The following is a 57,253-nucleotide window of genomic DNA, read 5'->3' on the forward strand; positions in this document are numbered from 1 at the left end:
CATCCGGCGAAGTGAATCGCGACGATGGAATCTCGGCGATTAACGGTGCCAACGGTGGCTTCTTCATCGCGAAACATGTCCGGTGCGGGAGTCTTGCTCGAGGCCTAACTCTTAGTAGACCGCCTAAAAGCGGTGTAAAACCGAGTATGCCTACTTTGGCGCCGCTTTCAAGCCGGAAAATTCTCACAAAGAAACAACGGCTTGCGCGATTATGCAGCCTGCATCGCCATATCAAGCTCCAAGCTAATTACCGCTCGGAAGCCGTGATATGGAATACACCCCCTGTCTTAGCGGACGTAAAAGTAGCCAAACCCCCGCGATTGCTGGATCAGGTGCGCCAGCAAGTTCGGGTTCGGCATTACAGCTTGCGTACCGAGCAGGCTTACCTTGGTTGGATACGGCGCTACATCCATGCCAATGGAAAACGCCATCCACAGGAGCTTGGCGCTACCGAAGTGGGAAACTTCCTGACCCATCTGGCGACGGTCGGAAACGTGTCAGCTGCTACCCAGAACCAAGCGCTGTCAGCGCTGCTGTTTCTCTATCGCGTGGTGCTGGACATGGAGTTGCCGCGCCTGGATCAGGTGGTACGAGCCAAGCGGCCGCGTCGCCTTCCGGTTGTTCTGTCACCGGACGAGGTTGCGCGGCTGCTGCAAGCCATTCCGGAGGGGCAAACGGCCATGATGGCGCAACTGCTGTACGGCACCGGCATGCGCTTGATGGAGTGTGTTCGGCTTCGCATCAAAGACGTGGATTTCGGACGCAACGAGATATGTGTGCGTAGTGGCAAGGGCAACAAGGACCGACGTGTGCCGCTGCCCATCTCGCTCTGTGAGCGGCTGCTGCGGCAACGCGGGCGGGCGCTGCTGATACACCACGCGGATATCGGCGAAGGAATGGGCCGCGTGCAGCTGCCGCATGCCCTGGCACGCAAGTACCCAAATGCAAACGCTGAGCCAGGCTGGCAATACCTGTTCCCGTCTACCCGACTCTCTACCGATCCTCGAACCAGGGCAATCGGGCGGCATCACGTCAGCGAAGAACCATTGCAGCGTGCGGTGAAATCGGCACGGGCCCTTGCCGGCATCACAAAGCCCGTAACTTGCCATTCCTTGCGCCATTCCTTTGCGACGCACCTATTGGAGGCCGGGCATGACATTCGCACTGTGCAGGAGCTTCTTGGGCACAAGGATGTCACTACCACCCAGATCTACACGCACGTGCTCGGGCGCGGGGCAGGCGGTCTGCTTAGCCCCTTGGACCGGCTACCGGGAGTGCCGCCACTCCCGGTGTGATGACGGCATTCAGCCGTCCAGCAGCGCCTTGTCGCGCACGGCACCCTTGTCGGCGCTGGTGGCGAGCAGCGCATACGCCTTTAGCGCGGTGGTGATCTTGCGTGGGCGCGCTTCGACGGGCCTCCAGCCCTTGGCATCCTGTTCGCTGCGGCGACGTGCTAGTTCTGCGTCGTCGACCAGCAGGTTGATGCCACGCTGGGGGATGTCAATCAGGATGCGGTCGCCGTCGCGAACCAGACCGATGGCGCCACCGCCTGCGGCTTCGGGTGAGCAGTGGCCGATGCTCAATCCGGAGGTGCCACCGGAGAAGCGCCCATCGGTGAGCAAGGCGCAGGCTTTGCCCATGCCCTTGGACTTGAGGTAGCTGGTGGGGTACAGCATTTCCTGCATGCCCGGGCCACCCTTTGGTCCTTCGTAGCGGATTACCACCACGTCGCCAGCCTGCACCTCGTTGCCGAGGATGCCCTTCACTGCGGCATCCTGGCTTTCGTAGACACGGGCATTGCCTTCGAACACATGGATGGATTCGTCCACGCCGGCGGTCTTCACCACGCAGCCATCGGCGGCGAGATTGCCGTACAGCACAGCCAGGCCGCCTTCGCTGGAGAACGCATGGGCAACGTCACGAATGCAGCCTTCGGCACGGTCCACATCCAGCGACGGCCAACGCGTGGATTGACTGAAAGCCACCTGCGTAGGGATGCCTGCAGGACCAGCCTTGTAGAACTGATGGACGGCCTGATCCTGGGTTTGGGTGACATCCCATTGCGTGATCGCATCGCCAAGTGTGCGGCTATGCACGGTGGAGGCATCGGTATGCAGCAGGCCACCGCGTGCCAGCTCGCCAAGGATGGCCATGATGCCGCCGGCACGGTGCACGTCTTCGATGTGGTACTTCTGCGTGTTCGGCGCCACTTTGCACAGCTGCGGTACGCGTCGCGAGAGACGGTCGATATCGCGCTGGTCGAACGCCACTTCGGCCTCCTGCGCAGCGGCCAGCAGGTGCAGGATGGTGTTGGTCGAACCGCCCATGGCGATGTCCAGTGTCATCGCATTTTCGAAGGCTTCAAACGTTGCGATGCCGCGTGGCAGCACGTTGGCTTCCTCGCCGCCGTACCAGCGATGGCACAGCTCGACGATCAGGCGACCGGCGCGCTTGAACAGCGCCTCGCGGTCGCTGTGCGTGGCCACCACGGTGCCATTGCCCGGCAGCGACAGGCCCAGTGCTTCGGTCAGGCAGTTCATCGAATTGGCGGTGAACATGCCCGAGCAGGAACCACAGGTTGGGCAGGCGCTGCGTTCGATCGCGGCCACCTGCTCGTCGCTGACCTTGTCATCGCCGGCAGCAACCATCGCGTCGATCAGGTCGAGTTTGTGGTCGGCCAGCTTGGTCTTGCCGGCTTCCATCGGGCCGCCGGAGACAAACACTGCGGGAATGTTCAGGCGCAGCGCGGCCATCAACATGCCGGGGGTGATCTTGTCGCAGTTGGAGATACACACCAGCGCATCGGCGCAGTGGGCATTGGCCATGTATTCGACCGAGTCGGCGATGATCTCGCGGCTGGGCAGCGAGTACAGCATGCCGTCATGGCCCATCGCGATGCCGTCGTCCACGGCGATGGTGTTGAACTCCTTGGCCACGCCACCGGCGGCTTCGATCTCGCGCGCCACGAGCTGGCCAAGGTCCTTCAGGTGCACGTGGCCGGGCACGAACTGGGTGAAGGAATTGACCACCGCGACGATGGGTTTGTGGAAGTCGCCATCGGTCATGCCGGTGGCACGCCACAGGGCGCGGGCGCCGGCCATGTTGCGGCCGGCGGTGGAGGTTTTAGAGCGGTAATCAGGCATGGCGAGCGAGCGGGGCGGTTGTGCAGAAGTGCAGTGCGATTGATTCTGCATGAAGTTCCCGGTTGCAGCTGCAACCATTGGGCTGCGGTTGTTTGGGGGTGGAGTGGGGCGATTGCTTGGGGCTTGAATGTTGCTCGGTGGGGCAGGTGGCAGAGCCAGAACCAGAATCATGGCCAGGCAAAGCCAACGCGGAAGTGGAAACGGAAGCGAAAAGCCCCCCCTCCCCAACCCTCCCCTGCGCTGCGCGCAAGGGAGGGGGTAAGAGCGGGTCGCTCGCGGCCTGAACGAGCGCAGCAAACAGCCCCCTCCCTTGCGCGCAGCGCAGGGGGTGAAGAAGGCCCGCTTGCGCGCCACTGGCGCGCGGCTTGATGAACGACCGAAGGCTGTGCCTTCGGGCCGGACGGGTTGGGGAGGGGTGCTCTGGATCTTGATCTTCCAATGCACCACCTGTGCCCACGTGCTGAATAGCTACGCGCGCAAAAACTACCGAAACCCCAGCTACCCCAAGGCCTTTCCAGGCATCAGCTGAAAACCGATTCAGTTTCAGGAGTTTTCCGGTTTCCGCCTTGCAGCCTTCATCGGGCATTATTGGGAATCAAATTGACGGGGAACCGACCATGAAGCGATCCAAGGCCACCGCACTGGTGCTGATGAGCGCCGTGCCGCTGCTGCTGACCGCCTGCCAGAAGGAAGAGGCCGTGCAGACGCAGGAAGGGCTGTACACCTCGGTGGAAGCCTGCAGCGAAGCGACCGGCGATCCGTCCAGCTGCCGCGAGGCGTTTGCCACCGCGCAGAAGCAGTCGGCCGATGCCGCGCCCAAGTACGCCAGCAAGGAAGAGTGCGCCAAGGAATACCCGGCCGAGCAGTGCGTGCAGCAGCAGACCAGCGCCGGCACCTCGTTCATCGGCCCGATGATGATGGGCTTCTTCATGTCGCAGATGCTCAACGGCAGCCGTGGCGCCGTGGCCGCACCGCCGGCATCGCAGCCCGCCTTCAGGGACAAGGCCAATGGTTGGGCCAAGCCGGCCGCACCGGGCGGCACCGGTGGTTTGAACACTGGTAGCGGCATTGGTGCAGGCAAGGCTGGCCTGGCCCCGGTCAACGCCACCCCGAACCGCGCCGTCACCGCCAGTCGTGGTGGTTTCGGTGCGCGTAGCGGCGGCCGCAGCAGCGTCGGCGGTTGATGCAGTGAAGCGCGTTGCAATTGCCGAACGTGGTAACTGGAAGGCCCGTGCTGCGGAAGCGGGCTTCCGCTTCCACACCATCGACGGTGCGCCGTATTGGGATGAAAGCGCGTACTACGCGTTTACCCTGCGCCAGATCGAGAACGATATCGAAGATCCCAGCGCCGAGCTGCACGCGATGGCGATGGATCTGGTGGGCGAGGTTGTGGGCAGCGATGCGCTGATGGCGCAGCTGGCCATTCCTGAAGCCTTCCGTGACTGGATCGCCGAAAGCTGGCGTCGGCGCGATCCGCATCTGTATGGCCGTCTGGATTTTGCCTATGACGGCAATGGTCCGGCCAAGCTGTACGAACTGAACTACGACACGCCGACGTCGTTGTACGAAGCATCGTTTTTTCAATGGCAGTGGCTGGAAGACCAGCGCAACCGTGGCGCATTGCCGCAGCAGGCCGACCAGTTCAACTCCATCCACGAGACCTTGGTGGAGCGCTTCGCCGAGTTGACCTCGCGGCTGCCGCCGCCGCTGTATTTCAGCGCGGTGGGGGAGTCCGAGGAAGATCAGGGCACGGTCGCCTATCTGCGTGATTGCGCGGCGCAGGCCGGGCTGCACGCGGCGGCGCTTGCTATCGAGGACATCGGTTTGTCGGCTGATGGACGCTTCACCGATCTGGACGATGTGGTGATCGGTAGCCTGTTCAAGTTGTATCCGTTGGAAGACCTGATGCGCGAAGAGTTCGGCGCGGCCTTGCCGCGTTCGGGCGTGCAGCTGCTGGAGCCGGCGTGGAAGGCGGTGCTGAGCAACAAGGGCATCCTGCCGTTGTTGTGGGAGCGCCATCGCGGTCACCCGAATCTGCTGGAGTCCTACTTCGACGATGGAAGCGCCTTGCCGGCCGGCTGGGTGCGCAAGCCACTGCATTCGCGCGAAGGCGCCAATGTGGCGATGCACATGAGCGACGGTAGCTGGCAGGAGAGCGAAGGGCCGTACAACGGGCCGAGCATCCGCCAGGCATTCCATGCGCTGCCAGTGTTTGAAGGCAACTACCCGTTGGTGGGCAGCTGGATCGTAGGCGACCGTGCCTGCGGCGTTGGCATCCGTGAAGACAACAGCCGCATCACCCGCGACAGCGCCCGTTTCCTGCCGCACGCCATCATTGATGATGCGCCGCAGGGCACAACGCGGATCTATCTGTAAGCAGTTGTTGTCTGAAACATCACTGTAGAGCCGAGCCATGCTCGGCTGAAGCTTTACCGGTGACGCCCCTGCCGAGCATGGTTCGGCGCTACATGGGCGTTGTCGGTAAGGCCCCTGCCGAGCATGGCTCGGCATTACATGGCTTGGCTTTTTTTGTGGGAGCGGCGTGAGCCGCGAAGCCGGGGCAAATGGGCTATAGCAGGCCGTCGCGCTTCACTGCCAGATAGCGTTCCAGCAATGCTGCCGGCAACTCTTCCGCGGTAACGTCCAGCACCATCACCCGGTGGCTGCGCAGCGCTTCATGGGCATCACTGCGCTGCTGCAGGTAGGCGGCAATGGCGCCGGCCTGTATTGCCTCGGGTACGGTTTCCACATCGCGTGCCAAGGCCTGGTCAAGTTCGCGCTCGCGCAGGCTGGCCACGCAGACCAGATGCCGCTTCTGCAGCAGGCGCACGGCGGCCAACAGGTCTTCGATATCTTCATCGCGTACGTTGGTGACCAGCATCACCAGGCTGCGCCGTGATTGCCGCAGCGACAATTCGGTGGCTGCGGCGAGATAGTCGGTTGCCACCGGCTTGGGCTGGAGGTCGTAGCTGGCACGCAGCAGGCTATCGATCACGCCCATGCCGCGCTTGGGCGCTACCCAGCGACTGTCGCCACCGCTGGCGAACAAGCCGACGCCATCGCCCTGGCGCAATGCAAGGTACGACACCACCAATGAGGCGTTGAGCACGTGGTCGAAATGCGACAACCCGCCCTCGTCGGCCATCATCCGCCGGCCGGTGTCGATCAGCATCACCAGCTGCTGGTTCTTTTCGTCCTGGTATTCACGCGAGATCAGTTTGCGTGCACGTGACGTGGCCTTCCAGTCAATCTGGCGCAGGCTGTCGCCGACGCGGTACTCGCGCATCTGGTGGAAATCCGTGCCTTCACCACGGCGGCGCTTCAGGTGCGCGCCTACCAGCCGTGAGGCCATCTCCGCGCTTAGTAGGGCGAAGCGGGTGAGGGGAGCGAAGTTGGGATAGACGCGGACGGTTTGCGGGGTGCCGACCGTGCGTTGCTGCCGCCACAGGCGCAGTGGTGAATGCAGGCGCAGGTGCACACCATCAAACACGAAGGTGCCGCGGTTGGCCGGGGTGAAGCGGTAGCTGAAACGGGTTTCGCTGGCTTTGCCCAGCTTCAACCGGCGCGGCAGGCCGTCGCTGTTCCAGCCATCGGGCAGCAGGTCGAATACGTCGACGCGTTGCTTGCCGTAGGAATCCAGTTGCAGCCAGGTTTCGCGCTCGACACCCAGGGCGAGGGAGTCGGGCAGTTCGCGACGTACCCGCGGGCTGGGTTTGCGCCAGAGCAGCAGGAGATCGAGCAAGGCGAGTGCTACGATTGCCGCTGCGCTGATGGTCCATGCCTGCAGTGGCAGGTAGTGCAGGGCGACTGGCAGGCCGAGCAGGCCCCATAGCACCAGCAGGGTGATCAATAGGGGGGCGGGTCTCACTGCGTGGCCCTGATTGTTTTGTGTGTTGGTGCTGAGGGGGAAAGAGCTACGGCAAGTGCGAAAGCACCCCTCCCCAGCCCTCCCCTCCGCGCTGCGCGCGCAAGGGAGGGGGCAGGAGCGGCACCCCTCCCCAACCCTCCCCTGCACGCTGCGCGCGCAAGGGAGGGGGCTGAGGCAAGGGCCCCGTTTGGCATGCTTGCGCTTCTTGCCGCTTTGCTCACTTGCGCGGCGCCTCCACCTTGGCGAGCAGGGCGGTCAGGGCGTCGTCGGCGGATTGGCCTTCGATCTGCAGTTCCGGGGCCAGCGCGATGCGGTGACGCAGTGCCGGCTTGGCGATCTCGCGTACGTCGTCCGGGGTGACGAAGTCGCGGCCGGACAGCACCGCCTGTGCGCGGGCGGCGCGCACCAGCGCGATGCTGCCGCGCGGGCCTGCGCCGAGCGCAATACCCGGCCACTTGCGGGTTGCTGCGACGATGCGCACGGCGTAATCGATCACCTGTGGGTCTACGGTGATCGCGGCCACTGCTTTCTGCAGCTCCACCACATCGGCGCCGCTGAGTACGCGCGGTACCTGGGTGAGGTTGAAGTCGCTGGCGGTGCGGCCGGTGGTGATGGCCTGCACCATCTGCTTCTCGTCTTCCAGCTGCGGGTAGTCGATCAGCACCTTCAGCAGGAAGCGGTCCAGCTGTGCTTCCGGCAGCGGGTAGGTGCCTTCCTGCTCGACCGGGTTCTGCGTGGCCATGGTGAGGAAGGGTGGAGTCAGTGCGAAGGCCTTGCCTTCGATGGTGACCTGGCCTTCCTGCATCACTTCCAGCAGGGCGGACTGGGTCTTGGCCGGGGCGCGGTTGATTTCGTCGGCCAGCAGCAGGTTGGTGAACACCGGGCCGCGACGGATCTTGAAGCTCTCGGTCTTGGGGTCGTACACGGCGTGGCCGCTGACGTCGCTGGGCATCAGGTCCGGGGTGAACTGCACGCGTGCGTAGTCCAGCTCCAGCGCCTGTGCCAGGGCGCGCACCAGCAACGTCTTGCCGAGTCCGGGAACGCCTTCGATCAGCACATGGCCGCCGGCCAGCAGGGCGATCAGGATCTGGTCGAGCACATCGCTCTGGCCAATGAAGGCATGGCCTACCGCTTCGCGGATGCGCTCGACGCGTTCAATCAGGTCCGTGTTGACCGGCGCGGGAGCAGGCGTCGGTGCGGGTGCATCGCCGGGGAGGGCAGGCGGAGTGAGCTCGTCGGTCATAGCTGGTTTCTCATCTGGATGAGCAAGCGGATACGGTCTCGCAGGGCGATATCGTCCTGCGAGGGGGGAATCTGCAATGCGGTCTGTACGCGGCTGATCGGCCACTGCAGGTGATCGGCGATGGCTTGTGCCTGGGCATCACCGGTCAGCGCGGCAGCTACCGGCGCGCGGCGGCGCAGGCGGGCGAGGAAGGCCTGGCGTACCGCGTCGTACAACAGCGGTGACTTGCGGTAGCGGTGCAGGTGCTCGCCGCTGGCGCGCACGTGTTCCAGCAGCGAGCGGCGGTCTTCGCGCGGCGAGGGCAGCAGCGCGCCGAAGCGCTGGCAGCGCATCCACAGCCACGCCAGCAGCGCGAGCAACAACGGCACCCACACCGGCCAGCCGCGTTGGAACAGCGTCTTCCATAGCGATGGCAGTTCCATCGCGTAGATCAGGTGGGTGGTGCCCTTGCCGTAGTTGGGTGCCAGCACCAGGCGGGCCAGGTCGCGGTGAGGGATGTCGCGCAGGCCGGTATCGCGTTCGCCGCCGCCGTTGAGCAGGAAGTCCATGTCGCCCAGCACATCGACCCGGCCAAGGCCGTAACGCAGACGCGCATAGGCCAGCGTGTCATCGTCACCCGCATCGGCCCAGCGACGCTCGGCGCGGGCCTTCTCGGCGAGGGTGAAGCGGTTGCCGCTGCAGAATTCGTTGTGCGATTCCTGGCCGGGCACCTGCCAGACCTGGCAGCGCGCCGGTACTTCGCTGGTGACTACGCCCAGGCGTTCCAACAAGCCCTGTTCGTCGCCGTCCAGGTCTTCGTCAGCGTCAGGCGCGCGCAGCAGCAGATGGCCGCCGAACTGCACCCAGTCCAGCAGGCTCTCCACCTGTGCCGGGGTGAGCAGGCGCGGGTCGTCGAGCATCAGCACGGTATCGCCGGGCTGCAGCTGCATGGCGGGCAGGTCGAGCTTGCGCCGGGTTTCGGCCTTGCTGCCGTCGCGGATCAGGGTTTCGCGCAGCGCATACAGCGCGTTGTAGGTGGGCTCGCCATAAGCGGGCAGGGTGATCTCTTCGCTGGTTTTCTCGAAGTTGCGCACGAACCAGAACGCGATCAGGCCGGTCAGCAACAGCAGTACGATGATCAGCGAATTGCGCAGGGCGGTGTTCATGCTGGCCACCCGTACTGCAGGTGCAGTTCCTTGGTCAACGCGTCGAACTCTTCATCGCTGGGCAGGCGGCCGGCATAAGCGGCGTACTGCCAGGTGCGCACCATGCGTGCGAACAGGCTGCGATCGGCCTCCTGTGGCATCTTGCGCGAGGCACGCAGGCACTGCGCTTCGGTGGCACCGGGCGGCAGCACGACGTTGCCGCGTTCGACCAGCACTTCCACCGAAGCACGGTATAGCAGCGCCAGCGCGTGCCGTGGCTTGCCTTCGCGCCACAGCCGCCGCGCGCTACCGAGGATGTCCGGCGGCAGCACTTCCGGCAATTGCAGGGCTTCCTGCAGCGCGGGTGCCTGCTCGTCGCGACGGCGACGGCCATCGCCACGGAACCATGGCAGCCACCAGCGTGCGGTCAGCGCGAGCGCCACCAGCAATACGCCAAGCAGAATCCACAGGATGCTCTCGCCGATCAGCGCGGCGAACTTGGCGATGGCGGCGAAGATTGGGCCGGCATCGGGATTGTTGCTGTCGTCGGTATCTGGCTTCTTGTCCGATGCCTTCTTTACCCAGCGGGTGACGCTGCGCTTGGCGCCGAGTTGTGGGTCTTCGTAAGCGCGTGCAGCGGCCTGACGGAAGCCGGCGGTGTCGGCCGGAGCAGCGTCAAACAGCTGCTGGGGCGTGGTCGCAGTAGCGGCAGCTGAGTCTGTTCCTGCTTCTGCAACGTCTTTGTGATTGCTGTGGCTGCTGGCGCCATGGGTATCAGCGTTGTCCTGTGCCCGCGCCTGCAGCGACGGCAACGCGAACACCGCCAACAGCAACACCAGCATCGGTGCCAGCCCAGCCAGTCGCTCCCGAAGGCGACGGAAGGCGATTTCCACATCCCAGGCTTCCAGCTGGGTACGACGGTTGAGGTAGAGGCCAAAGCCGGCACCGCTGTAGAACGGGCTGATCAAGGTCATCGCAAGCCACGCCAACAGGTTGAAGCCTATCCATGCCCAAGCCGGGGTGTCCTCGCCAATCAGTTCCCAGGTGGCGCGTAGCGATTCGGACAGCAGTTCCACCGGCACGAACATGAAGACCAGGGCGACGCCGGCAAGCTGCAGCATGGCCTCGAAGTGCCAGCACACCCAGGTGAGGAGAGTGGCGTGGCCGTAGGCAGCACCGCCAAGTGCATGCCGGCGTCCGCGCCGCTGGCTGGCGTCGCCACCTTCCAGCAGATCGACCGGCATCAGCAGCGAGCGGGCAGGGCTGAGTCGACGCCAGCCGAGGTAGGCACCGAGGCCGCGCCAGCCCCAGTTCCACTGCGCGCGCAGGGTTTGGCGGGTAGTGGGCTCGGCACCAAACGCGCCGCGCGAAATCACGTATAGCGGAATGCGCTCGAACGCGGGCTTGAGCCACCACAGGATCAAGCTGGACAACCAGAAGTTGTCCAGCCACCAGCCCAGCAGGTTGAGCAGCGCGAATACCGGCAGCGTCAGCAGCACCCACGGCTTCCAGATTGCCGCGGCATGACGGCGGACCAGGGCGGTGCCAAGCTCCATCGCTTCCCATTGCGAACGCGCCCGCAGTGCGACATCGAGCTGATCAATCCGCATGATCACCTCCACGCCCGCCGCGCCACAGCCACAGCAGCACTACCGTCCACAGCACGGCAGACACGCTGAGCTTGCCCCACATCGGCACCCACGCGGTCGAGGACCAGAACGCTTCGATGAAGGCCGCCACCAGCAGCATGAAGGCCACGCCCAGGCACAGCCGTGCACCAATCACGCCGCCCTCAATGAGTGCATCGATGCGGCGGATGCGGCCCGGTGCCAGCAGGCGCAAGCCCAGCTGCAGGCCCGCACCGCCGGCAATCACAATGGCGGTCAGCTCGAACGGCGCGTGGCCGACCACAAAGCGCCAGAACGGATCACCTGAGCCTATCTGTTGCAGATGCCCGGCCACCGCGCCAATGGTGATGCCATTGAACAGCAATACCAGGATGGTGCCGATACCGGCCAACAACCCGCTGGCAAAGGTGCGCAGGCCAATGCTGATGTTGTTCATGATGTAGTGGCCAAACATCGCCCAGTCGGTGCCGCTGTCGCGGCCCAGATTGTCGGCGGCGGGGTCGTACATCTTTTCCATCTGCGCGACCTGGCGCGGGTCCAGCAGCATGTGGATCAGCTCAGGCTTGTACTGCAACAGCACGAAGATGCCGACCAGCGGAATCACGAACAGCGCGCAGGCCACCCACATCGCCCCGGCCTGGCTGCGCACGGTGCTTGGGAAATCGGCGAACAGGAATTCAAGCGCACGCTGCCAGCGCGGTGCCGGTGTGCGGTACAGCAGGTTGTGGCCGCGCTGCATCAGCTGCTGCAGTTGTTCCACCAGCTGCGGGCTATAACCACGGCGACGCGCCAAGGCCAGCTGCTGGCAGAGGCGACGGTAGCGCTGCGGGATGGTTTCATCGCCCAGCACGTCAGGGTCGATGCTGCTCCGCTGTTTCCGCGAGCCCTCGCCACGGCGTTGCAGCCAGTCCTCGAACTGCTGCCATTCGTGCTGATAGCGGGTGACGAACTGTTCCTGTCTCATCGCCGCCCCAGCAACCAGTTGGCCATTGCATACAAGCGCACTACGCCGGCCTGGCCGCGCTCCTGGCTCAGCCCACTGGCGATGTCGGCCAGTTCACGCTGACGGCCTGGTGAAAGTGCCGGCGCGCGGTCGGCGAAGGCGATCAAGGCAGCCTGTTCGCTGGGCTGCAAGGGCAGCGGTGGTGCCAGTGCGGTATCGATGCGTGCTGGCGGCGTGGCGGGACGTGGCACGGTATGGATTACCAGCGAGCCGGCAACCAGATCGCCGAGGCGACGGCCATGCGGATCAAACAGGCAGGTGACCAGGCCCAGTGCGTAACCAAACGGCAGCGCGTCGACGGTGCGTAGCAGGTTGCGCACGATCGCCGCCATCCAGCCCAAGGGTGCGCCGTCGCGGGCGACCACGCGCAGGCCCAATGCCCTCTTGCCCAAAGTGCGGCCGAACCACACCTCCAGCACGATCGGGTAAGCCCAGAACATCAGGAACATCAAGCCCAGGTAGATGCCTTGGCCGAGCTCACCCAGTGCGACCAGCAACGGGCTCATCACCATCAGCACGCCAAAGCGTACGCACAGGTCGATCAGCCAGGCCAGAGCACGCGGCACCGGACCGGCAGCGGGCAGTTGCAGGGGCACGCCTTCCGGCGTGATGACCTCGCGATAGGTGTCCAGCATCGGCCGCGCTGTGTTCATTGCAGTAGCTCCAGCATCAAGTGCTGGTCCTGCATGCGGCGGATGGAAGCCCGGAGTCCAGCCCGGACGGATGCCTGTGGCATTCGTGTCTCTGCTACGTCCCTATCAGAATGCTGACTTTAGCTGGCGGCAGCACGAAAACCCAGCCCGCCGTTGGCAGTGGCGGGCCGCGTGGGGCGGGTTTCAGCGCACGGTGCGGTTGTCGTCGCCACGCACGAACAGCTTCTTGATGGCGGCACCGAAGAACAGCACGCCGATCAACAGCAGCTTCCAGAACTTGGCCAACAACAGGCCGAGCTTGGCAAACAGCCCGGCTTTGGCCGCCAACCCACCGCCGATCAAGGTAGCCACGCCATAGGCGGCGACCTTGTCGGTGCTGGGGTTGTGATCCGCATAACGTGCGCCCTGGTCGAACTCGGCCATCGGCAGCAGCTTGTCCATGCCTTCGCGTACCAGCGCCAGCTCCGACATTCCTGAAACGGCATTCAAGCTCAGGTAGCCATGTCGGCCGAGCACGCGGATGTCGTAGTTGAGGGTGTGATCGGGTTGGTCATTGAAGGCCAGCTCGCGTGCCCAGTAGAGCTTCTTGCTGCCTGCCTCATAGCGGGGCGGCACCGCCCAGCCCACCAGGTCGAGCGAGCCGTAGCCTGCCTTCACTCGCTCCGGGTTGCTGTCGCGGGTCTCGGCCTGCATGGTCTTGAGCAGGTCGGCGTAGTCGATCTTGCTGGCATCTTCGTCGGACACGTAGCCATCGTCGGACCAGGTAACCACCACCGCCCAACTCTCCCGCTCGCTAAGCCCGGGGCTGCGCGGCACGATCATGCCCAGCACGCTGTCATCGGGCGGGTTGCCCCACATGTCCTCCAGCACCCGGCGCGCGTCGACCTTGTCCAGATAGCGGAACTCGTCATTCAAATTGAAGTGGGCCCGTGCCTCGGGAACCTCGATCTGCCCGCTGCGGAAATGCAGCGATTGCTCGAACTGCTCTGCGCTCATGCCCTGTTCTTCCTGGGCAGCGTCCTGGGCGGAGGCGGCAAAGCAAACCACACACAGCAGTGTCACAGCCGCCAACAGGCGCTGTGCCACGATTCGCATCGACTTCATGTCAAACCCTCGAAGGCGTCCCCATGCCAAGGCCGGCAGTGTGCACCCGCGAGGCGGGTACCGACAATGCCTGCTGGTCAGCCCTGCATGCCGCGGTACTGGTCCTTGACCTTGACGTAGTGATCGGCCGAATAGCGCAGGCCCACGATATCCTTCTCGCTGAGCTGGCGCATCAGCCGTGCCGGGTTGCCAGCCCACAACTCGCCGCTGCGCACCACCTTGCCCGGCCCAACCACCGCGCCAGCAGCGATGAAGGCATTGGCCTCGATCACCGCACCATCGAGGATGCACGCGCCCATGCCGATCAGGCAGTAATCACCGATGGTGCAGGCGTGGATGATGCAGCCATGGCCAACGGTAACGCCTTCACCGATCAGGGTCGGGTAGCCACCCTTGTTGTAAGGACTGTCGTGGCTGACATGGATGATGGTGCCGTCCTGCACATTGGTGCGTGCACCGATGCGGACGTAATTCACATCGCCGCGGATCACCGTGCCCGGCCAAACCGACGCATCATCGCCAATCTGCACATCACCAATGATGGTGCAGGCTTCGTCGATATAGACGCGCTCGCCGATGGTGGGGGTTTTATCCAGGAAGGGGCGGAGTGCGGGCATGGTGATCGCCTTGGGGAACGAATTTGGCAAGCAACATCATAGTCGCAGTTGCCTATGAGCGATCTCAGCGCGGTGCGTGGGCAATGAGCATTTGTCTGAAAAGTCCGTCAAGCGCGTTGGCGTCACCTTGGCCGGCAGTCAACAGGGGCGGTGCATTGCTACGCCGCGCAAGCTCGGCATCAATGTAGTCGCTGATGAGGGCTATCCGAGGGCCATCGGCTACCTCCGCGCTGCGCCGCTTTGTCGCCAGCAGTTGATCGATGGCGTTGCGTACATTGCCCTCGGGGAGCAGGCGATCGAGCAGGTCCTCAAAAGCCATGGGCGGCGGTGTGGGTTCGTTCTCTATCCATTGGCAGGCGAGCAACGGCCGCAACACGTAAAGGTATTTCTTGGTGCGCACCCGCTCACCTTTCAGATAGCCGCGATGATTGGCGCTGGCCATGTTGAAGTAATGCCACCAGCCGCCCAGGGGTGAGTGAAACTGCTGTACCGCGGCTTGCAGTTCTGAGATGGCCTGAGCGTCACCGCGATAGTGGATTGGCGAGCGCAGCCATTCGGATAGGGTTGGGTTGGACTTGGAGACAAGGCGCAATGCTTTGCGCAGGTCCCAACCGCTGATATCCAGCTCGTCATCGATGGGCAGCTCGATCACATCGCGTTGTGCTTCGCCCGGTCCGGTCCGTTCATTGACGCTCAGGTACCAGGGCTGGCGATGGACGTAGATGAAGCGGGCATCGTAGTCGCTGTCCGGCGACGAAAATCCCCAGCCGCGGCTGCCAGATTCGCAGGCCATCAACACGCGTACGTCGTGCTGGCGTTCGATCTGCTCCAGCGCGGCGAGTACGGCTTGGCGTTTTCCCGGGTCGATCGGATGAATGTCCATATTCTGCGGCTCCTGTAGCGGGAGCCGCAGTCTAGTCAGGGCGCGCGCGAAAGGCACACCTCCCCAGCCCTCCCCTCCGCCTTCGGCGCAAGGGAGGGGGCTGTTTCGCGTGTTCTTTCAGATGGCGGGGCGCCGCTTCTGCCCCCTCCCTTTGGCGCAGCCAAGGGGAGGGTTGGGGAGGGGGAAGCTTTTAGGCTCCATCACCACCAACCCAAATCAGAAACTCAAGCCACCTTGCCGCGTCGCGCCCGCTCCAGATGCACCAGCAGCAGGGAAATCGCTGCCGGCGTCATGCCGGGAATACGTTGCGCCTGGCCAATGGTCTGCGGACGTACACGCTCCAGTTTCTGCAGTGCCTCCGCCGACAAGCCACGCACCGAGCCGAAGTCGAAGCCTTCGACAATCGCGGTGTTTTCATGCCGCTGCTGGCGTTCGATCTCATCGCGCTGACGGTCCAGGTAGCCGGCGTACTTGACGCTGATTTCCACCTGCTCGGCCACACGTGCATCATCGACGCCCGGTCCGAGTGAGGGCACCTGCATCAGCTTGGCGTAGTCCAGTTCCGGGCGCTTGATCAGGTCCAGCACATTGGTTTCGCGGCTGACTGCCACGCCGGTTGCTTCGGCAACTTCGCGGCCCAGCGCATTGCCCGGCGTTGCCCAGATGCCACGCAGGCGCGCGCTCTCGCTGGCAACGGCGGCCTGCTTGGTTTCGAATGCGGACCAGCGGCGGTCGTCGACCAGGCCCAGCTTACGACCGGTCGGAGTCAGGCGGGTGTCGGCATTGTCTTCGCGCAGCTGCAGCCGGTATTCGGCGCGGCTGGTGAACATGCGGTAGGGCTCGCTGGTGCCGTGGGTGATCAGGTCGTCGACCAGTACACCGATATAGGCTTCGTCGCGACGCGGGCACCAGCCGTCCTTGCCCTGCACGAACAAGGCGGCGTTGATGCCTGCCAACAAGCCCTGCGCACCGGCTTCTTCATAGCCGGTGGTGCCGTTGATCTGGCCGGCGAAGAACAGGCCGTTGACCTGGCGGGTTTCCAGCGTGTTCTTCAGGCCGCGCGGATCGAAGAAGTCGTACTCGATCGCGTAGCCGGGGCGAGTGATATGCGCCTGCTCGAAGCCACGGATGCTGCGCACCAGTTCCAGCTGCACGTCGAACGGCAGCGAGGTGGAAATGCCGTTGGGATAGATCTCCACCACGTCCAGGCCTTCCGGCTCGACGAAGATCTGGTGGCTGTTCTTCTCGGCGAAACGCACCACCTTGTCTTCGATCGACGGGCAGTAACGCGGGCCGATGCCTTCGATCTGGCCGCTGTACAGCGGCGAGCGGTGCAGTGCGCCACGGATGATGTCGTGGGTTCGCTCGCTGGTATGGGTGATCCAGCAGCTCACCTGTTGCGGATGCTCGCTGACGTCGCCCAGATAGGACATCACCGGCAGCGGATCGTCGCCGGGCTGCTCGTCCATCACGCTGTAATCCAGCGAGCGGCCGTCGATGCGCGGCGGAGTGCCGGTTTTCAAGCGATCAATGACGAACGGGCGCTCGCGCAAGCGCGCGGCCAGCGTGGTCGCCGGCGGGTCGCCCATGCGACCGGCGGTGTACTGGGTTTCGCCGATATGGATCTTGCCGGCGAGGAAGGTGCCGGCGGTGAGCACGACTGCAGCGGCGTGGAAGGTCAGTCCTGTCTGGGTGATGGCGCCACGCACGGCGTCGCCTTCAATCACCAGATCATCGACGGCTGCCTGGAACACGGTCAGATTCGGCTGCGACTCGACGATGCCGCGGATCGCCATCCGGTACAGGTTGCGATCGGCCTGGCAACGGGTGGCGCGTACGGCCGGGCCCTTGGAGGCATTGAGCGTGCGCCACTGGATGCCGGCGCGATCGGCGGCATGTGCCATCGCCCCGCCGAGCGCGTCGATCTCCTTGACCAGGTGGCCCTTGCCGATGCCGCCGATGGCCGGGTTGCAGCTCATCGCGCCAACGGTTTCGACGTTGTGGGTCAGCAGCAGGGTGCGGGCGCCGCCGCGCGCTGCAGCCAGAGCTGCTTCGGTGCCAGCGTGGCCGCCGCCAATGACGATGACGCCGTAACGGTAGAAGGAGTCGCTCATGGGCGTGAGATCGGTCAAGAAAGTGTGAAGTCCGTCGGCGGGGGATTCCCACGGTACGACGGCGTGTGTGGTGATTTTACTGCCAAGCGCAATCAGGTACGCATCAACCCTAAAGTTGGCACGCAACCTGCAGTTAATACATTGCACCCAACGTGGCATGCGACATAGGCGCAACAAGGTCGGAATTGGAACAGGGGCCGACCGAAGCGTACGTTGGGGTAGCAGGGGGCCGGTAGTCGGGGGACTACCGGCCTTGCAATCCAGCAAGGCCCGCCTTGGCGGGAAAGCGTTAAAAGACAAAGCCCCGGCCTAGGCCGGGGCTTTGTCTTTGTAGGCGCCGATGTCCGACAGGGCCGGAACAGGGGGGATCCAGATTTCCTGACGGACATCGACATTGAACTGTCTGGGCGAGACCGGTTTAGGTCACTATGCGACGCAAGCGGTCACCCGTGGGACCAAGAATGCCTGCATTTGCGGCAATTGCAACCTTTTTATGGTTCCTGGTTCCTGACTCCGCGCGCTTCACGGGTTTGTGACGGCTGTCGTGCCGGCATCGGCCGTGCCTGAATAGCCGGACGAGCCGCCGCCTGTGGTCGCTGCATTGCCTGCTGCATGGGCTGGGGTCGTTGCATCGGCTGGTTGTTGGCACGCGGCGGGCGGCTCAGATTGTCCAGGTCGCGCCACGGCGACTTGTTGCCACCACCATTGACCGGCGGCGGACGGGTAGGGCGACCATCGTTGCCACCATTGCCATTGCCCGGCGGACGCGGACGATTGCCACCATGGTTGTGATCACCGTCACCACCCGGATGCGGCCGATTGCCATTGCCATTGCCCGGTGGACGCTGCCCGTTGCCGTGATACGGCGGGCGCGGGCGGTTGTAATTGGGCCGGTAGACCGGATAGCCATAGTTGCCGTAGCCGTAATAGCCACTGCCATAGCCATAACCGCCGTAGCCGTAGCCACGATCCGGGTAGCCATAGGGATAGCTGTACTGCACCGAGGGGGAGCCGTGGTAATAGCCGCCCGAACCGCCGCCGACGTAGTCGTACGTGGCACAGCCAGACAGGCCCAACAGCAGGCCGGTGGAAATAATCAGGCGCTTGATCATAAAAATCCCCCCCTCGTGGGTATGGCATCCAGCTTCGGGCCACAGCATTGAATCGGCCCTTAATTCGCATCTACATGGCTGAACATACAACGTGTGCGCAGATGAGATGGTCGTAGGGCTGGGGCCTGGGCTAACCTTTCACCATGAATGAACTCCCTTTACCCGGATTTGCCGAGGTTCTGGCAGCAGCGGCGCGGATTGCCGCCCACGCGACGGTCACCCCGGTACTGCGTTCACGCGCGCTGGATGCACTGGCCGGTGCCAGCCTGCACTTCAAGGCTGAACACCTGCAGCGCAGCGGCGCGTTCAAGTTCCGCGGGGCCTGCAACGCGGTGTGGTCGCTGGATGTGGAGCACGCCAGCCACGGGGTGGTGACACATTCCTCGGGCAACCACGGCGCCGCACTGGCGCTGGCGGCACGCTCGCGCGGAGTTCCCTGCCATGTGGTGGTGCCCGAAGGTGCGGTGGCGGCCAAGTTGGCCAATATCGAGCGCAACCAGGCCACCCTCTGGCGCTGTGCACCCACCCAGTCCGCGCGCGAAGCCGAGTGCCTGCGCGTGCAGCGCGAAACCGGGGCGACGCTGGTTCACCCGTATACCGACCCGCGGGTCATCGCCGGGCAGGGCACTGCCGTGCTCGAACTGATTCGCCAGGCCGGAACGCCACTGGATGTACTGGTCGTACCGGTAGGCGGCGGTGGATTGGCCGCAGGCACCCTGCTGGCGATGCAGCAACTGCTGCCCAACTGCGAGCTGGTGCTGGCCGAGCCGGCTGGTGCTGCCGACACCGCGCGCTCACTGGCTGCAGGCGAACGTTTGATCGATTTCGTGCCGGATACGCTATGCGACGGCCTGCGCGGTGCGCTGGGTGCGCCCAATTTCGCGTTGCTGCACGGCGCGGCACAGGTGATCAGCGTGGACGATGCCGATACCGTGGCTGCGATGCGCTTGATCTGGCAGGTGATGAAGCAGACCGTCGAGCCGTCCTCGGCGATCACCCTGGCGGCGGTGCTGGCCCAGCCGCAGCGCTTTGCCGGGCGCACGGTGGGGCTGGTGTTGTCCGGTGGCAATGTGGATCTGGATGCCTTGCCTTGGGTGCAGGCATGAAGGCAGCTGTTCGGCGCACGGGGTTGATGGGATGGATGTGGCGCTTGTGTGTGTTGCTGCTGTTGTGGCTGCTGGGCGTGGCGGCGTGGATCATCTGGGTAGGTGACCGTGACCAGGCCGCGCCTGCCGACGCCATCATCGTGCTCGGCGCTGCGGCGTATGACGCCAAGCCTTCGCCGGTGTTTGAAGAACGCATCCGCCACGGGCTTGATCTGTACCGGCAGGGCTATGCCCCGAAGTTGATCTTCACCGGTGGCTTTGGTGGCACGGGCGCGCGCTTTTCCGAATCACAGGTGGCGCGGCGCTATGCGCTGAAGCAGAAAATCCCGGGCAAGGACATCCTGATCGAAACGCGCTCGCGCACCACCCGACAGAACCTGGTCGAAGCCAAACAGGTGATGGCCAAGCACGACATGCACAAGGTGATCGTGGTCAGCGACCCGCTGCACATGGCGCGCGCGCTGCGTCTATCGAAGGAGTTGGGGATTGATGCGCTGGCATCGTCCACGCCGAGCACGCGCTTCCGCAGCTTCCACACCAGCTGGCGTTTTCTGCTGCAGGAAGTGTATTTCTTCCACCGCGACCTGTTTGTAAAAGGGGCTTGAGCGGTGAAGAAACTGCATTTGTAGGAGCGGCGTAAGCCGCGAAGCTGGCAATGCTGGCAGATCGGCCAGCATGCACTCTGAAACTGCATGGGCTTGGCGGCTTGCGCCGCACCCTCTCCTGCCTTCGGCATCCTCTCCCGCAAGGGGAGAGGAGAAGATCAACTGCAACTGCAACTGCAACTGCTAAAGCCAAAGCCAAAGCCAAAGCAGATTGCTTCGAATCCCGAATCCTTATTCCTGCGTCTTCCGCCGAATAGGAATCGAAGACAGCGGCACGCTCGCCACATCCTGCCCCTGCTCACGGATCGGCGCGCCTGGTGCCGGTGCCCAGGCATGCGCATACACCACTTCCCAGCTGCTCGGCAGCTTGCCGTCAGCGCGACGCATAGGCTCGTAAGCATCGCGTGCTGCCGCAAAACGGCTGCGCCCGGTCAGCGTGTGGCGGCGGCTGTGCATGGCGTTGGTGGCGCCGATGGCCTTGAGCTCGCGCATCAGCGTCGGCAGGTCGTCGTAGGTCAGGGTGAACATGTCGCGGTCCAGTACCGGATCGCGGAAGCCAGCCATCATCAAGGCATCACCGAACTGGGCGATCTGCACGAAGTGGCTTACATGCGAAGTGTCATCGGCCTGGGCGAAGGCCTGGCGCAGTTCCACCAGTGTGTCGTGGGCAAACGTTGAACAGACCAGCAGGCCATTGGGCTTGAGCACGCGGCGGAAGCCGGCAAATACCGCCGGCAGGTCCTCCACCCACTGCAGGCACAGGTTGCTGTAGATCACGTCGACGCTGTTGTCGGCCAGCGGCAGGGCGCGGGCATCGGCGCAGACGCGCGAGAACGGGCGCCACCAGCCGGCCTGTTTCTTGGCCTCCGCCAACATCGGCAGGGCCAGGTCCAGCGCGATCACCTGCGCCTTGGGCCAGCGCTTCTTCATAGCCGCGGTGGCATGTGCCGGGCCGCTGCCCACATCCAACACCACCTGCGGTTGCCGGTCTTCCAGGTAGTCCAGCGATTCCAGCAGGCGCTTGGCCACTTCCTGCTGCAGCACGGCGGCGGCGCGGTAGCTGCTGGCGGCGCGCGAGAAGGCGCGGCGGACGTGTTTGGGGTCGAACAGAGAAGACATGGCGGTGATTCGGTTTCGTAATTCAGGGTGGGGAGCGCTGCGGTGCTCAAGCGGCCGACGACATCATCGGCCAGCCAGCGCGAATGGCCGCGTAACCGCTCACGCGCAGCCAGCAACAAACTGTTGCAGCAGTCCGGCGACGTGATCGGCGTGGCCAAGGAATGGGGCGTGGCCGCCGCCGTCGATGGTGTGGGCGTTGTGCAGGCCTGCGGGCGCCAATGCGGCGGCCTGGTGCATGGCCTTGGACGGCACCAGCCGGTCGCGCTGGCCGCCTATCCACAGGCCGGGTTTGTGCAGGCTGGGCAGACTGCCGCGCAGGTCGCTGCGCTCCAGCAGGGCCAGGCCTTCGTGCAGGGCGCGCGGGGCCGGTTCGCCGCGTTCGACCAGCGCATCGCGCAGGGTGCGCAGTTCGCTGCGGGCGTGCTGCGAGCCCATCACGTCCAGGGCGAGGAAGCGCTCGAGGGTGCCGCGGTAATCCTGTTCCAGATCGCGGCCAAACTGTTCGAACACCGCCGGCTCCACCGCATCTGGCCAATCGGCGTCGCGGACGAAGCGTGGCGTCGCTGCCAGCATTGCCAGCCCGCGCACCTGCGGCAACGTGGCCGCGCCATGCAGGGCGACCAGCCCGCCCAGCGACCAGCCGCACCACGCCGCTGCCGGGGTGGCGCTGGCGATGGCATTGACCAGGTAGGGCAAGCGCAAGGGCGTGGCGTCGTCGCGGCTGTGGCCATGCCCGGGCAGGTCGACCACGTGCAGCTCGAAGTGCGGCGCCAGCCGTTCCACCAGCGGCGCGAAGATGCCGCCATGCAGTGCCCAGCCGTGGATCAGGACCAATGCCGGGCCGCTGCCGGTGACGTGGATATGCATGGCGTTACAACCGGTTCTCAGGCAACAGTGTTCAGGGACTTCTGGTACAGCACCACATCGCGGGCCTTGGCGATGGCGTCTACCAGCGCCTTGACCTGCTCGAGGGTATGCAGCGCGGACAAGGTCACGCGCAGGCGCGCCTTGCCTTCGGGCACGGTCGGCGGACGGATCGCGCTGACCAGGAAGCCGGATTGCTCCAGCGTCGCCGACAAGGCCATCACCGTCGCTTCGTCGCCGCAGAGCAGCGGTTGGATCGGGGTTTCCGAGGCCATCAGCTCCAGCCCGTTGCGGCGCGCGCCCTCGCGGAAGCTGGTGATCAGTTCGGTGAGCTTGTCGCGGCGCCAATGGTCGCGGCGTGCCAGTTTCACCGCCGCCAGCGAGGCGGCCGCCTGCGCCGCCGGCAGGGCGGTGGTGTAGATGTAAGGACGTGCGGTTTCGGCCAGGTGCTGGATCAGCGCGTCTTCGCCCACAACCACCGCGCCGTGGCTGCCCAGCGCCTTGCCCAGGGTGGCCAGCTGCAGCGGAACCTCCTTCACGCCCAGGCCGGCGTCGGCGACGCAGCCGCGGCCGTGTTCGCCGATCACACCAATGCCGTGGGCGTCGTCCACATAGAACAGCGCCTCCTGCATGCGTGCCACCAGCGACAGCGAGCGCAGCGGGGCGATGTCGCCATCCATGCTGAAGACGCCGTCGGTGACCAGCATGGCGGCGCCATCGGCGGTGTTCTTGAGCTGGCGCATGGCGCCTTCGCTGTCCAGGTGCGGATAGCGGCGCAGGCGGCAGCCGGCCAGGCGGCTGGCATCAAGCAGGCTGGCGTGGTTGAGCCGGTCCTGCACACAGATATCGGTTTCTTCGCTCAGCAGCGCCTGCTGCACGGCGAGGTTGGCCATGAAGCCGCTGTCGAACAGCAGGGCGCGCGGATAGCCGAGCCAGTCGGCCATCTCGCGTTCCAGCTGCTCGTGCACGCTGTGGTGGCCACAGACCAGGTGCGAGGCGGTGCTGCCGGCGCCTTCGCGGCCGGCGGCGTCCTGCAGCGCGGCGATCACCTCGAACTGTTGCGACAGGCCGAGGTAGTCGTTGCTGCAGAAGCCGGTCAACCAGCGGCCGTCCAGCTCCAATCGCACCCCGTCACGGCGGCTGATGCTGCGCCGGGTGCGGATGCGGCCCTGGGCAAGCCGCAGCTTGCGCTGGGCGTGGATGCGGTCGTGGATGTCAGGACGGGCCATGGCAAGGTTCATGGTCAAGCGGGCGGCTAGCGTACCCGGTTGCCTGTAAGAATGCCCCAAGCGGCGCCCCGGTGTGGGGCGCCGGCGGGCTCAGGCGCTGCGGGCGCAGAGCGGGGCGATATCCAGGTGCACCGTGCCGGGGTGGTCGTGGTCGTCGGCGTCCACGCTTACCTGCATCGGGCTGATGCCGAGGCGGGCGAACAGGGCCTGGTCGCGCTCGGTGTCCGGGTTGCCGGTGGTCAGCAGTTTTTCGCCGTAGAAGATGGAGTTGGCGCCAGCCAGGAAGCACAGCGCCTGCAGCTCGTCGCTCATGCTCTCGCGGCCGGCCGACAGCCGCACCATCGAGCGCGGCATCACGATGCGGGCCACGGCGATCATGCGCACGAACTCGAACGGGTCCAGCTCGGCGCTGCCGTGCAACGGGGTACCGGCGACCTGCACCAGGCGGTTGATCGGCACCGAATCCGGGTGCGCCGGCAGGTTGGCCAGCGCCTGCAGCAGGCCGGCGCGGTGTTCGCGGGTCTCGCCCATGCCGACGATGCCGCCGCAGCAGGTCTTCATGCCGGCGTTGCGCACGTGCTCCAGCGTGTCCAGGCGGTCCTGGTACTGGCGGGTATGGATGATGGAATCGTAGTAATCCGGCGCGGTGTCCAGATTGTGGTTGTAGTAGTCCAGCCCGGCGTCCTTCAGCGCCTGCGCCTGGTGGCCCTCGAGCATGCCCAGGGTGGCGCAGGTCTCCAGGCCCAGCGACTTCACCTCGCGGATCATCGCCGCGACCTTGGGGATGTCACGGTCCTTGGGCGAGCGCCAGGCCGCACCCATGCAGAAGCGCGAGGCGCCGGCCTGCTTGGCGGCGCGGGCACGGGCCACCACGCTGTCGGTGTCCATCAGCTTCTGCGCGTCCACGCCGGTGTCATAGCGCTGGGCCTGCGGGCAGTAGGCGCAGTCTTCCGGGCAACCGCCGGTCTTGACCGAGAGCAGGGTGGAGACCTGTACCTGCGCCGGGTCGAAGTGCTGGCGATGCACGCTGGCGGCGCGGTGCAGCAGCTCGGGGAAGGGCAGTTCGAGCAGGGACAGCAGCTCTTCGCGCTTCCAGTCGTGGCGGATGACGGTGGACATCGGTGTTACCTGACAGATGGGGCGATGGAAGCGGCGCAGTCTGGTCAGCATACACATTGCTGTCAACCATCAAATGAAGAGTCTGGTTTACAGGGTCGGGGGTCGTCTATCGGCCTTGCTGTTCCCGCCGCGCTGCCTGGTCTGCGGGGAGGACGGTATGCCGGGGCGGGACCTGTGCCTGGCCTGCGGCGCCGGATTGCCTTGGCAACAGGCCGCTTGCTGGCGTTGCGCGCTGCCGTTGCCTGCCACCGACGCTGATGGGCTGTGCGGTGCCTGCCAGCGCTCACGCTCGCCCTTGCAGGCAGTGCAAGCGGCATTTACCTACAACGCGCCGATCGATGGCCTGCTGCTGCGCTTCAAGTTTCACCATGATCTCAGCGCCGGGCGCTTGCTGTCAGCGCTGATGCTGGATGCATTGGGCGCTGCCGAGCGCCCGCAGGCGATCGTGCCGGTGCCGCTGCATCTGTCGCGGCTGCGCCAGCGCGGCTATGACCAGACCTGGGAGCTGGCCAAGCCGCTGGCGCGCGCGCTGCAGCTACCCCTGTGCCGGGGCCTGCATCGGCGCCGTTCCACCCAGCCACAATCGGAGCTGGATGCGGTGGAGCGCAAACGCAATCTGCGTGGTGCCTTCATTGCGATAGGGCAGTTGCCGGCACATGTGGTGCTGCTGGATGACGTGATGACCACCGGTGCCACCTTGCATGCGGCAGCGCTCACACTGCATCGCGCCGGTGTGCAGCGGGTGGATGCCTGGGTCTGTGCGCGGGTGCCGTGAGCGCTGGTGTGCCTGCAAGGCCGCGCCTGCGTTGCAACTGGCTTGAAATAGCGGATGTCATCTCTACATGCCATGACTACGGCTATGGGCCTAGACTGGGATTGAAAGGCCTTTACACCTGTTCAACATGAGGAGACAGACATGGGTGCTTCCCCGGGTTTTCCTGCTGGATCGCTGTTTGGCACATTGACGCACAACTGGTGGGTGCTGCTGCTGTTCGGCCTGTTTGCGGTGATATTCGGCGTGCTGGCGGTGATGGCGCCGGTGCGCACCGCGGCTGTCCTGGCGTGGTGGCTTGGCATCATGGCCATTGTTGAAGGCGTGGTGGTGCTGGTCTCGGCCTTCAGCGGCTCGGCGCCGGTATCGCGTGGCTGGGCGTTGTTCTATGCGCTGGCTTCCATTGCCTTTGGCGTGCTGGCGGTGATCAATCCGCTGGCAACGGCGAGTGTGCTGCTGCTGTTCCTGGCCGCCTGGCTGGTGGTTGGCGGCATCTACCGCATCGTGTTCGCCATCCGCGTGCGCAAGCAGATCAGTGGCGAGTGGATGCTGATTGTCAGCGGCCTGCTGGCGGTGGCATTGGGCGTGATGTTCGCACTCAACCCGATTGCCGGCCTGGCGGTGACCTCGCTGTGGATAGGCGTGCTGGCCTTGATCTACGGCGTGCTGCAGATAATCGCGGCGTTCCGCCTGCGCTCGCTGGGCAAGTCCATCGGCGCGATGTAACGCTAACCCCTCCCCAATCCTCCCCTTCGCTACGCGAAAAGGAGGGCTGAGCGTAGTGCCGAGCCATGCTCTGCAGGGCTTTCCCGGCAATGCTTCAGCCGAGCATGGCGCGGCTCTACCGAAAGCTAAACGGCCCGCACTGCGGGCCGTTTCTTCAATCCAGATACTGGCTGGCGACGATGCCGGCGAACAACACCGCGCCGACCCAGTTGTTGTGCAGGAAGGCCTTGAAGCAAGGCTCTCGCTCGCGGTCGCGGCATAGCCAGAACTCATACACCACCAGCGCCATCGCCACGCCGATGCCGGCCCAATACGCCCAGCCCAAGCCCGCGCGCTGTCCGACCAGCGCCATCGCAGCGAAGAACAGGGCGTAAAGGATGCCCTGGATCACCAGGTCCAGATCGCCGAACAGGATGGCGGTGGAATGCGAGCCCACTTTCAGGTCGTCATCGCGGTCGACCATGGCGTACCAGGTGTCATAGGCGGTGGACCAGAGGATGTTGGCGGCATACAGCACCCAGCCCAGCGGCGGGACCTCGCCCTGGATGGCGGCGAAGGCCATCGGGATGCCCCAGCCGAAGGCCATGCCCAGGTACACCTGCGGCAGATGTGTGTAGCGCTTCAGGTAGGGATAGCTGGCGGCCAGGAATACGCCGATGAAGCTCAGCGCTATGGTCAATGCGTTCAGGGTCAGGACCAGCGCGAACGCCACCAGCATCAAGCCGGCGAACAGCATCAGCGCCGCGCGGCCGGAGATCGCGCCAGTGGCCAGCGGTCGGTCCTTGGTGCGTTTGACGTGCGGGTCCAGCCAGCGGTCGGCATAGTCATTGATCACGCAACCGGCCGAGCGGGTCAGCCAGACGCCGGCGCTGAACACGAACAGTATCCACAGCGGCGGCAGGCCGTCGGCAGCCAGCCACAGCGCCCACCAGGTGGGCCACAGCAGCAGCAAGGTGCCGATCGGGCGGTCGGCGCGCATCAATTTCCAGTAGTGCCCGAACCGCGACGTTTCAGCTGCGGTGGACGGTGTAGTTGGGAGACGGCTCATGCGCAAAGGTTACCAGCTGGGCAGGTTTTTCCCGCCCAACTACAGCAATCCAAAGGTGGGGGCAGACCTGTGGCCGCTTTTGCCGTTAGAATGCGCGTCCGCCCGGCTCAGCCGGCCGGAGCACAATGCGCCCGTAGCTCAGCCGGATAGAGTAGTGGCTTCCGAAGCCATTGGTCGGGGGTTCGAATCCCTCCGGGCGCGCCAGATTGAAGTCCGGGCCAGTCCCAGGACAGCAGAAACCCCGGAGAAATCCGGGGTTTCTGCTTTTCAGCCCTTCTAGAACGAGTAGTGGAACCGTTGTCGCCTGGATTCCTTGAGGCATTGCCGGGGACGTGACGCTGCGGCGGAAGTCTGCAGCCTTGCATGCGCTGGTTCCATCGACGCCGGCGCAGCGCCAAGCCTGGCGACAGGGCGCTGCGCGTTTCCGACGGTGACCATCTGCAGCCGCTTGCAGCGCTGCCGGAGTGGCAGCGCCCTCAGAGGTTGATGCGCACTCCAAGCTGGAATGCACGGCCCGGCAGGGGGGCGATGTACTTCAACGGTGAGTTGTGCGGACGTGCCTCTGCGTCGAGCAGGTTCGAGCCGTTGAGGAACACCTCGATCGCGCTGACGTAGCCACCACGCGGCTGGAAGCGACGGCTGACCTGCATGTCCAGCATGTTGAAGCCATCCAGGGGGACTTCCTCGCTGACATTCTTCCCCAGGTACTTCTGCTTGTCGTAGTAGGTGCTGGAGATGCCGGCCTTCCAGTCGCCTTTCTGCCAACGGATGTTTGCACCGTAGCGGTTGGTCGGCATGTTGGGCAGGTACTCACCGTCGTTGTGTGCACGCAGCGAATCCGGATGGTCCGCACGGTTCTTCACCAGGTCGGAGAACGCGGAGAGGTTCAAGCTGCCCCAGCGGCCGAGTTCCAGCGTCTGCGAGACATCGACCTCGAAGCCCTTCACCGTGGTGTCGGTCTGCTTCCAGTACTTCAGCGGCAGGCGATTGGCGGTCTGCAGGCCGGAATACCCCTGATAGAGGTAATTCTCGTATTTCATGACGTAGGCCGTCGCGGAGATGTCGAAGCCGCGGTTGTTGAACAGCAGGGCGAATTCAACGTTCCTGGCGCGCTCGGGCTTCAGATTCTGGTTGCCCTCTTCCTGGGTCATGACCGAGTAGTGGGCGTTGCTGGCATACAGTTCATTGACCTCCGGCGCCCGTTGCGACGACGCATAGCGGGCCTTGGCGCTGAGGTGGCTTCCGAGTTCGGCACGCGCCCCCAGGTTGTAGCTGTTGAGCGTGAACGACCTGTCCTCCAGCTTCGAGTTGGCCGAGTTGCGTGAGGTCTTGAAGGCACTGCTGCGGATGTCATGATCCACGCGCTCGTGGCGGAACCCGGCATCGAAGGAGACCGCGGTGAAGTCGAGGCTCTGTTTCAGGAATACCGCATTGGTCACGCTCTGCACATCGGGCAGGTAGCGCAGCGCGCCGCTGCCCACGATATCGCGCGTGCGCTGGCTCAACCCGAACAGACCGCTGAGCGGGCCGGCGCGACGCTGTGCCAGCAGTGCTTCGGCCTGGTAGGTATCGAACTGGTACTCGTTGGCTGTGCTTGTCCCCAGCTGTTCGGCCGAGGTATTGCTGATCTGCGACATGCGCAGGTCAGCGCTTTCAAACAGCGGGAACGGATCCTGCACGTTGGCCTGCAAGGCGTACTTGGTCTGTTTGAGTACGACGCCGACCGGGCGGCTCTGGCTGTGGTCGGCGCCGAAGGACAGGTTGTCCATCGAGAAGCCCGGCACCCCGTATTCGCTGTCCTTGGCGTCGATGCTGATGCCGACGTAGCCGCGGTCGAAGAAGTAGGTCGTACCGCCGGCAAGGTGGGTGTTGCGGAAGTAGCTGTTGCCCAACGTGCCGCGGTAATTCGGGGTGACGTCGCGGTTGATTTTGTTCTGCACATACGAAGGCGTGCCCGCCACATAGTCCGGGTTTGCCGGGTTCACGTAGGTCTTGCCCTGCCAGACAGATGACGGCTGGTTGGTATAGAACGAGAAGCTGCCGTCCGCCCAGTCGGGGTTCTCGGTCATGAACTGGTCGATGTAGGGCTGCGAGGCCTTGTTGTAGACCTGCTGGATGCGGGCTTCTTTCTGGCAGCTGTCGGCCAGGCCGCTGTTGACCCCGCCGCCGGCCGGGAACAGCTGGCTGTCACAGACACTGGCCTTGCTGTTGCCGGGGATGTCGTAGTGCGAGATGCGCTGGTGCGACATCTGCAGGTTGGTCGAGAAGTTGCGCTGGTTGTTGAAGTTCATCCGGAAGCCCTGCGCATCGGCGGCGTTGAAGCCCTGCCGGAGCACCAGCTCCATCTCCTGGTCCTTGTCTTCCATCTTGGTGGAGATGAGGCCGGAGTCGACATCGACGCTGCCGCCGATCGCGTTGCCGCCGTGACGGACGCTGTCCGATGACTTGTTGACGCTGACGCTGCGCACGAACAACGGATCGAAGGGAATGGCGATATCACCGCTGAGCGCGTTCATGCCGAGGATGGACTGGCCATCCTCCAGCACCTGCACGCGGTTGCCGGTCAGGCTGCGGATGACCGGCGCGCCGGCGTTCGGGCCGAAGGCGCTGTTCTGCACGCCCGGCACGCGTTCCAGCATGCCACCCAGGGTGCGGTTCTGCGCCTGGGTGTTCTCGACGACAGCGATGCTGTCGATCCTTGAAGCCTTGTCTGCCCGGACCTTGACGGTGGGCAGGGTGGTGTCGTCTGCGGCGTAGGCGCTCTGGACAACGAGCAGCACGGCGGCCGCAAGTACGTGTTGACGCATGGATCATTCCCGTGAGATTGGAATGTTATAATATATCGTTTAAAGAAAAGCGAAAGTCCCTCTGCTGCCGCGGCCAAGTGCGGGGCATTCCGTGGGAGGTGGTGCTCGCCGGGGAGATCGTTCGCGCACCGGTGTTGCGCGCTGGGGCAGGGAGCCGGCGTCGAGATGACGGGAAGCCTGCCCGAGGGTTCCGCCAATATTGCTGCGAAGCTCCCGAAGCTTAGGGGGCAGTAAGGCAGTAACGCAGCGAGGCAACTGGGCAACTGGGCAACCGGGCAACCGGGCAACCGGGCAACCGGGCAACCGGGCAACCGGGCAACCGGGCAACCGGGTCGCTTCACTGGTCGGCGGTCGCTGTTGCAGCTGCCGGCGGCATGCGCGGTTTGCGTGCAATCCCAACTTATCGGATGATAGTGATTCCTATTCGCAATATTTGCCCATGGTCAACGCTTCGCCGGCACCGGCGCCTGATTCCCTGCAGGGCCTGTACGTCGCGCACCATGGGTGGTTGTTGCAGTGGCTGCGCCGACGCATGTCTGCGGACGAGGCGGCAGCGGATCTGGCGCAGGACACCTTCGTGCGCCTGCTGCAGAAGCCACAGTTGCCGACGTTGGAGCAGCCGCGCGCCTACCTGACCCGCATCGCCAACGGATTGGTCATCAATCTGTGGCAGCGCCGCGCGCTGGAGCGTGCGTGGCTGGAGGTACTGGTCAGCCTGCCCGAGGCGCTGGTACCTGATGAGGAACAGCGACAGATAGCCCTGGAAGCGCTACTGCGCATCGACCGCATGCTGGACGCATTGCCATCGCGCGCACGTGAGGCCTTCCTGCTGTCGCAGCTGGACGGGCAGACCTATGCGGTGATTGCCACGCGCCTGGGCGTGACCGAGCGCACCATCAAGCGCGACATCGTGCTGGCGATGGCGGCCTGCCTCGAGGCCATGGATTGATCCGCATGCAGGAGCCATTGGCCAGGATCGATGTGTCCATTCCCGCGCCGGTGCTGCATGAAGCGGCGGAATGGCTGCTGCGTTTCCGCGAAGGCGAACTCGATGCCAGGGAGCGCGCGGCCTGGCAGCGCTGGCTTTCCAGCAACGACCTGCATAGGCGCGCCTGGCAACGCGCGGAGCGCTTGACCGGTCTGCTCGACGATGTGCCGGGTGCGGTAGGCAGTGCGCCCTTGCAGCAGGCTCGCCGTACGCGGCAGGGCCGCCGCGCCGCGTTGGCGGCCATCATGGGAGTGATGGTCGGTGCGCCACTGGCGCGCCTGGCGTGGCAGCGCGAGCCCTGGCAACACCTTGTTGCCGACGGCAGCACCGGCATCGGTGAGAGGCGCGCGCTGCGCTTGGCAGATGGCAGCGAACTGCAGCTCAACACCGATACGCGGATTGCGCTCACCTTCAATGAGCAGCGGCGGCAAGTGCAGCTGCTGCGCGGTGAAGTGCTGCTGCAGGAAGCGACGGATGATCGCGTTCCAGCACGACCCCTGCTGCTGCAGCTGCGCAACGCGCATCTATCTGCTCTGGGCGCGCGCTTCGCCGTGCGCATGTGGGATGACCATGCGCGCGTGGCGGTGGAGCAGGGCGCGGTACGGATCCAGCTCGGTGATGGCGGCAATGTCACCCAGCTGGTGAGCGCGGGCCAACAGGCGGTCTTCAACGCGACCGGCATCAGCGCGGTCACCGCGCTACAGCGCAACAGCCTGGCCTGGGTGCAGGGCGTGCTGCATGCCGAGGCCATGCCGCTGGGGGAACTGTTGTCCGAGCTGGCGCGTTACCGGACCGGCGTCGTGCGCTGTGATCCGGAGATCGCCGGCCTGCTGGTGTCCGGCGTGTTCCAGCTGGACGACACCGATACCGTGCTCGCGCTGCTGCAAGCGGGTTTCCCGCTGCGCGTGCGCTACCGCAGCCGCCTGTGGGTGATGGTCGACCCCGCCTGAGACCGGGATGTCCCTTTTTGCCGGTTGGCCGGGCAAGGAAGTGAACCCTTTCAATTCCCTTCTGTCACGGACCCTGCCATGTCTTCGCGTCCCCCTGTTGTCCGCACCTCGCTGGCCCTGGCCTGCCTGGTCGCGCTTTCGCTGCCAGTGCCGCAGCCGGCCTTCGCCCAGAGCGGCACATCTGCAGCCAGCGAAGGCAATGTGAGCTTCAACCTCCCGGCCGCGCCGTTGGCGCGGGCATTGAACGACACCGCGACGGCCGCCGGTGTTTCGCTGAGCTATGACCCGGCACTGGTTGCAGGCCGCGCTGCGCCCGCATTGCAGGGCCGCTACACGGTGCGCGCAGCGCTTGCGCGGCTGTTGCAGGGCACGGATCTGGTGGCACGCGAAGTCAGCCCGGGTGCGTGGAGCATCCAGCGCGTGGCCAGCACCGACGGCGATGCCGTGGTGATCGGTACGCTGCGGGTTGGTGGTGAGCGCTCGGCCGATCCCACCGGCATCGAGCGCGATGAGCGCGGCTATGACGATGTCTACGATCTGGACCTGTCCACCGTCTACGCCGGGCGCGAGCAGATCGAACGCTACAAGGGCGCTGCACCGGCTGACATCTTCAAGGGCATGGTCAACGTCTACAGTGGCGATGCCCGCAACAGCGGTGCGCTGGATCCCAACATCCGCGGCATCCAGGGCCCGGGCCGCGTGCCGCTGACCATCGATGGCACCGAGCAGGCGCTGACGGTCTGGCGCGGCTACATGGGCGCCAATAATCGCAACTACATCGATCCCAGCCTGATCGGCGGCATGCAGGTCATCAAGGGCCCGGCGATGCTGCGTGGTGCCAACACCTCGGTGGGCGGCGCGGTGCAGATCAAGACGCTGGACGTGGACGACATCCTGCTGGAAGGCGAGAGCTTCGGCGGTGAGTTGAAGATGGAGGCCAGCGACAACGCCATCGATCCGAAATTGCCGACCCTGTTGACCGGCAAGCCGATCGGCAGCGTGCCGGGTTTCCCGGCCAGCCAGGTCAACTTCTACGACCCGACCCTGTACCAGCATCCGCGCACCAGTGGCAGCGGCAGCTTCGGCAATGACCAGGCCTGGCGCCTTGCGCTGGGCCTGCGCAAGGAGAACTTCGACCTGATGGCGGCCTATGCCTTCCGCGAGAAGGGCAACCACTTCGCCGGCAAGCATGGCAGTTCGTTCTATGACAACGAACCGACCACCAGCTGGGACTATGTGCCGTACCTGGCCAAGGTCTATGTGCCGGGCTCGGAGATCCTCAATTCCTCCAGTCGCATGGAATCGTGGCTGGTCAAGGGCACCTGGCGCCTGAGCGACACACAGGTGCTGCAGCTCAACGTGCGCGACACGCAGTCGCGCTATGGCGAGATCATGCCCTCGCGCATCCAGTGGGACAACACCGTCACCGATGGCATTCCGCAGTGGCCGCTGAGCCAGGTGGATGCGCGTGCGGTGAACCTGGAATACAAGTGGCGCCCAGGCCTGGATTGGGTGGACCTGCGCGCCAACCTGTGGCGAACCGATACCGACAGTGCGACCTATAGCAGCGGCGGTCTGCCGAATGACCGCATGAACTGGTACAACGACGTCGACAAGGTCTATGTCACCCCGGATCACTTCCGCAACACCGCGGTAGCCAACAGCAAGAACGCGCGCACCGGCTTCTCGTTCGACAACAAGATGCAGCTGGGCGACAGCCTGGACCTGACGGTCGGCGGCAACCTGCAGAAGGAAACCCTTAGCTCCAAGGACGCCTACAACGATCCGGAGATCACCGGCTATTGGCGTGGCAAGCCGCGCGCAGGTTGGCGCCGTGAGTATGATCTCAGCGCCTTGTTTGAATGGCGGCCAATCGACAAGCTGCTGCTCAGCGCGGGTGTGCGCTACCAGAACTGGCAGTCGTTCGATGAGTTCCTCGCGCGCCAGCAGCGGGGCGGCGTGTTGCCGAGCAGCAGCCAGGAGTCCTCGGGTCGGGTGATGAAGTGGAACACGCTGGAGCACTACACCCAGGCCGAGATCGATACTTCGATTGAGCAGATGACCAGTTTGGTGGAAAGTCAGTGGTCCTTCTACGAGGAGTTCTTCGGCTATACACGCGAGCAGTTCGTGGCGGAGGTGCTGACCCCAGCCCTCGACGAGGTCCGCAGCCGCACCACCTATACCGCCAACAATGAAATGCTGTGGAAGCACGATGGCCAGGGCCGTTACACCCGCGCCGGGAATCCCTGTATCAACGGTGCCATCGACTTCAGCAACGTCGAACTCAGCGGCGGCCGCAAGTGCTGGTCTGATGGCCCTTATCCCGGCCAAAGCGTCAATGGCGAGCTGATACCCTTCGCCACGGTCGACAACACCGCGCGCAGGCAGCGCGGCGCCGGCTGGGTGCCGTCGTTCGCCGCGACCTATGAGTTCAGCGAACACAGTCGCGTCTATCTTCGCCACAGCCAGGTGCGCCGCTTCCCTGCCTTGTTTGAAAGCACCATCGGCTTCTCCAGCGTCCAGGACAGCTACGGCCTGAAGCCGGAACATGCCTACAACACCGAGTTGTCGTGGGTGCAGGACTTCGGTCAGATGCTGGATGGCAATCCGCTGGCGGACCTTAAGATCGCCTACTACCACCACCGCACCCGCGATGTGATCGAGCGTAGCCCGCAGCTGACGTTCTCCAACATCGACGAGCAGACCATTCGTGGCGTCGAGGTACAGGGCCGCTTCGACAACGGCCGCTTCTTCACAGACATCAGCGGTGCCTGGAACCTGGAAAACCGCGTCTGCGATGAGCACACCGCGATGTTGCTGGACAACACCGGCGGCGTCTCCAACTGCGTGGAAACCGGCTTCGTCGGCGGTTACCTGGTGACCATGGCGATCCCTCGCTATACCTTCAACTGGACGGTGGGGGCGCGCCTGTTTGATGGCCGCTTGGAGCTTGGCAGCCGCATCGTCCACCACGCGCCGCAGGAGAGCGTGTTCAAGGACAATTACGGCAACCAGTCGGCGACGATTTCCTACTACCTCAACACGCCGCTGCAATGGGGTCGCATCACCACGTACGACGCCTATGCCACGTGGCGTGTCAATGACCGCGCCACGGTCGAAGTGGTGGGCACCAACCTGGGCAACCTGTACTACATCGACCCCTTGACCCGTTCCTCGATGCTGGCGCCGGGCCGCACGTTGAAGGCAAGCTTCAACTATCGGTTCTGATCCAGCGCGGCGTACTTCGACGCGCCATGTGCAATGACAAAGCCCGCCCGGATCTGGATCCGGGCGGGCTTTTTTTCTGCTGCGAGCAGTTCCCAACAAAGGCGCAGTGATGCACAGCATGCGGTGGAACAAGCCAGCGCGACAGTTCAACGCGGGCCAATCAGCGAATGAAGAACTCCACCGGCGTGGTGATCTGCACGGGATCGCCTTGCACTTCATCCGGTGGCGACGGCAGCGGGCTGGCGCGCTGCACGGCGGCCAACGCCTCGCCATCCAGCAAGGCATTGCCGCTGCTGCGGGCGAGCCGCGCCCACTGCACCCCGCCGGCGCGGTCCACCGCGTACTCGACCAGGCTCACGCCTTCGCTGCGACGGCGCTGCGCCGCACGCGGGTAGCGTTTGTAGCGCTCCAGATGCGCAAGCACCAGCGCCTGCCAATTGGCCTGCGAAAGAACGGCGGCCCCGGCCGAGGATTGCCGGGCGGTATAGCGGGTGCTGCTGGGCGCCTGCACGCTGGGTGGTGCAGTTGATTGCAGTACCTCGATGGTTTCGATCGATGCGGTGCGTTGTTCCTGCCGCTCTGGCGCAGGCGGTGGCAGGGCAGCATCTGCTGGCAGGGTCGGCGAGGGTGGCGTCACTGCCGCTGCGGGTGTTGCAGCTGCCTGCGCGGGCTGCGGCTGCTGTTCCTGTTGCAGCGGTCCCGGCGCCAGATCGGTGGGCGACGCCGGCGGCGCACTCGGTAGTGGCGCCAGTTCCACCATCATCGACTGTGGCGGCGAGGGCGGGGCAGGTACTGGTGACCATGATGAGCAGATCACAGCGCCGCCCACTGCCAGCGCATGCACACCAAGCACGATGCACAGACTGCGGCCCCAGCACGGGCCTTCGGCCGCATGCAGTGTCGCGTTCACGGCGAGACCTGTTCCAGCCCGACCAGGGCCACCTTCAAGTAGCCGGCAGTACGCAGGCTGTTCAAGGTGTCCATCAGGTCGCCATAAGCAACGCCCTTGTCGGCGCGCACGAAAATGCGTTGCTCACGGTTGCTGCTGGTGAGCGTGTCCAGCGCCGCTGCCAAAGCAGGGGCAGCAACCGGGTCCTGGTTCAAGCGCAGTGACAGGTCCTGCTGCACGGTCAGGTATACCGGCTCATCGGCTCGCGGTTGTGGCAGTGCCGTTGATGCCGGCAGATCGACGGCGACGTCCACGGTGGCCAATGGCGCGGCGACCATGAAGATGATCAGCAGCACCAGCATCACGTCGATGAAGGGCGTGACGTTGATCTCGTGGTTCTCATCGGGGACATCATCCTGCTCGTCGGTCCTGATCGCCATGCTCACGGTGCTCCGGATGGGTTGAAGGCGTGGCGGTCGAGGTCGCGCGATACCAGCTGCTGCACGCTGGCTGACAGGTCGCCGCTGTCGCCGCGCAGCGCTGCAAGCTGACGGCTCAGCTGGTTGTAGATGACCACCGCGGGGATCGCCGCGACCAGCCCTAGCGCGGTGGCCAGCAAGGCCTCGGCGATACCCGGGGCGACCACGGCCAGATTGGTGGTGTTGGCCTGGGCGATGCCGACGAAGCTGTTCATGATGCCCCACACGGTACCGAACAGGCCGACGAAGGGCGCGGTGGCACCAATGGTCGCCAACAGCCCGGTGCCGCTGCGCAGCTGGCGTGCGTGCGCGAGTTCGATGCGCTGCAGGCGTGAGCCGACCCGGTCCTTGATGCCGTCGGTACTGCCAACGTTGGGCGAGCGCTGCAGCTCATCCTGTGCTTCGGCCAGCAACGCCGAGGCGATGGCACTTTCCTGCCCGGACGTGGCCAATGCCGTCGGCAGGTTGTCCGCCGCTGCGAGTGTGCGGCGCGCGACTTGCATGCGCTGCGCCTCTCGCCGCAGCTGTCGGTGCTTGGCCAGCAATACCGTCCACGTTGCCAGCGAGGCAATGGCCAGACCGACCATCACCGTCTGCACCACCCAGTCTGCATGCAGGAACATCTGCCATGGGCTGAGATTGCTGGGCAGGTTGGTCGTCATGCGTGCTCCTGGATGGTCGCGCTGTTCGCGGGTGGTGATGGGTCTGTTTGCTTGGGGGATGGCAGCAAGCCAGCTGCACCAAGCGTCGACAAGGTGTTGTAGAAAGCGCTGGTGGAGACATGCATGTCACCCTGCTTCAGGGAAGCGGCATGCAGCAATTGCGGACTGAGGCGTCCGTGTGCGGCCAACACCAACGGCGCCAGGCGCAAGGTGGCAATCCGCGCCGAGGTCACCCGGATACAGGCACCACGCAGTATCGCCGAGTGGATGTTGCGGACTGGCAGCGACAGGCTGGCCGGCGTTGTCAGGGGCATGATCAGTATCCTCAATGGATGAGCACACGCGGTGCGGGACGCGACAGCACGTAGCCGGCGCTGACGGTGAAGAACAGGCCGACACCCAGCGCCAGTTTCCAGCCGGGGTGCGCCGTGCAGAAGAAAACCAGATAACCCACAGCCATTCCTGCGCCGGCAAAGGCTTTGCCTTTGGCGCTGACCGCTCCCTGTTCGCGCCATAGGCGCAGGCTGTGGCCGTAGCGTGGGTGCAGTAGCAGATAGCGCTCCAGCCGTGGCGAGGAGCGCGCAAAGCAGGCCAGTGCCAGGATCAGGAAGATGGTGGTCGGCATCACCGGCAGTAGCGCGCCGATGATGCCAAGCGCCAGCATCCAGCAGCCTGCGCAGAACCATAGCCAACGCATCAGGGCACCGGCACCGGGTCGGTTTGGAGCTCGTCTTCGACATAGCCGCGCACGTTCTGGAACGCTGCGCGTGCGCCCTCCACCACCAAGGCTTCCTGTTCGGCCGCCAGTGGCGCCGCATCCAGTGCGGCGGTGAAGCTGCGCCAATGCCGAGCTGCGCCGTCGGCATGTGCGGCCAGCTGGCGTGCACCGAAGTCGGCATGCAGCTGCAGCCGGTCGCGCGCCAGTTTGAACAGCACGGTGCCACCGAGGTTGGAGCCTTCGGCAACGTACAGCCAACCTAGGGCACTGGGCAGGGAGATGTTGGCGTCGACCAGGGGCGTGCTGTGCACTGGAACATCGCTGCCGAGATCCTGCAGATCGAGTGCGATCCTGGCCAACCGCCGGCGCTCGGCCAGATCGGGGATCAACGCCAGTAGTCCGCGATGCGAGTAGAGCGCATCGATATCGCGGTGGAAGCGATACTGCACGCGCAGGAAGCGCGTGAAGCTGTCGCGGCTGGCAAAGATGTCTGCTGCCATCACCCGCTTGTCCAGGCTGTCATGGGTGCTGTGGGTGGCGGCCTTCAGTTGCTGGCTGCGCGAAACAACGTGGCTGTGTTTGCTCATGTGCAACTCCCGGTAGTGCAGGTAGTGGTTGGGGTCAGAAACTGCGTTCCAGCTTCAGGCTGGCGGTGCTGCGGTCATAGCTGTAGAGCCAGTCGACGTTGCTGGAGACGGCGTTGTAACGAAGGCTCAGCAAGGGCGTGAAGCCGGCGAAGGCCAGGCGATTGGCCTTGATGATCAGTGTGTAGTTGCGTTCGTCGTCATCGCGGCGCACACCGAGCATTGGGCTGTAGAGGTCGTAGCTGCGGCGGCGATAGGAGGCGAACAAGGTGTGGCTGAAGCCTTCCGGCCACTGCAGGGATGCGCCGAGTCGGGCACCTACCGAGCGGTAGCTGTTGCTGCGGTCGTGCGAATCGCTGTCCAGTGCATCGATGCCGCCGAAGGTCATCCAATGGCTGCCAAGACTGCGGAAGTAAGTGGCGGAGGCGGTGCGCTGCACGCCGTCCAGATTGAGCGCGTAGTCGCGCTGGCGATAGCGGAGATCCTTCCAGTCAGCTTCCAGCTTCAACATCGACAGCCGCCCGGGCGTCCAGCTCCATTCTGCATGCACGCCCGGTGCACCAAACAAGGCGCTGTTGCCCAGCGCGTAGTAGTCGAACGACGGTGCAAGCGCTACGTTGTGGCGCGCACTGCGGAAGCTGTAGCCAGCCTGCAGTGCGGCATTGAGTTCGTTGTAAGCGCTGTTGTCGCGGTAGTTCTGGCCAAAGGCGATTGCACGCAGGTAGACGCCATGGTGGCCGCGCAGCGCATGCCGCTTGTTGAGGGTGGCGTCGTAGTCGATGCCGGTGGCGGTGATGGCCTCGGGCAATTTGCGCTCGATAAGACAGTCGCCGGTGATCAGCAGCAATACACAGGTACGACTGGCCGAGGTGCGGTTGGCGTTGTCGGTCCAGCTGGGCCCGGCCGCGTACGAGCCGCTCCAGCGCTCGCGCTGCGCCAAGGCCTGGCGAAAGCTGGCGATGGTGGTGCGCACGCCCTCGGTTTTCGGGTCGTTGGCGTCAATGCTGGTGCCGACATCGGCGAACAACGCATCGGCTTCGCGGTCCTGCTGGTCTTCGAACAAAGTGCGCGCCAACTCCAGCTGTGCCGGCATGAAGTCCGGTTGCAGGGCGAGCAGGGCGCGGTACTCGGTGGCCGCCTGCGCGTGCTTGCCCTGCATGCGCAGCAAACCGCCCTGCGCGTAGTGCACCAGCAGTTTGTCGTGGTCGGGCAGGGTCAGGTATTCGTTGAGGAAATGCGCCGCCAGGTTCCACTGCCGCTGTTGCAGTGCCAGATACAGGGCGCGACCGAGGTCGTCGACGTTGTGGCCAATGACGTGGCGCTGGCCATCGATGGTCAGCGTCGGGCGCTCGCCATCCAGCTCGTCCTTGAGCAGCTCACGCTCGCGGGCCTGCGCCTGTTGGTCGATGTGCTGGTCAAGCAGGCGGCGGGTATCAGCCTGCTCCTGTGCGGCGCCCGCGACGGGCAGCGACAGTCCGGCCAGCAGCAGTGCGGCAGGAAGCGTGAAGAGGGGTCGGCGTCGGCAACCGGTTGAAGAACGAGAATGCATGCAATGGCCATCGAGGGAGGCAAGGATTGGCGGACGCTGGCTGGTCCTTGCCGGTAGCAGTTGAATTACAGCGGTTGACGGACAGGCTTATCCGTCAGTTCTTGGTGCCGCCCCAAGCGATGTTTGTTGCCGGGTTGCCAAAATCGACGATGCCGGCGACGGCGGCCGCACCAGCACCGAAGAAATCGCCCTTCACCGTACCGGTGGCGTATACGACATTGCCCGGGATCACCCACTGGCCGGCATTGGCGGCGTCGAAGTGACCGTTGGTGTCGAACGCGATCTGGCTGCCGCTGGTGCCCAGACGGATCTGCGTTGCGCCGATCGAGAGGTCGCCGTGGAAGGTGCGGCTGCTGAAGTTGGCGGTCAAACTACCGGTCAGGTGGGTGTTGGCGCCGTAGCGGTGCAGGCCGGTCAGCGTGTAGCCAACCGCGGTACCGGTGGCGGCGGTATAGCCAGTCTTGTCACCTACGTAGTAGACCTGACGGTTCTGGTAGGTCGGGCTGCCGGTATTGCCGTTGGTCGACCATTCGCCGAACCAGACATCGCCACTGCCAACCTTGACGAAGCTGAAACTACCCAGGCCAAAGTGTGCCGGGTCGTTCGGGTTGCCGGGGGTGCCGGGAGTGATTGGGTCGTGCAGGCGGTAGACGGTCATGCTCGGAGTCAGCGCGGTGGCGGCGCTGGAAGGCGTCAGACCCTGGAAGTCGACTTTGGTGCCACCGGCATAGCTGGAAATACCGACGCCGGAGATGCCGGCGGTATGCGGGCCGAACGGTACCTGTGACACACCGACCGTGACGTACGACGTTCCGGTACCGGCGGTCTGGGCGCCGACGATGGTGGCAGCTGCGGCAGTGCCTGCCACGGAAACCACGGTCAGGGCGAGGGCGAGCTGGGAGATGCGTTTGTGCATTTTCATGATCATGTCTCTCTTGATGTGATGAAGGAAAAAGCAGAACTGCAGTGATGTTTCGGGTTGCGGTGGACTCCTTGTTGCTACGGGATGATCAGAAGCGCGCGGTCACGCTCAGCTTCAGCATGCGACCCGGGGCAGGCAGCAGTGAGCGGGTGGCCGGGTCGGCGTAGTAGCGGTCGGAGAGGTTGGTGCCGATCAGTTCAAGCTGTACGGTGTCGTTGACGCGGTAGCTGGCATAAGCGTCGAACAGCCAGGTGGTATCCCAGGAGAACGGCACGTTGAACACGGCAAGGTTCTGGTTGGTGACGGCGGCAAACGCCTCCAGGTCGCGGTTGGGTTTGCGGCGCTGGTAATAGACGACGCGCGCGCCCAGCTCGAGCCGCTTGTCAAGGAAGCGTCCACCCAACGACCAGTTGGCCGAAGTTTCCGGCGAAGCCTGGGTCAGCAGCCAGCTGCCGATGAAGCCCTGGTCGACACAGGTTGGCGTGCCGCTGACGTTGGGGTCGATGGTGATGGCGGTGTGTTCATCGCAGACCTCGTTCTTCAACGTGTGCGCCACGGCGAGGTCAGTGAAGAAGCGGCCATTGTCATAGCGGCCCTGGAACTCCACGCCCTGCACGAGCTGTTTGTCGATGTTGCGGAACAGGAAGTTGTTGTCGCGCTCGATCAGGTCATCGGTGCGGCGGTGGTAATAGCTGAGCTTGACGTCGGCAATCGTGTCATCTCCCAACAGATGCCCGAGCTCCTGGATGTAGCCCAGCTCGTAGCTGTAGGTGTGTTCGGGTTTCAGGTCGCGGAACGGACTGACGCTGGCACCGAAGGCGATGACGCTCTCGAACATGTTGGGGTAGCGCAGTGCCTCGTTATAGCTGAGGTAGGCGCGGCTGTAGTCCGAGAACAAGCCGGTAACGGTAAGCGACGGCGCCCAGCCACTATCACGACGCTTCTTTGCCACGGCGTACCTGGAAGCGATCGGGTTGGCGGTGTAGCCGATCCTGCAGTTCCCGCCCTCGAACAGATCGGCTACGCCGGCCAGCGCGCCGTTGCTGCAGGGGTTGTCGGCGCGGTGGAATCTACCTTCGGCGTCAGGGAGCCATTCGAGGGTGTTCTCTTTGGCAGCATATTTGATGTTGGCGGCGACGTAGTCTGCTTCGCTTATCCCTTCCGGAATACCTAACATCTCGCAGTAGAACGGCATCGCCGCGCAGACCTGGTGGCCGGCGCGTAGCTGCGCCTCTGCATTGCTGCGCTCCTGCGCAGACAGGGTCCGGTAGCTGGCCTGATAGCCGGATACCGAACCCAGGAACTTGTTCGGATGGTCGGCGAGGAAATCGTCGTACGCCCAGTAGGAGGAGTAGCGGGCACCGGCATTGATCTTGAGGAAGTCGACCGGGCGCCATTCAAGGTTGAAGTTGGCATTCCATTCCTCGCGACGGCCGGCACGCGGGAACATGCGCCAGGCCGCGGAGGGGCCGATGTACTCATCATGCGAGCGCAGCTTTTCGTGCTGGAAGTCGCCGCCGACGGTCAGGTCCAGCGTATCGCTGAGGCGGAACAGATTGCTCAGGGTCAGGCCGTTGCGGGTATTCGTGGAATCATCCAGCGCGCCGTTCATGACGATCGGCTGGGTCACCGCATTCCAGTAATTCGGGTAGCTGCCGGCAGTGTTCGCATTGCTGTCGGTATCGGTACGCCACAGGTTGGCGTACAGGTCGATCCAACGGCTGCCCTGCGGCTGCCACTTGTATTCCAAGTTGTAGGCCTTGGAGTCGACCCGGCTCAGCGACCACTGCGGCAGGCCGAGCGCGGTACGGTTGATGCGCGACGGCATGATCTCGCCGTAGTGCGACAGCGTGTCGCGGTAGCCGAAGCGCAGCACCTGGTCGGGAGTCGGGTTCCAGGTGGCCTTGAACAGCCACGATTCCATCTGGCTGGAGGTATTGGTCACCTCGTCGCCCGGGCGCAGGCGGTTGGCCATGGTGATGATGTAGTCGCCGGCGCTGATGTTTTCCACCGGCTGCGAGTAGTAGCCGGCGCCGCGCTTGCCGGCGAAGTAATTGCCGCGGTCGCGGTAGGCGTAGGCGCCGAACAGGCTGAGCGTGTCCGACTTCCAGCCCAATGCCAGCCGATAGGCGTGGTCCTCGCCATCGAAGACGTTGTAACCGCCGCCACCGGTGTGCGGTTGCACGCGCAGGGTCGGGTCGTTGGCCGGGCTGCCGGTGGCCAGTTCCGGTACGTCGCGGTGGTTCATGCCGGTGTACAGCCGGCCCGGCAGACGTGGCGCTACCGCGTTGCTGCTGCCTTCGATCTTGAATTCGCCGCCGAACGATTCGCCTTCCGGCACCACGTCGTCAACGTCCAGTGTCTTGATCACCACGCCGCCACCGATGCCGGTGGTGACGTTGCGGGTCAGCGACGGGCCCTTGAAGATCTGCATGCCGCCGATCAGGTTGGGATCGACGTAGTTGCGGTTGCCGATGCCGTTGTAGCCGCGCCAGGCGGTGACCGCCTGCTCGGTACCGTCGATGGTGACCGGCACGCGTCCCGGTCCCTGTACGCCACGGATGTTGACGTCGAGCGCGCCGCTGTTGCGCGCATCGCCACTGAACACGCCGGCGACGCCGTTGAGCAGGTCCGATGGCGTCGCGCCTTTGTAGCGCTCGATCTCGGTGCGGCCGAGGTAGGCGGTGGACAGGTCCAGGTCGTAGACCTCGTCCTGGCCACGCAGGTCACGCTGCGCGCCGGTGGCTTCGATGCCTTGCTGCCCGGTGACGCTCAGCGTGCCGGTGACGAGTGGGGTACTCGCGCCGACGGTAGCAGCGCCGCTGCGCATCACCACGGCGGTGCCGGGCTCGCGCCATTGCCAGGCCAGGCCGCTGCCCGCCAGCAGTTGATCCAGCGCCTGCGCTGCACTGAGTTGGCCTTTGATGGCCGTGCCCTGCAGGCCGCTGACATCGTTGGACACGAACAGGATGCGAACCCCGCCCTGGTCCGCCAGTCGGGTCAGCGCGCTGTCCAGGGACTGCGGCGGGACATCGAATGCGATGCGCTGCGTGGAGCCGCTGGCGACGCTGTTCTGTGCGGCGGCATATAGCGGTGCATTAAGTGCCAGGGCGATGCTGACGGTCAGCACGGCCGGCAGTCGCAGGGAACGACGGGAAAAGTTGGAAGGGCTCATGGATCCGACGAAGCAATAGGAGGAGGACGCTCGGAGGTACCGGCGTTGACTTTAGGAGAATAAGTCTCATTCCTATAGACGACCGTCGCGGGCGAAACTTGCAGCGTCAGCAGAAAGAAATTTGTCCGCCGCTTCGTGTGCCTGCATGGCGGGCCACATGCAGGGTTACAGCACTGCTGGGCGGCTCAGCGGATCACGGTCAGCAGCGGCAGACGGATCAGTTCAGCCCCGGCCAGCGCGGCGATATTGCGCAGCAGCGCATCGATGTCATCCAGCTCGAACACGCCAGTGAGCTGCAATTGCTGTAGTGGCTCACCGATGACGACGATACGTCCAGGCACATAGCGCTGCAGCTCGCCTGCAATGGCAGCCACGCTCTGCTGGTTGAAGATCAGCTTGCCGCGGACCCAGGCAGTCAATGCCCCCGCATCGATGTTTTCAGCCTTGCCAAGTACGTCGGCGCTGAAGGCAACGCGCTGGTTGGGGATCATTTCGATACTGGCGCCGGCCTGGTTGCGTAGCTCGGCCAGGCCAGAGACCACGGTCAGCGTGCTGCGGCGTGATTCGCGGTGCAGGGCAAAGCGGCCAACGCTGCAATGGACGCTGCCATCGCGGCTCTCGATCACGAAGGGCCGCTGCGGGTCGGGGGCGACGTCGAACAGCAGTTCGCCGGCGGCCACCGATACGGTGCGGCGGACGTTGGAGAACGCCTGCGAGAATGCGCTCTCGCTGTTGAGCCAGGCGGTCGATCCGTCACCCAGTGATGCCTGCCGGCGCTGGCCGATGCGCGTGCGATGGTCGGCAAGCACGCCGCTGACTGGCCCCAACATGCCCGTACCGACCACGCCGGCAAGCGCAGCTGCCGACAGCCCGCCTGCCAGCACCGCGCGGCGGCTGATCCGGCGCGGCGCAGGTGTCAGCGCCTGCACCCAATGGCGGTGCTCGGCCGCAAGCGCGGTCTGGCCGACGCCATCGAGCAGCGCGAATGCCTGCCGTGCAGCCTCGGCATGGGCCGGGGAACGCTGGCACCAGCGCTCGAACGCGGCTTTATCGCCCGCAGACGGACGCGCACCCAGGCGTATCACCCACTGGATGGATTCGTCATTGAGCGCGTTGTTCCGGGTTCGGAAGCGGTCGAACATCGTGGCGTGGCTAGGGGCTGCGCTGGAAAAGGGGTGTCTACCTATAAGACGTTTCGCCAAGGCCAAAGTTGCAGTGGCTGCTGTGATCATCTTCCATCATTGTCCTCACATTGGCCCGAGACGATCGCGACAATGCCGCATCGCCTGCGCCAGATACTTGGCCACCATGCTCTCGGATACGCCAAGCCGGCGTGCGATCAATGCATGCGACAGACCGTCGACGCGGAACAGCAGCAAGGCCAGGCGGGCATTGGGTGGCAGCTCGCGCAAGGCCTCATCGAGCCGCCGCAGGCGGTCCTGGGCGATGGCATTGCGCTCCGGGCCCGCGACAGGGTCGGCCTGCTGGGGGTCGGGCTCGCCGTTGCCGCCTGCGCGCTGTTCGCGTCGCGCCACGTCGATGGCGAGATTGCCGGCGACGCGGAAAATGAAAGCGCGCTGGTCGCGGATTTTCTCCTGCTGCGCACGGCTATCGGTCTCAAGCAGGCGCAGATAGGTCTCCTGCATGACCTCGTCGGCACGACTGCTGTCGCCCGTACGTCGCCGCAGGTGCCGCTTCAACTCGCCGTACAGGCCAAGGAAGGCATCAATCAGGCGCGAGCTCGGCGCAGTCATCAGTGCTGGCGGCCGTCGGTGGCATGCAGCGGTAGCATGCAGGCGGGCGTGAAGCGGGGCAGGGCAGGCGCATGGCGTTGCTTTCGCCAGCATGGCCCGGGATTCGACAGCAGCGGCATGGGGATCTCTCAACGGCGCTTGGCGCCGGCATCGGGTGGTCGGCTGGCCGCTATGCTCGCTGACCTGCACATCATACGTTCATCGCCGAGCGCGTGTCAGTTCCGCGCCTGGTCTGGCACTGTTCCAAGTCGCGCAGGCAGCGGTTGGCGCTGGAACCGGGCGAACATGCGCTCGCGGGAATGAGGACGGGAAGCAAAGCTGTGGTCAGCGCCACGTGGCATGGCATGGCTGTGCCGCGAGCACTTGTGGTGACGCTCAACTAGCCCAGGCCGCAGCGGTGTCCTTCCAATGCTTTCTTCTCGCCCGCAGGGCCCGCCCGACGCGCGACTCGGTTCTGCGCTCAAGCACGCAATCGATGTAGTCGGCAGCCAGCAGCAAGCCATCGAGATCTGCATTGCAGTTGATTCCCAGCTCGCCGAACAGATAGACCAGATCCTCGGTAGCCAGGTTGCCCGCCGCACCCGGTGCATGGTTGTCACCGCCAAGCCCGGAGATGGTACCGTCAAACGCGCGCACACCGTGCTCCAGTGCCTCGATGACATTGGCGATGGCCAGGCCGAAGGTGTCATGGAAATGCGCGGCCAAGCGGTGCATCGGTACTTCGCTGGCGCAGGCGCGCAACAGCACACCAACCGCTGCAGGGGTTGCACTGCCGGTGGTATCGCACAGGCTGATCTCGCGGCAGCCCATATCGTAGAACGCACGGACGATACGGATGACTTCCGCCGTCGTCACCAACCCTCCGAACGGGCAATGGACTATGGTGTCCAGTGTGGCCCGGACCTGGATGCCGAGGGATAAGGCGCGCCCGGTGATCTCATCAGCACGGCGCAGGCTCTCGCTGATGTTGCAGTTGAGATTGGCGCGGCAGTAGGCATCCGATGCGGCCGACGCGATGGTTATATCGCGGCAGCCATTGGCTATCGCCATCTCCAGTCCCTTCATGTCAGGGACCATCACTGAGCGGATGCGATCAAGCGGCGGTGGCCCCAGTAGTGCACATACCGCCGCGGTATCGGCCATCTGCGGCCGCCGGCGCGATGAGGTGAACGAGCCCAGTTCGACCTCCTTGATACCCGCCGATTCCAGCAATTCGACCAGGTTCATGCGGACGATGGCTGGCAATGCCTTCTGCTGGCATTCAAGGCCTCTGCGCGCACCAACCTCGATGATGCGGACACTGTCTTCCGGCGCCTCCTCGCGGCTATCCATTACCGCTCCCGCAGCTGGTCGAGCGCAGCGACCGCGAGATCGAAGCGGATGTGCTGCGCGGATAGCAGGGTCTTGACCACGTGAATGATCTCAGCTTCGCGGGCGCCGGCCAGCAAGGCCAGATCGCAGGCGTGCTGGCCGGGATCACCTTGCGCGATCACCTCGGCGGCGTGTGCATGCAGGTTGACCAAGCTCTGCGCCAGGCCAATCGCGGCGACGGCAAGGTCGACCGGGTACGTGCGGGACGCGTTGGCAGCGGCGGCGGTCTGCGCCGAGCCTATGTCCATCGCAGCGCAGCAGTCTTCCGTCTGTCCAGCCATCACCGGCAGGGAGATTCTTCCAGCCAGATGGCCGTGGTGATCGCGGTACCAGATGACCAATGGTCCCCCAAGGTCTTCGTGTGCCTTCCACGTACCCAGCTTGCCGCCGCTTGCAGCTTCCGTGGCAACAAGGGTGGAGTTCGCCGTGGCGAGAATATCTGCATTGCGTGCGCCGACACGCTTTTTGGCGATGCAGGTGAAGTTGTGAAGTTCGACGATACGCCCTGCCAACGAGCAGCCTGTGGCGGCGGCAAGCGATAGGTTGCCTGGATCGAAGGTCGCCTGCGCGCATAGCAGTTGGCGACCGGCAACCTCACTGATGGATGCTCCGTTCATTACACCGTTGGTCAGCTGCTCAATATATGGTGCAAGTTTCGCAACCAGTACATCAATGAGATGGGCATCGGATCGGTCAGGAACTTCGACAGTCACCACGATATCGAGGTGTGCAGTCGCCTCACTGGTTCTACGTACAAGCACATCAAGATCCCTGCAGCCGCCGCCACCTCTTGCGAGGGCCGGAATCATTGTATTGACGAGGCCGATCAGCAGGTTGCGTAGCTGCAATATCTGCAGGCGAGCGCTGTAAACATCGCGGATGGCACTGAATTGGATGCATGCGCGTAGCAACGGGCCCGCGCCAAATACCCGAAACCCACCGGTTGGACGCGAGAGTTCGGTGATGCATTGGAGGGCGCGGGCTTGTCCTGGCTGAAGCTCCACCACAGGTACGCGCTGATTCCTGCCGTTGATCGGCAGTTCTTCGATGAAGGTGATTGGCTGCATCGAGTGGAAGTGTTGGTGGTAGGGGATGGGCGCGTCGCCGTTCACAGGCGTTGCTCCTGTAGCGCTGTCAAGGCTGATGCAGAGGCTTTGTTTGCGCGGAATGTGCGCTATCGCTGGCGTTGAACTGCAAGGCGTCGCGTGTTCTGCGTGTGCATAAGTTGCGCTCAACGTGGTTTGTCCCGGCCTATCCATTTCTGGCGAGCATTGCTCAATCATCGAGAAACAATGTGCTCTGAAGAGTGCGGACGAAAGGTACAGTTTTTCCGTACAGAGGTGGCGTTGAGGCGTGTCTTCCAGTTCATAACAAAATGTCTATTTATGCTCTTTACAGGGTGCGTTGACGCATAGATACAGTGGTCGCCCCCGAAGAAATTTGTATGGATTCCTATGCGCTCTGAACCACGGAAGATTTCACTAGCGGAAAAAGTTGCCATGGACATCGGTCGTCAGATCCTCGCCGGTGTGCTGAAGCCCGGAGACAAGCTGCCTTCGTTGCGTGAGTACGCACGATTGAATGGCTACTCGAAGAACACAGTGATCTCTGCATTCGACCTGCTTGGCGAGCGAGCGCTGGTTGAAGCGCAGCACGGCAAGGGATTCTTCGTGCGCGGCGTGGAGGCGCCGCCAGAGCGTGATGTCGATGAAGAGCCGGTTGGCTACAGCAGGGTCATCGATACCTTGTGGATGATGCGCCAACAGGCCATTCGCGAGCCGGGGCGGTCACACCTCGCCGAGGGTTTTCCGCCTGTTGACTGGTTGACCTATATGCGACTTGATCGCTTTCATCGGCAGGTCGCGCGCAGTGGCAATGGCAGCTTGTTTCGCTACGGTAACCGCTACGGCTATCTACCGCTGCGACAGCAGTTGATCCGGCGCATGGCCATGCACGGGATGGAACTGGGTCCACGGCAGCTGGTGACCACATTTGGTGCCAATCATGCGTTGGACCTGATCATCCGACGCTACGTCGCGCCAGGCGATACGGTGTTGGTGGAGCAGCCTGGCTACTACCCGCTGTTCGGCAAGCTGCAGCTGCAGGGCGCAAAATCGATAGCAATCACACGCCGCGTAGATGGTCCTGATCTGGTTGAACTCGAGGCGGCGCTGCAGGCCAGCAAGGCGCGGGTTTTCTTCATGCAGTCAACCGCGCACAACCCGACCGGCACCGATGTCTCACCGGAAGTCGGCAAGCGTTTGCTGGAGTTGGCAGCGGCGCACAACGTGCTGATTGTCGAGAACGACGCAATGGCCGATTTCAAGCCGAACTCGGCGTTTCGCCTGTCGTCGCTGTCGCAGTTCAGGAATACGCTGTATGTGGGAAGCTTCTCAAAATCGGTTTCGGCGGCATTGCGCAGCGGCTTCATCGCCGGCGAGAACGCACACATTGAAGAACTGGCTGACCTGAAGATGCTGTTGCACATCGGCAGCAGCGAGTACGGCGAGCGCGTGCTTGAGGCGATCCTGCGTGAAGGCAACTTCCTGCGCCATGTCGGGCGTTTGCAGGATCGGGTGCGCGCTGCCACTGCCGAAGGTCTGGAAGTTCTTAACAGGCTGGATGCCACGGTTTATGCGACGCCGGAGCAAAGCCTGTATCTGTGGGCGCGTTTCGATGGCATCGATGATACCCGCTCGCTGACCGCTCGCTTGCTGTCACGCGGCGTTGTGCTGGCGCCGGGTGCGTTTTTCAATGTTGACTCGGAGCAGGTGTCGCCATGGACACGCTTGAACGTTGCCTATTTGAACGACAGCGTCTTCATCGACAGTCTCCGCGAAGAATTGGATCAGGCCGCAGCGTTTGTCTGAGGGTGGTACGTCCTGCTGGCGCTTTCGCTAACAGAGCTCACGGCAGAGTGAAATACATTGAAGATTCAACGCCAGTCGGAAAGCGAAAGCTTCAACTCGGCGTTGAAGCCTTTGGCTGATTGCAGTGGTATCGCGAAGACGTTCGGTGTCTGCTGGTTGATGCCGATGGCCTTGGTGCGGGCGGTGTCCAGCTCGGCCTCATTCTTGGGGCCACCTGCCCATTGGTCGTCACTCCAGACATAGCGCAGGCGCCAGCTGCCTGCGCTATCGGGTTTGGCGAATACCACCAGCGTGTTGCGGAACAGATACTCGCCAGGGATATGGTTTTTCAGGAACAGTGCGCCATCCACCTGGTAGCCGGCATTGCTGACGGCCAGATCGATGGAGAAGGCGATTTCGCTGCCGGCCAGGATCTTGCTGCTGTCCAGGAACACCGAGAACAGCACGGTTGAGCGCTTGTCCTTCAGCAGATTCCCCTGCGGATCGAAGATATCGCCGTACTCACGGCGGATGGCGCACTGGTTGGCCTGCGTGCGCGAGGTCAATTCATAGGTGTAGGCGCCGCGCGGTGCAACGGTGGCTTCGATGTAGTACGAGGATTCGATCTTCTTGCCGCGTTTGCGTGCAGCTTCGATCTCCGGCGGGAAGGGCAGGGCCGTGATATCCAGCTGGGCGGTGGCGCAGGTGTCGCCGAACAGGAAGCGGACCAGATTCTGGTAACCCTCCTCGGAGTTGACGATGCCGAAGTAGCCGCTATGGCTGCGGTTGACGAAGGCCCGTGGCGAGCCTTCGACATAGGCGTTGGCGATGCGAACCAGGCCATCGCTCAAGGCACCCACTGCGAATGAGGAAAGGCCGTGTGCGGCGGCGTAATCGCGTGCGTTGGTGCCGATCAGGCAGAACAGGCGCTCGGGTGGAAAGCCGGACGTGCCCAAGGTGTTGACCTTGTCCTTGGGCACCTTCAGGTACTTGCTCATGTTGCTGCGGTTGAAGTTGTTGATGTCGTTGATCGACAGCAGATTGGGCAGGTTGATGCCGCCGACTTCGATGCCGTTGTGCGGCGTTGCATAGGTGAAGGCCTTGTCCACCATTGCCCGCACCTCGGCACTGGCCACGTCCGGGTTCTGCAGCAGGCAACGGCAGATCAGCCCGCCCATCGAATGGGCGACCAGATAGACGCGGAATTCCTTGCGCATGGCCGCGTTGTTGCCGCAGATGCTGTCGCGCAGTTGTTCGATGCGTTTGCCCAGCGCGGTGGCGGCATCGACGATCGACGGGGTCTTGCCATCGCCGAAGGCCGGGTCGGCCGGGTCGTAGTAGCGATGGATGACGATGCAGCGTGGTGATATGCGGTCGCGACGCTCGGCGCCGAACTCGTAGACGTCGCGGTAGTTGTAGTCCTTCATCAAGCGCACCAGCGGTGACTCGAACACGAACTTGACGATGCTGCCGTCCTGCGCCTGGCGCATCTTGGTGGAACCGGCCTCGAAGCCCATGAATGGCGTGGAGGTGGTCTCCACGATCTCATCGCGGGTCATTGCATAGCCGCGCACATAGATGATCGGGAAGTAGGGGCGTTCGATACGTTCCATGGCCGGTCTCTGCGGGGGCTGCTGGCGATGGTGAACGGATTTTTGGGATTTGTCTTGAATGTGGTGCTGTGAGAGCTAACCCCTCCCCAACCCTCCCCTTGGCTGCGCCAAAGGGAGGGGGCCTAGCTCTGCCCCTTCCCTTGCGCATAGCGCAGGGGAGGGCTGGGGAGGGGTTGGCTTCTGCCATTGCAGCTCCTCTCCCCACAACAACCTATCCCTCACCCCCACTCCCACCCCGATCCAACTGCCGATAGCCAATCGCCTCTGTCAGGTGCAGCCGTTGGATCCCCGGCTCCCCTACAAGATCGGCAATCGTCCGCGCGACCCGCAGGATCCGGTGCATCGAGCGTGCCGACAGCTGCAATCGCTCCATCGCCTGTTCCAGCAGGTCGCTGTCGGCAGCAGATAGCCCACAGTCCCGCAGGGTTTCGGCTTGGCCAAGATGAGCGTTGGCCTTGCCAGCACGTTGCAGTTGTCGCGTCCTTGCCCGCATCACCCGCTCGCGTACCTCGGTGCTGCTCTCACCAATGGGGGCATCACCACGCAACTCACTTGGTGCCAGCCGTGGCACCTGCAGATGCAGATCGATACGGTCCAGCAGTGGGCCGGAAATGCGCGCGCGATAGCGGCGTATGCTCTCTGCAGTACAACGGCAGCGGCCACTGCTATCGCCGGCCCAGCCGCAAGGACAAGGGTTCATTGCGGCCACCAGTTGGAATCGCGCCGGGAACTCGATGCTGCGTGCCGCGCGGGATACGGTGACCACGCCGGACTCCAGCGGTTCGCGCAGCACCTCCAAGGCATGTCGGCTCCACTCTGGTAGCTCATCCAGAAACAAAACGCCGTTGTGCGCGAGGGAGATTTCGCCAGGGCGTGGATGCGAGCCGCCGCCAACCAGTGCAACCGCGCTGGCAGTGTGGTGCGGCGAGCGGTAGGGACGTTGCCGCCAGCGACTCGGATCAACACCGCGGCCGCTGATCGAGGCGATGGCAGCGGATTCCAAGGCTTCTTCTTCGCTTGCCTCGGGCAGGATGCCGGGCAGGCGCGAGGCCAGCAGGGTCTTGCCGCAGCCGGGTGAGCCCAGCAGAAGCAAGTGATGGCCGCCTGCTGCAGCAATCTCCAATGCCCGTCGCGCATGTTGCTGACCACGCACATCGCTGAGGTCGGCCAGTGCAGCCGGTTCGGTTGGCGGCACCTGCGCATCGGGTAGCTGCTTGCTGCCCGACAGTGCGGCGCAGACTTCCAGCAAGGTGCGTGCGACCTTGATGTCGGCATGCTGGGCCAGTGCCGCTTCGCCGGCGTTCCCTGGTGGCACGATCAGGCAGCGTTGGGCGTTGGCGGCTGAGATTGCGGCCGGCAGTGCACCATCTACCGCACGTAGTTCGCCGGTCAGTGCCAGTTCGCCGATGAATTCGTGGTTGACCAGCGCGTTGCGATCGATCTGGCCGCTGGCAGCGAGGATGCCGAGCGCGATCGGCAGATCAAAACGGCCGCCTTCCTTGGGCAGGTCGGCCGGCGCCAGGTTGATGGTGATGCGGCGCGCGGGATAGTCGAACTGTGCGCAGAGAATGGCGGCGCGCACCCGGTCTCGCGACTCGCGCACTGCTGCCTCGGGCAGGCCGACGATCTGGGTGAAGGGCAGGCCGCCGGACAGGTGAACTTCCACCTGCACCAGCGGTGCATGCACACCCGCACGGGCGCGGCTGTGCACCAGCGCCAGGCTCACGGCCCGGCGCTCAGGCGCTCTTGTCGCTGGCGCGGTTTTCGAGGGCGGCGACGGCGTGTTCCAGCGCGTCGAGCTTTTCACGGGTGCGCAGCAGGACGGCACGCTGCACTTCAAATTCTTCGCGGGTGACCAGGTCCAGCTTGCCAAGCCCTGCCTGCAGTGCGCTCTTGAAAGTGGCCTGCAGTTCTTCGCGCGAGTCGCGCAGGCCCGGCGGCACCAGGTCGCTCAGGCGGCGGGCCAGCGCATCAATGTGGTTGAGGTCGATCATGGGGTTTCTCCGCAGGGGTGAGCCGAGCCTAGGCGGCGGCTGCTGGTTGCGGGCATCGGTATCCGTTATTGCCAATGGTAAGGATAGTCCGGAACCTTGCTAGTGGCACGCCAGCCTGCACGGTATGCTGCAGGCATCACCCAAGGAGCCGACCTATGAAGATGATCATGGCCATCGTCAAGCCGTTCAAGCTGGACGACGTGCGCGAGGCGCTTGCCGAACGCGGCGTGGCCGGTATCACCGTCACCGAGGTCAAGGGCTTTGGTCGGCAGAAGGGTCACACCGAGCTGTATCGCGGTGCCGAGTACGTGGTCGATTTTCTGCCCAAGGTGAAGATCGAGGTTGCGGTGACCGATGCACAGGCTGACGAGGTGGTGGAAGCCATCGTCAAGGCCGCCGGCACCGGCAAGATCGGCGACGGCAAGGTGTTTGTGTACGACCTGGGCAGCGTGGTGCGGATCCGCACCGGCGAGCTGGATGCGGATGCGCTTTGAGGTTCGTGGGTTTTGGCGTTTTGAAGCGTTAGAGCTTTGGAGCACCCCTCCCCAACCCTCCGCTGCGCTATGCGCAAGGGAGGGGGCCAAGCTCTCTGCTCCGTCCCTTTGGCGCAGCCAAGGGGAGGGTTGGGGAGGGGTAGGCTTTAGCCTTTGATCCAACGATAGAGCCGCTTCCACGCATTACGCACTGCCTGCACCCAGCCCGGCTCGGCCAGCGCTGCGGCCTGTTCGGCGGAAGGCTGCTGTCCAGTCAGACGCTGACGCATCTTCACCAGGTTCTTCATGTCGCTGCGGCGCAGCTGCCGCGAGATCGGCCAGTTGCGTAACCAGCGTGGTGAGCGCAGTGCCGAGGTGAAGTCCAGCAATACCGGCACGCCGGCGCTGACCACCACATTGGTGCCGTGCAGGTCGTTATGGGTGATGCCGGCCGCATGCAGGCGTGCCAGCGCGTTCTGCAACTGGTCGAAGACTTCCTGGCTCACGCCCTGCACACCGGCACTCAAGGTGTCACCCGGGATGTATTCCATGCCCAATGCGAGGCCGCCCAGGGTGCCCAGCAAGGCTGGGGCGTGCCTCCAGCCCTGCAGACGCTTGAGCACCTTGGCTTCGCGGCGCACCAGCAGGCGTGCCACCGGCGACAGCGGCGTGCCCTGATAGCGGCGGTAGTCCTTGACCACCGCCGGGCGGCCGTCAAGTTCGGTGCGGTAGACGTCAGGCTCCAGCAGGCGTTCGCCGCGCTTGAGCAAGTGGTGGGTGGGAACAACCGCGTGTTCGCCGTCGAAATTGGGCAGTGTGTTCATGCAAACCTTCCTGACGCGGGCAACGGCGCGGGAAGCGTCTTGCAAAGCCGGTCTAACGTGCCCTGGGTGGGCGGGGATGTGCGGCAATTATAAAACTGCACAGTCCATGAATTGCTGAATGTAAAAAAAATGTAGGAATCTTGTGACGGAAATGATTGTTGCGATCACGCGGTTGTCACCGTTGGGGGCGTGTGTGCCGCGGCCGGCCCTGAACGAAAAACCCCGCGCCGTTGCGGGCGCGGGGTTCGGTTCACAGCACTGGCAGTGGGCTTATTCGCCCAGCGCCTTGGCCACGAACGGGGGGCTGACCAGCACGCCGGTGTGCAGCGGGGCGGTGTAGTACAGGGTGTCGAACGGTTTGGCGGCCGAATCGACCTCGCGGAAGCCGAAGCCGAAACCGGCCTGCTTGCTGGCCACGGTCACCGACCACCAGCCGGTCGGGTAGCACGGCTGCGGGAACGGCAGGGTCTTGAACGACTGGAAGCCGGCCTTGCCCATTTCCGAACGCATGTCCTTGATCAGCTCCAGCAGGGCCAGCGGGGACTCGCTCTGCTGCACCAGCAGGCCGTCGTCCTTCAGGGCACGGAAGCAGCTCTCGAAGAAGGCCTTGTTGAACAGGCCTTCGGCCGGGCCAACCGGATCGGTGGAGTCCACGATCACCACGTCCACGCTGCCCGGGGCGCAATTGGCCATGTAAGCCACGCCGTCGTCGAACAGCAGCTCGGCGCGCACGTCGCCGTTGGATTCGCACAGTTCCGGGAAGTACTTCTCTGCCATGCGGGTGACCTGCTCGTCGATGTCGCACTGGGTGGCACTTTCCACGCCCGGGTGCTTGAGCACCTCGCGCAGGGTGCCGCAGTCGCCGCCGCCGATAATGACCACGCGCTTGGGCGCCGGGTGGGTGAACAGCACCGGGTGGCTGATCATCTCGTGGTAGAAGAAGTTGTCCTTGGTGGTCAGCATCATGGCACCGTCGATGACCATCAACTTGCCCCAGTCGGTGCTGTCGTAGATCTCGATCTTCTGGAACGGCGACTGCACCTCGTCCAGCTTGCCGGTGATGCGGAAACCAATAGCCGAACCGGTCGGCTGGAAGTGTTCGATGAACCAGTTTTCGTTGGAGGTCATGATGATTCCTGGGTGCAATGGACTTTTCCCTTCTCCCGCGGGCGGGAGAAGAGCCTGTCCCCGCGAAGGCGGGGATGCCCCGAAGGGGCGGATGAGGGTAAGGGCGAAGCCTGTCACAGTCAGGTTTCACGCTTGCCCTCACCCCCGACCCCTCTCCGGGGGGGAGAGGGGAGGTAGTGAGGGCGCGGATTGTAACGGACCCTTGCCCCGCTAGCGTTAGAATGCGCGTCCTTATTTATCCACAGCTGAGAGTTGCTACGCCGATGAGCGATTGGTCCCTCGAACAGGCCCGCAAGACCTATTCGATTCCGCACTGGTCTGATGGTTATTTCGACGTCGATGCCGCCGGGCACGTCGTGGTCCGTCCCGCAGGCGCCCAGGGCGCGGCGGTGTCGTTGCCGCAGGTTGTCGATTCGGCGCGTGCCGCCGGCGCCAAACTGCCGTTGCTGGTGCGCTTCCCGGACATCCTCGGCCAGCGCCTGGGCAAGCTGCAGGCAGCCTTCGCCCAGGCCCAGTCCGACTGGGACTACGCCGGCGGCTATACCGCGGTCTACCCGATCAAGGTGAACCAGCACCGTGGCGTGGCCGGCACCCTGGCCAGCCACCACGGCGAGGGCTTCGGCCTGGAAGCCGGTTCCAAGCCGGAGCTGATGGCGGTGCTGGCGCTGAGCCGGCCGGGCGGGCTGATCGTCTGCAACGGCTACAAGGACCGCGAGTACATCCGCCTGGCCCTGATTGGCCGCAAGCTTGGCCTGCAGACCTATATCGTCATCGAGAAGCCGTCCGAGCTGAAGCTGGTGCTGGAGGAATCCAAGGCACTGGACGTGAAGCCGGGCCTGGGCGTGCGCATGCGTCTGGCCTCGCTGGGCGCCGGCAAATGGCAGAACAGCGGCGGCGACAAGGCCAAGTTCGGCCTGTCCCCGCGTCAGCTGCTGGACCTGTGGAAGGCGCTGCGTGACACCGAGTACGCCGATTGCCTGAACCTGCTGCATTTCCACATGGGCAGCCAGATCAGCAATGTGCGCGACATCGCCAACGGCATGCGCGAGGCCACCCGTTACTTCGTCGAGCTGTCGCAGCTGGGCGCCAAGATCAGCCACGTCGATGTCGGCGGCGGCCTGGGCATCGATTACGAAGGCACCCGTTCGCGCAGCTACTGCTCGATCAACTACGGCCTCAACGCTTACGCCAGCAACATCGTGCAGCCGTTGGCCGA

Annotated in this window: 49 protein-coding genes and 1 tRNA gene (1 of these 50 cut by a window edge); 14 read left to right on the forward strand and 36 right to left on the reverse strand. The window is 64.2% G+C overall.

Annotated features, from left to right (window positions below):
- The first annotated feature begins 266 nt into the window (after positions 1–266).
- Entirely contained in the window at positions 267–1,295 is a 1,029-nt protein-coding gene (locus ACVOMF_RS03775; RefSeq protein ID WP_481508141.1) for an integron integrase, read from the forward strand.
- A gap of 9 nt (positions 1,296–1,304) precedes the next feature.
- On the opposite strand, the gene ilvD is transcribed toward ACVOMF_RS03775, so the two are convergent.
- Positions 1,305–3,143, reverse strand: coding sequence for a dihydroxy-acid dehydratase (ilvD, locus tag ACVOMF_RS03780; RefSeq protein ID WP_481508089.1), 1,839 nt, complete (start codon positions 3,141–3,143; stop codon positions 1,305–1,307).
- A gap of 617 nt (positions 3,144–3,760) precedes the next feature.
- Here ilvD and ACVOMF_RS03785 point away from each other — a divergent pair.
- Together ACVOMF_RS03785 and ACVOMF_RS03790 are read left to right on the forward strand one after the other, a co-directional pair.
- Complete coding sequence (locus tag ACVOMF_RS03785) at positions 3,761–4,327, forward strand: DUF1190 domain-containing protein (RefSeq protein ID WP_481508090.1); 567 nt, start codon at positions 3,761–3,763, stop codon at positions 4,325–4,327.
- A gap of 4 nt (positions 4,328–4,331) precedes the next feature.
- Complete coding sequence (locus ACVOMF_RS03790) at positions 4,332–5,519, forward strand: glutathionylspermidine synthase family protein (protein ID WP_481508091.1); 1,188 nt, start codon at positions 4,332–4,334, stop codon at positions 5,517–5,519.
- A 193-nt stretch (positions 5,520–5,712) separates the two neighbouring features.
- Here the strand turns inward: ACVOMF_RS03790 and ACVOMF_RS03795 are convergent, their stop codons facing one another.
- The 11 genes from ACVOMF_RS03795 to ACVOMF_RS03845 form a co-directional block, all read right to left on the reverse strand.
- The gene (locus ACVOMF_RS03795) at positions 5,713–7,011 is read right to left on the reverse strand and encodes a DUF58 domain-containing protein (RefSeq protein ID WP_481508092.1); all 1,299 of its coding nucleotides are present in this window, start codon (positions 7,009–7,011) and stop codon (positions 5,713–5,715) included.
- Between the two features lie 217 nt (positions 7,012–7,228).
- On the reverse strand, positions 7,229–8,254 hold the full coding sequence (locus tag ACVOMF_RS03800) for an AAA family ATPase (protein WP_481508093.1): 1,026 nt from the start codon (positions 8,252–8,254) through the stop codon (positions 7,229–7,231).
- Complete coding sequence (locus ACVOMF_RS03805; protein ID WP_481508094.1) at positions 8,251–9,399, reverse strand: DUF4350 domain-containing protein; 1,149 nt, start codon at positions 9,397–9,399, stop codon at positions 8,251–8,253. Before ACVOMF_RS03805 ends, ACVOMF_RS03800 begins: the two co-directional genes overlap by 4 nt.
- Complete coding sequence (locus ACVOMF_RS03810) at positions 9,396–10,988, reverse strand: DUF4129 domain-containing protein (RefSeq protein ID WP_481508095.1); 1,593 nt, start codon at positions 10,986–10,988, stop codon at positions 9,396–9,398. Before ACVOMF_RS03810 ends, ACVOMF_RS03805 begins: the two co-directional genes overlap by 4 nt.
- The gene (locus ACVOMF_RS03815; RefSeq protein WP_481508096.1) at positions 10,978–11,970 is read right to left on the reverse strand and encodes a stage II sporulation protein M; all 993 of its coding nucleotides are present in this window, start codon (positions 11,968–11,970) and stop codon (positions 10,978–10,980) included. The genes ACVOMF_RS03810 and ACVOMF_RS03815 overlap by 11 nt, the downstream gene beginning before the upstream one ends.
- Positions 11,967–12,662: an RDD family protein gene (locus ACVOMF_RS03820; protein ID WP_481508097.1), complete on the reverse strand. Its 696-nt coding sequence runs from the start codon at positions 12,660–12,662 to the stop codon at positions 11,967–11,969. The genes ACVOMF_RS03815 and ACVOMF_RS03820 overlap by 4 nt, the downstream gene beginning before the upstream one ends.
- A gap of 183 nt (positions 12,663–12,845) precedes the next feature.
- A complete protein-coding gene (locus ACVOMF_RS03825) occupies positions 12,846–13,766 on the reverse strand; it encodes a DUF2167 domain-containing protein (RefSeq protein WP_481508098.1) in 921 nt (306 codons plus the stop codon).
- A gap of 77 nt (positions 13,767–13,843) precedes the next feature.
- Positions 13,844–14,383 (reverse strand): gamma carbonic anhydrase family protein, encoded by a 540-nt coding sequence (locus ACVOMF_RS03830; protein WP_481508099.1) that lies wholly within the window; start codon positions 14,381–14,383, stop codon positions 13,844–13,846.
- Between the two features lie 64 nt (positions 14,384–14,447).
- On the reverse strand, positions 14,448–15,266 hold the full coding sequence (locus ACVOMF_RS03835; protein WP_481508142.1) for a nucleotidyltransferase domain-containing protein: 819 nt from the start codon (positions 15,264–15,266) through the stop codon (positions 14,448–14,450).
- Positions 15,267–15,490: 224 nt separating this feature from the next.
- Positions 15,491–17,380, reverse strand: a complete 1,890-nt coding sequence (gene mnmG / locus ACVOMF_RS03840) for a tRNA uridine-5-carboxymethylaminomethyl(34) synthesis enzyme MnmG (protein WP_481508100.1) — start codon at positions 17,378–17,380, stop codon at positions 15,491–15,493.
- Between the two features lie 491 nt (positions 17,381–17,871).
- Entirely contained in the window at positions 17,872–18,492 is a 621-nt protein-coding gene (locus ACVOMF_RS03845) for a hypothetical protein (RefSeq protein ID WP_481508101.1), read from the reverse strand.
- 143 nt (positions 18,493–18,635) lie between these two features.
- Between ACVOMF_RS03845 and ACVOMF_RS03850 the strand changes: the two genes are divergently transcribed.
- The gene (locus tag ACVOMF_RS03850; RefSeq protein ID WP_481508102.1) at positions 18,636–19,598 is read left to right on the forward strand and encodes a pyridoxal-phosphate dependent enzyme; all 963 of its coding nucleotides are present in this window, start codon (positions 18,636–18,638) and stop codon (positions 19,596–19,598) included.
- On the forward strand, positions 19,595–20,203 hold the full coding sequence (locus tag ACVOMF_RS03855; protein WP_481508103.1) for a YdcF family protein: 609 nt from the start codon (positions 19,595–19,597) through the stop codon (positions 20,201–20,203). The genes ACVOMF_RS03850 and ACVOMF_RS03855 overlap by 4 nt, the downstream gene beginning before the upstream one ends.
- Before the next feature lie 231 nt (positions 20,204–20,434).
- On the opposite strand, the gene bioC is transcribed toward ACVOMF_RS03855, so the two are convergent.
- The 4 genes from bioC to bioB form a co-directional block, all read right to left on the reverse strand.
- On the reverse strand, positions 20,435–21,322 hold the full coding sequence (gene bioC / locus ACVOMF_RS03860; RefSeq protein ID WP_481508104.1) for a malonyl-ACP O-methyltransferase BioC: 888 nt from the start codon (positions 21,320–21,322) through the stop codon (positions 20,435–20,437).
- Positions 21,323–21,421: 99 nt separating this feature from the next.
- Positions 21,422–22,189, reverse strand: coding sequence for a pimeloyl-ACP methyl ester esterase BioH (bioH, locus tag ACVOMF_RS03865; protein ID WP_481508105.1), 768 nt, complete (start codon positions 22,187–22,189; stop codon positions 21,422–21,424).
- 17 nt (positions 22,190–22,206) lie between these two features.
- Positions 22,207–23,415 (reverse strand): 8-amino-7-oxononanoate synthase, encoded by a 1,209-nt coding sequence (gene bioF / locus ACVOMF_RS03870; protein WP_481508106.1) that lies wholly within the window; start codon positions 23,413–23,415, stop codon positions 22,207–22,209.
- Positions 23,416–23,505: 90 nt separating this feature from the next.
- Positions 23,506–24,534 (reverse strand): biotin synthase BioB, encoded by a 1,029-nt coding sequence (gene bioB, locus ACVOMF_RS03875; RefSeq protein WP_481508107.1) that lies wholly within the window; start codon positions 24,532–24,534, stop codon positions 23,506–23,508.
- Between the two features lie 73 nt (positions 24,535–24,607).
- Between bioB and ACVOMF_RS03880 the strand changes: the two genes are divergently transcribed.
- Both ACVOMF_RS03880 and ACVOMF_RS03885 read left to right on the forward strand, forming a co-directional pair.
- Positions 24,608–25,309, forward strand: coding sequence for a ComF family protein (locus ACVOMF_RS03880; RefSeq protein ID WP_481508108.1), 702 nt, complete (start codon positions 24,608–24,610; stop codon positions 25,307–25,309).
- A 141-nt stretch (positions 25,310–25,450) separates the two neighbouring features.
- The gene (locus tag ACVOMF_RS03885; RefSeq protein WP_481508109.1) at positions 25,451–26,032 is read left to right on the forward strand and encodes an HdeD family acid-resistance protein; all 582 of its coding nucleotides are present in this window, start codon (positions 25,451–25,453) and stop codon (positions 26,030–26,032) included.
- A gap of 154 nt (positions 26,033–26,186) precedes the next feature.
- Here the strand turns inward: ACVOMF_RS03885 and ubiA are convergent, their stop codons facing one another.
- Positions 26,187–27,080, reverse strand: coding sequence for a 4-hydroxybenzoate octaprenyltransferase (gene ubiA, locus ACVOMF_RS03890; protein ID WP_481508110.1), 894 nt, complete (start codon positions 27,078–27,080; stop codon positions 26,187–26,189).
- A gap of 127 nt (positions 27,081–27,207) precedes the next feature.
- Here ubiA and ACVOMF_RS03895 point away from each other — a divergent pair.
- Positions 27,208–27,284: transfer RNA gene (locus tag ACVOMF_RS03895), tRNA-Arg, on the forward strand.
- A gap of 272 nt (positions 27,285–27,556) precedes the next feature.
- Here ACVOMF_RS03895 and ACVOMF_RS03900 read toward each other — a convergent pair.
- Positions 27,557–29,887, reverse strand: a complete 2,331-nt coding sequence (locus ACVOMF_RS03900; RefSeq protein ID WP_481508111.1) for a TonB-dependent receptor — start codon at positions 29,885–29,887, stop codon at positions 27,557–27,559.
- Between the two features lie 439 nt (positions 29,888–30,326).
- Between ACVOMF_RS03900 and ACVOMF_RS03905 the strand changes: the two genes are divergently transcribed.
- The 3 genes from ACVOMF_RS03905 to ACVOMF_RS03915 all read left to right on the forward strand — a co-directional run bounded on the left by ACVOMF_RS03905 (position 30,327) and on the right by ACVOMF_RS03915 (position 35,053).
- A complete protein-coding gene (locus ACVOMF_RS03905; protein WP_481508112.1) occupies positions 30,327–30,836 on the forward strand; it encodes a sigma-70 family RNA polymerase sigma factor in 510 nt (169 codons plus the stop codon).
- Between the two features lie 5 nt (positions 30,837–30,841).
- Complete coding sequence (locus tag ACVOMF_RS03910) at positions 30,842–31,825, forward strand: FecR domain-containing protein (protein ID WP_481508113.1); 984 nt, start codon at positions 30,842–30,844, stop codon at positions 31,823–31,825.
- Between the two features lie 78 nt (positions 31,826–31,903).
- Complete coding sequence (locus ACVOMF_RS03915; protein ID WP_481508114.1) at positions 31,904–35,053, forward strand: TonB-dependent receptor; 3,150 nt, start codon at positions 31,904–31,906, stop codon at positions 35,051–35,053.
- A gap of 160 nt (positions 35,054–35,213) precedes the next feature.
- Here ACVOMF_RS03915 and ACVOMF_RS03920 read toward each other — a convergent pair whose 3' ends face one another.
- The 13 genes from ACVOMF_RS03920 to ACVOMF_RS03980 all read right to left on the reverse strand — a co-directional run bounded on the left by ACVOMF_RS03920 (position 35,214) and on the right by ACVOMF_RS03980 (position 48,268).
- A complete protein-coding gene (locus ACVOMF_RS03920) occupies positions 35,214–35,963 on the reverse strand; it encodes an energy transducer TonB family protein (protein ID WP_481508115.1) in 750 nt (249 codons plus the stop codon).
- Positions 35,960–36,382, reverse strand: a complete 423-nt coding sequence (exbD, locus tag ACVOMF_RS03925) for a TonB system transport protein ExbD (RefSeq protein ID WP_481508116.1) — start codon at positions 36,380–36,382, stop codon at positions 35,960–35,962. Before exbD ends, ACVOMF_RS03920 begins: the two co-directional genes overlap by 4 nt.
- 2 nt (positions 36,383–36,384) lie before the next feature.
- Positions 36,385–37,083, reverse strand: coding sequence for a tonB-system energizer ExbB (gene exbB, locus ACVOMF_RS03930; RefSeq protein ID WP_481508117.1), 699 nt, complete (start codon positions 37,081–37,083; stop codon positions 36,385–36,387).
- Positions 37,080–37,397, reverse strand: coding sequence for a hypothetical protein (locus ACVOMF_RS03935; protein WP_481508118.1), 318 nt, complete (start codon positions 37,395–37,397; stop codon positions 37,080–37,082). The genes exbB and ACVOMF_RS03935 overlap by 4 nt, the downstream gene beginning before the upstream one ends.
- 11 nt (positions 37,398–37,408) lie before the next feature.
- Positions 37,409–37,780 (reverse strand): YbaN family protein, encoded by a 372-nt coding sequence (locus ACVOMF_RS03940; protein WP_481508119.1) that lies wholly within the window; start codon positions 37,778–37,780, stop codon positions 37,409–37,411.
- The gene (locus ACVOMF_RS03945; RefSeq protein WP_481508120.1) at positions 37,780–38,388 is read right to left on the reverse strand and encodes a biliverdin-producing heme oxygenase; all 609 of its coding nucleotides are present in this window, start codon (positions 38,386–38,388) and stop codon (positions 37,780–37,782) included. The genes ACVOMF_RS03940 and ACVOMF_RS03945 overlap by 1 nt, the downstream gene beginning before the upstream one ends.
- A 34-nt stretch (positions 38,389–38,422) precedes the next feature.
- Positions 38,423–39,934 (reverse strand): surface lipoprotein assembly modifier, encoded by a 1,512-nt coding sequence (locus tag ACVOMF_RS03950; RefSeq protein WP_481508121.1) that lies wholly within the window; start codon positions 39,932–39,934, stop codon positions 38,423–38,425.
- Positions 39,935–40,028: 94 nt separating this feature from the next.
- Positions 40,029–40,856 (reverse strand): HupA family protein, encoded by an 828-nt coding sequence (locus tag ACVOMF_RS03955; RefSeq protein WP_481508122.1) that lies wholly within the window; start codon positions 40,854–40,856, stop codon positions 40,029–40,031.
- A gap of 88 nt (positions 40,857–40,944) precedes the next feature.
- Positions 40,945–44,031: a TonB-dependent receptor gene (locus tag ACVOMF_RS03960; protein ID WP_481508123.1), complete on the reverse strand. Its 3,087-nt coding sequence runs from the start codon at positions 44,029–44,031 to the stop codon at positions 40,945–40,947.
- A 185-nt stretch (positions 44,032–44,216) separates the two neighbouring features.
- On the reverse strand, positions 44,217–45,173 hold the full coding sequence (locus ACVOMF_RS03965; protein ID WP_481508124.1) for a FecR family protein: 957 nt from the start codon (positions 45,171–45,173) through the stop codon (positions 44,217–44,219).
- 105 nt (positions 45,174–45,278) lie between these two features.
- Positions 45,279–45,785, reverse strand: a complete 507-nt coding sequence (locus ACVOMF_RS03970) for an RNA polymerase sigma factor (protein ID WP_481508125.1) — start codon at positions 45,783–45,785, stop codon at positions 45,279–45,281.
- 375 nt (positions 45,786–46,160) lie between these two features.
- On the reverse strand, positions 46,161–47,117 hold the full coding sequence (locus tag ACVOMF_RS03975; RefSeq protein ID WP_481508126.1) for a hydroxymethylglutaryl-CoA lyase: 957 nt from the start codon (positions 47,115–47,117) through the stop codon (positions 46,161–46,163).
- A complete protein-coding gene (locus ACVOMF_RS03980) occupies positions 47,117–48,268 on the reverse strand; it encodes a hypothetical protein (RefSeq protein WP_481508127.1) in 1,152 nt (383 codons plus the stop codon). Before ACVOMF_RS03980 ends, ACVOMF_RS03975 begins: the two co-directional genes overlap by 1 nt.
- A 342-nt stretch (positions 48,269–48,610) precedes the next feature.
- Here ACVOMF_RS03980 and ACVOMF_RS03985 point away from each other — a divergent pair, with 342 nt between their 5' ends.
- A complete protein-coding gene (locus tag ACVOMF_RS03985) occupies positions 48,611–50,026 on the forward strand; it encodes an aminotransferase-like domain-containing protein (RefSeq protein WP_481508128.1) in 1,416 nt (471 codons plus the stop codon).
- A gap of 65 nt (positions 50,027–50,091) precedes the next feature.
- On the opposite strand, the gene ACVOMF_RS03990 is transcribed toward ACVOMF_RS03985, so the two are convergent.
- From ACVOMF_RS03990 to ubiK, 3 genes are all read right to left on the reverse strand, one after another.
- Complete coding sequence (locus ACVOMF_RS03990) at positions 50,092–51,618, reverse strand: esterase/lipase family protein (protein WP_481508129.1); 1,527 nt, start codon at positions 51,616–51,618, stop codon at positions 50,092–50,094.
- A 211-nt stretch (positions 51,619–51,829) separates the two neighbouring features.
- Positions 51,830–53,344 carry a YifB family Mg chelatase-like AAA ATPase gene (locus ACVOMF_RS03995; protein WP_481508130.1) on the reverse strand — a complete coding sequence of 505 codons (1,515 nt, stop codon included), beginning with the start codon at positions 53,342–53,344 and terminating at the stop codon, positions 51,830–51,832.
- Positions 53,345–53,354: 10 nt separating this feature from the next.
- A complete protein-coding gene (gene ubiK / locus ACVOMF_RS04000; RefSeq protein ID WP_481508131.1) occupies positions 53,355–53,612 on the reverse strand; it encodes a ubiquinone biosynthesis accessory factor UbiK in 258 nt (85 codons plus the stop codon).
- 155 nt (positions 53,613–53,767) lie between these two features.
- Between ubiK and ACVOMF_RS04005 the strand changes: the two genes are divergently transcribed.
- The gene (locus tag ACVOMF_RS04005) at positions 53,768–54,106 is read left to right on the forward strand and encodes a P-II family nitrogen regulator (RefSeq protein ID WP_054662546.1); all 339 of its coding nucleotides are present in this window, start codon (positions 53,768–53,770) and stop codon (positions 54,104–54,106) included.
- A 146-nt stretch (positions 54,107–54,252) separates the two neighbouring features.
- Here the strand turns inward: ACVOMF_RS04005 and ACVOMF_RS04010 are convergent, their stop codons facing one another.
- Entirely contained in the window at positions 54,253–54,909 is a 657-nt protein-coding gene (locus tag ACVOMF_RS04010; protein WP_481508132.1) for an RIO1 family regulatory kinase/ATPase domain-containing protein, read from the reverse strand.
- A gap of 270 nt (positions 54,910–55,179) precedes the next feature.
- Positions 55,180–56,037: a polyamine aminopropyltransferase gene (speE, locus tag ACVOMF_RS04015; protein WP_481508133.1), complete on the reverse strand. Its 858-nt coding sequence runs from the start codon at positions 56,035–56,037 to the stop codon at positions 55,180–55,182.
- A gap of 263 nt (positions 56,038–56,300) precedes the next feature.
- On the opposite strand from speE, the gene speA reads away from it, so the two are divergent.
- On the forward strand, positions 56,301–57,253 hold the 5' portion of the coding sequence (gene speA / locus ACVOMF_RS04020; protein WP_481508134.1) for an arginine decarboxylase. It continues 937 nt past the right edge of the window; only the first 953 of its 1,890 coding nucleotides appear in the window; the start codon lies at positions 56,301–56,303; its stop codon lies off the right edge, out of view.

This window comes from Stenotrophomonas sp. STEN022 (genome assembly GCF_056760155.1).

Excerpts from the sequence above, each read along its gene's own strand:
- ACVOMF_RS03810 (WP_481508095.1), bottom strand. The coding sequence starts at position 10,988 with ATGCGGATTGATCAGCTCGATGTCGCACTGCGGGCGCGTTCGCAATGG.
- ACVOMF_RS03975 (WP_481508126.1), bottom strand. The coding sequence starts at position 47,117 with ATGGATAGCCGCGAGGAGGCGCCGGAAGACAGTGTCCGCATCATCGAG.
- ACVOMF_RS04005 (WP_054662546.1), top strand. The coding sequence starts at position 53,768 with ATGAAGATGATCATGGCCATCGTCAAGCCGTTCAAGCTGGACGACGTG.
- ACVOMF_RS04010 (WP_481508132.1), bottom strand. The coding sequence starts at position 54,909 with ATGAACACACTGCCCAATTTCGACGGCGAACACGCGGTTGTTCCCACC.
- ACVOMF_RS03910 (WP_481508113.1), top strand. The coding sequence starts at position 30,842 with ATGCAGGAGCCATTGGCCAGGATCGATGTGTCCATTCCCGCGCCGGTG.
- ACVOMF_RS03800 (WP_481508093.1), bottom strand. The coding sequence starts at position 8,254 with ATGACCGACGAGCTCACTCCGCCTGCCCTCCCCGGCGATGCACCCGCA.
- ACVOMF_RS03835 (WP_481508142.1), bottom strand. The coding sequence starts at position 15,266 with ATGGACATTCATCCGATCGACCCGGGAAAACGCCAAGCCGTACTCGCC.
- ACVOMF_RS03805 (WP_481508094.1), bottom strand. The coding sequence starts at position 9,399 with ATGAACACCGCCCTGCGCAATTCGCTGATCATCGTACTGCTGTTGCTG.
- ACVOMF_RS03855 (WP_481508103.1), top strand. The coding sequence starts at position 19,595 with ATGAAGGCAGCTGTTCGGCGCACGGGGTTGATGGGATGGATGTGGCGC.
- ACVOMF_RS03830 (WP_481508099.1), bottom strand. The coding sequence starts at position 14,383 with ATGCCCGCACTCCGCCCCTTCCTGGATAAAACCCCCACCATCGGCGAG.
- ACVOMF_RS03880 (WP_481508108.1), top strand. The coding sequence starts at position 24,608 with ATGAAGAGTCTGGTTTACAGGGTCGGGGGTCGTCTATCGGCCTTGCTG.
- ilvD (WP_481508089.1), bottom strand. The coding sequence starts at position 3,143 with ATGCCTGATTACCGCTCTAAAACCTCCACCGCCGGCCGCAACATGGCC.
- ACVOMF_RS03825 (WP_481508098.1), bottom strand. The coding sequence starts at position 13,766 with ATGAAGTCGATGCGAATCGTGGCACAGCGCCTGTTGGCGGCTGTGACA.
- bioH (WP_481508105.1), bottom strand. The coding sequence starts at position 22,189 with ATGCATATCCACGTCACCGGCAGCGGCCCGGCATTGGTCCTGATCCAC.
- ACVOMF_RS03785 (WP_481508090.1), top strand. The coding sequence starts at position 3,761 with ATGAAGCGATCCAAGGCCACCGCACTGGTGCTGATGAGCGCCGTGCCG.
- bioB (WP_481508107.1), bottom strand. The coding sequence starts at position 24,534 with ATGTCCACCGTCATCCGCCACGACTGGAAGCGCGAAGAGCTGCTGTCC.
- ACVOMF_RS03940 (WP_481508119.1), bottom strand. The coding sequence starts at position 37,780 with ATGCGTTGGCTATGGTTCTGCGCAGGCTGCTGGATGCTGGCGCTTGGC.
- ACVOMF_RS03965 (WP_481508124.1), bottom strand. The coding sequence starts at position 45,173 with ATGTTCGACCGCTTCCGAACCCGGAACAACGCGCTCAATGACGAATCC.
- ACVOMF_RS03845 (WP_481508101.1), bottom strand. The coding sequence starts at position 18,492 with ATGATCAAGCGCCTGATTATTTCCACCGGCCTGCTGTTGGGCCTGTCT.
- ACVOMF_RS03985 (WP_481508128.1), top strand. The coding sequence starts at position 48,611 with ATGCGCTCTGAACCACGGAAGATTTCACTAGCGGAAAAAGTTGCCATG.
- exbD (WP_481508116.1), bottom strand. The coding sequence starts at position 36,382 with ATGGCGATCAGGACCGACGAGCAGGATGATGTCCCCGATGAGAACCAC.
- ACVOMF_RS03970 (WP_481508125.1), bottom strand. The coding sequence starts at position 45,785 with ATGACTGCGCCGAGCTCGCGCCTGATTGATGCCTTCCTTGGCCTGTAC.
- ACVOMF_RS03960 (WP_481508123.1), bottom strand. The coding sequence starts at position 44,031 with ATGAGCCCTTCCAACTTTTCCCGTCGTTCCCTGCGACTGCCGGCCGTG.
- bioC (WP_481508104.1), bottom strand. The coding sequence starts at position 21,322 with ATGTCTTCTCTGTTCGACCCCAAACACGTCCGCCGCGCCTTCTCGCGC.
- ACVOMF_RS03905 (WP_481508112.1), top strand. The coding sequence starts at position 30,327 with ATGGTCAACGCTTCGCCGGCACCGGCGCCTGATTCCCTGCAGGGCCTG.
- ACVOMF_RS03815 (WP_481508096.1), bottom strand. The coding sequence starts at position 11,970 with ATGAGACAGGAACAGTTCGTCACCCGCTATCAGCACGAATGGCAGCAG.
- ACVOMF_RS03885 (WP_481508109.1), top strand. The coding sequence starts at position 25,451 with ATGGGTGCTTCCCCGGGTTTTCCTGCTGGATCGCTGTTTGGCACATTG.
- ubiA (WP_481508110.1), bottom strand. The coding sequence starts at position 27,080 with ATGAGCCGTCTCCCAACTACACCGTCCACCGCAGCTGAAACGTCGCGG.
- ACVOMF_RS03945 (WP_481508120.1), bottom strand. The coding sequence starts at position 38,388 with ATGAGCAAACACAGCCACGTTGTTTCGCGCAGCCAGCAACTGAAGGCC.
- ACVOMF_RS03850 (WP_481508102.1), top strand. The coding sequence starts at position 18,636 with ATGAATGAACTCCCTTTACCCGGATTTGCCGAGGTTCTGGCAGCAGCG.
- ACVOMF_RS03915 (WP_481508114.1), top strand. The coding sequence starts at position 31,904 with ATGTCTTCGCGTCCCCCTGTTGTCCGCACCTCGCTGGCCCTGGCCTGC.
- ACVOMF_RS03900 (WP_481508111.1), bottom strand. The coding sequence starts at position 29,887 with ATGCGTCAACACGTACTTGCGGCCGCCGTGCTGCTCGTTGTCCAGAGC.
- ACVOMF_RS03820 (WP_481508097.1), bottom strand. The coding sequence starts at position 12,662 with ATGAACACAGCGCGGCCGATGCTGGACACCTATCGCGAGGTCATCACG.
- ACVOMF_RS03955 (WP_481508122.1), bottom strand. The coding sequence starts at position 40,856 with ATGAAAATGCACAAACGCATCTCCCAGCTCGCCCTCGCCCTGACCGTG.
- ACVOMF_RS03950 (WP_481508121.1), bottom strand. The coding sequence starts at position 39,934 with ATGCATTCTCGTTCTTCAACCGGTTGCCGACGCCGACCCCTCTTCACG.
- ubiK (WP_481508131.1), bottom strand. The coding sequence starts at position 53,612 with ATGATCGACCTCAACCACATTGATGCGCTGGCCCGCCGCCTGAGCGAC.
- speE (WP_481508133.1), bottom strand. The coding sequence starts at position 56,037 with ATGACCTCCAACGAAAACTGGTTCATCGAACACTTCCAGCCGACCGGT.
- bioF (WP_481508106.1), bottom strand. The coding sequence starts at position 23,415 with ATGGCCCGTCCTGACATCCACGACCGCATCCACGCCCAGCGCAAGCTG.
- mnmG (WP_481508100.1), bottom strand. The coding sequence starts at position 17,380 with ATGAGCGACTCCTTCTACCGTTACGGCGTCATCGTCATTGGCGGCGGC.
- ACVOMF_RS03935 (WP_481508118.1), bottom strand. The coding sequence starts at position 37,397 with ATGCCCCTGACAACGCCGGCCAGCCTGTCGCTGCCAGTCCGCAACATC.
- ACVOMF_RS03990 (WP_481508129.1), bottom strand. The coding sequence starts at position 51,618 with ATGGAACGTATCGAACGCCCCTACTTCCCGATCATCTATGTGCGCGGC.
- exbB (WP_481508117.1), bottom strand. The coding sequence starts at position 37,083 with ATGACGACCAACCTGCCCAGCAATCTCAGCCCATGGCAGATGTTCCTG.